19 protein-coding genes (2 of these 19 cut by a window edge) are annotated in these 57,671 nt (G+C 46.6%); 6 read left to right on the top strand and 13 right to left on the bottom strand.

What is annotated here, in order from left to right:
* Window positions 1–2,634: the 3' portion of a sensor histidine kinase gene (locus AC1DP6_RS16025; protein ID WP_477055729.1), read on the top strand. 354 nt of this gene lie to the left of the window's left edge; only the last 2,634 of its 2,988 coding nucleotides appear in the window; its start codon lies off the left edge, out of view; the stop codon is at window positions 2,632–2,634.
* Here AC1DP6_RS16025 and AC1DP6_RS16020 read toward each other — a convergent pair.
* The gene (locus AC1DP6_RS16020) at window positions 2,621–3,265 is read right to left on the bottom strand and encodes a response regulator (protein WP_477055728.1); all 645 of its coding nucleotides are present in this window, start codon (window positions 3,263–3,265) and stop codon (window positions 2,621–2,623) included. The genes AC1DP6_RS16025 and AC1DP6_RS16020 overlap by 14 nt on opposite strands.
* A 610-nt stretch (window positions 3,266–3,875) precedes the next feature.
* Here AC1DP6_RS16020 and AC1DP6_RS16015 point away from each other — a divergent pair.
* Genes AC1DP6_RS16015 through AC1DP6_RS16005 form a run of 3 tightly spaced genes read left to right on the top strand, consistent with a single transcriptional unit; the run spans window position 3,876 to window position 32,839 of the window.
* A complete protein-coding gene (locus tag AC1DP6_RS16015) occupies window positions 3,876–29,972 on the top strand; it encodes a DUF8202 domain-containing protein (RefSeq protein ID WP_477055727.1) in 26,097 nt (8,698 codons plus the stop codon).
* Window positions 29,973–30,010: 38 nt separating this feature from the next.
* Entirely contained in the window at window positions 30,011–31,012 is a 1,002-nt protein-coding gene (locus AC1DP6_RS16010; protein WP_477055726.1) for a PorP/SprF family type IX secretion system membrane protein, read from the top strand.
* Window positions 31,013–31,063: 51 nt separating this feature from the next.
* Window positions 31,064–32,839, top strand: coding sequence for an OmpA family protein (locus AC1DP6_RS16005; protein WP_477055725.1), 1,776 nt, complete (start codon window positions 31,064–31,066; stop codon window positions 32,837–32,839).
* 119 nt (window positions 32,840–32,958) lie between these two features.
* Here AC1DP6_RS16005 and AC1DP6_RS16000 read toward each other — a convergent pair whose 3' ends face one another.
* From AC1DP6_RS16000 to AC1DP6_RS15955, 10 genes are all read right to left on the bottom strand, one after another.
* Entirely contained in the window at window positions 32,959–33,888 is a 930-nt protein-coding gene (locus AC1DP6_RS16000; RefSeq protein ID WP_477055724.1) for a DUF5007 domain-containing protein, read from the bottom strand.
* A gap of 16 nt (window positions 33,889–33,904) precedes the next feature.
* On the bottom strand, window positions 33,905–34,576 hold the full coding sequence (locus AC1DP6_RS15995; RefSeq protein ID WP_477055723.1) for a hypothetical protein: 672 nt from the start codon (window positions 34,574–34,576) through the stop codon (window positions 33,905–33,907).
* Between the two features lie 8 nt (window positions 34,577–34,584).
* Window positions 34,585–36,048, bottom strand: coding sequence for a RagB/SusD family nutrient uptake outer membrane protein (locus tag AC1DP6_RS15990; RefSeq protein WP_477055722.1), 1,464 nt, complete (start codon window positions 36,046–36,048; stop codon window positions 34,585–34,587).
* A 4-nt stretch (window positions 36,049–36,052) separates the two neighbouring features.
* On the bottom strand, window positions 36,053–39,589 hold the full coding sequence (locus AC1DP6_RS15985) for a SusC/RagA family TonB-linked outer membrane protein (RefSeq protein ID WP_477055721.1): 3,537 nt from the start codon (window positions 39,587–39,589) through the stop codon (window positions 36,053–36,055).
* Window positions 39,590–39,643: 54 nt separating this feature from the next.
* Window positions 39,644–40,840, bottom strand: coding sequence for a FecR family protein (locus AC1DP6_RS15980; protein WP_477055720.1), 1,197 nt, complete (start codon window positions 40,838–40,840; stop codon window positions 39,644–39,646).
* An 80-nt stretch (window positions 40,841–40,920) separates the two neighbouring features.
* Window positions 40,921–41,505, bottom strand: coding sequence for a sigma-70 family RNA polymerase sigma factor (locus AC1DP6_RS15975; RefSeq protein WP_477055719.1), 585 nt, complete (start codon window positions 41,503–41,505; stop codon window positions 40,921–40,923).
* Window positions 41,506–41,707: 202 nt separating this feature from the next.
* Entirely contained in the window at window positions 41,708–42,766 is a 1,059-nt protein-coding gene (locus AC1DP6_RS15970; protein WP_477055718.1) for a hypothetical protein, read from the bottom strand.
* 145 nt (window positions 42,767–42,911) lie between these two features.
* The gene (locus tag AC1DP6_RS15965) at window positions 42,912–44,927 is read right to left on the bottom strand and encodes a serine hydrolase (protein WP_477055717.1); all 2,016 of its coding nucleotides are present in this window, start codon (window positions 44,925–44,927) and stop codon (window positions 42,912–42,914) included.
* Window positions 44,928–45,113: 186 nt separating this feature from the next.
* On the bottom strand, window positions 45,114–45,500 hold the full coding sequence (locus AC1DP6_RS15960) for a hypothetical protein (protein ID WP_477055716.1): 387 nt from the start codon (window positions 45,498–45,500) through the stop codon (window positions 45,114–45,116).
* Between the two features lie 6 nt (window positions 45,501–45,506).
* Entirely contained in the window at window positions 45,507–46,529 is a 1,023-nt protein-coding gene (locus AC1DP6_RS15955) for a lipase family alpha/beta hydrolase (protein ID WP_477055715.1), read from the bottom strand.
* 946 nt (window positions 46,530–47,475) lie between these two features.
* Here AC1DP6_RS15955 and AC1DP6_RS15950 point away from each other — a divergent pair.
* Complete coding sequence (locus tag AC1DP6_RS15950) at window positions 47,476–48,588, top strand: hypothetical protein (RefSeq protein WP_477055714.1); 1,113 nt, start codon at window positions 47,476–47,478, stop codon at window positions 48,586–48,588.
* A 355-nt stretch (window positions 48,589–48,943) separates the two neighbouring features.
* Window positions 48,944–50,872 (top strand): heparinase II/III domain-containing protein, encoded by a 1,929-nt coding sequence (locus AC1DP6_RS15945; RefSeq protein ID WP_477055713.1) that lies wholly within the window; start codon window positions 48,944–48,946, stop codon window positions 50,870–50,872.
* A 188-nt stretch (window positions 50,873–51,060) separates the two neighbouring features.
* Here the strand turns inward: AC1DP6_RS15945 and AC1DP6_RS15940 are convergent, their stop codons facing one another.
* A complete protein-coding gene (locus AC1DP6_RS15940; RefSeq protein WP_477055712.1) occupies window positions 51,061–55,476 on the bottom strand; it encodes a PKD domain-containing protein in 4,416 nt (1,471 codons plus the stop codon).
* A 645-nt stretch (window positions 55,477–56,121) separates the two neighbouring features.
* On the bottom strand, window positions 56,122–57,671 hold the end of the coding sequence (locus tag AC1DP6_RS15935) for a hybrid sensor histidine kinase/response regulator transcription factor (protein WP_477055711.1). 2,515 nt of this gene lie beyond the right edge of the window; 1,550 of the gene's 4,065 nt are visible here — the last part of the coding sequence; its start codon lies off the right edge, out of view; it ends in the stop codon at window positions 56,122–56,124.

Genomic DNA, 57,671 nt, shown 5'->3' with positions numbered 1-57,671 from the left:
AGGGGATGGCCCGATGATTATGCCGCACATTTTGCAAAGGAACGACCTGTTGTAATACCGGGGGAGACGGACAGTTATTTTGCGGTAGCGCATGATACCATCTCTTTTGTAAAGCAGGAAAAGGTAGCCTACCACATCATACAGCCTCGGCTCGACCTGTTGCATTTATTTGTTTTCGGTAAACAACTTTTTTATTTAAAAAAAGATGGGAGCATAATAGGGTGGGAAAAAGACCGGCTGGTAAAAGTATCGCTTACAGGGGATCTGTTATCTGATCCCTCTTTTGGTAAATGTGAGATGGAATTGTTCTGGAACCTGGCAGCGCACCAGGTTTTTGTTTATACAGATAACAACTGTTATCAATTACAGCCGGAGCCGGGGGGAGGTATGCACAGTTCGATAGTGCTGAGGGATTTTGATTTTCACCAAAACTATATTACTTCGATCTATTATAATCAGCTTAACAGTAAGGTTTTCCTGGGAAGTTCCACGAAGGGGCTCTATATCTGTACCCGGCAACAATTCACGGTGCGCAAAACAAATACTTCAGGAGCTGAAGTATTTTACGCACAGGCTCCTTTTCCGGGAAATGCGGTGGTAACAACTTCCGGGCTCGTCTTTAACCAGAACGGAAAATACAGTTGGCTGCCATTGTCATTCAATAAGGAAGGTGTGCTGGAGAAATATGCCCTTACCCGGGATAAACAAGGAAAGTACTGGGGGAGATTTGGACTGACGCTGGTTTGTGTATCACCGGACTTTAGCCAGGTATTACGCAAAATTGAATTACCATTCCTTATCGGGCAGGTATATACCGACCGGGATGGAATTTTATGGGTAGGTGGAAAATGGCCCGGACTATACTATATGAAAACAGGTGAGCCGGAACAGGGGTTAGAGTTTCTCCCGGCCACTGTTGAAGATGTTACCTTCATAAAAGAAGGGAAACCAGGGGTTTTATGGATAGGTACTGGTAATGGACTATACCGGGTACATTTGCCGTCAGGACGTACGGATACCATCAAAGGCCTGGAGCTGGGGGCTATAAGAAGTATTTATATCCCCAAAGAAGGTGAAGTCTGGATCACTACTTATAACATGGGCGTTTTTCTTTACCGGAATGAAAAACTGGTCGCCCTGCCGCAGGACCGGCAGCGGTATATGTCTACCACCCATTGTATCACGGAAGATGATGATGGTTATTTCTGGCTAACTACCAACAAAGGATTATTCAGGATCCGGCGGCAGGATGCCCTCGATTTTGCGGAAGGAAAGCAGCGCGACTTATTTTATTATTATTTCGGGAAGGACCAGGGTTTTAATACGAACGAGTTTAATGGAGGCTGTGAGCCCTGTGCTTTTCAATTTGATAATGGGGATGTTTCGTTACCGTCGATCGATGGTTTGGTGCAGTTTGCCCCGTCTTCCATCCGCATGGAGATACCGGATAAAGGAATTTATTTAGACTGGGCGGAACACAATCTGAAATTGATGGCGCCGGGAGAGCGCTTCGATCTGCCTAATAATTTTCAAACCTTCCGGGTACATGTCAGTTCGCCATATTTCGGTGATTCCCGGAACCTGCAGTTTTATTATTCCCTGGAGAAAGAAGACCAGGAGGAAGAACAACTGATATGGCTGCCGGTGAGCAGTGATAGAACAATTACTTTTACTTCGTTACCATCAGGGGAATATCGCATCCATATCCGGAAGCTGAAAGGATTTGGGAGAGATCAATATATTGAAAAGGTAATCGCCATTCATATACAGCAGGCTTTTTATGAAAGAGGGTGGTTCAGGCTGGCGATATTCATCCTGTTAATCTGCCTGGTAGTGTTATTCTACAAAATACGCATCAGGCATATCCGGGAAAAGAACAGGCAATTAGAATTAAAGGTAATGAGCCGTACCCGGGAGCTGGAAGAAACAATGACCATACTCAGTGAGTCAGACAAACAATTGCGTAAACAAAGTTTTATGCACGAACGTTTGCTGGCAGCCATCACCCATGATATTAAAACGCCGCTGAGGTTTTTGCTCAGGGTTAATAAAGATGAACCATTGTCTGGTGTGCTACAGGAGAAGGAAATAAAAACAGTGACGTATGATAGTCTTTACCGCATGCATCACCTGGTAGATAACCTGATACATTACATGCGGACCTCTTTCCTGATGGGTGAATTTTCGGAAGAAGCCGTGGACATTTACCAGCTAATGGAAGAGAAAATGGAAATTTTCAGGCCGGTATCCACGTCAAAGAACATACAGATCATCAATAACATTTCGCCAGGAATGGTGGTGACGGTAAACAAGCTGTTACTGGCGGTTGTGTTGCATAACCTGTTAGACAATGCCGTAAAATATACCGCCAGGGGATATGTGAAATTAACTGCTGAAAGAGATGACCGCGTATTGACCGTACATTTGCTGGATACCGGTACCGGCATGCCACCGGCAGTAAGAGACTGGATCAATCACATGAGAAATGAAGATGCCGGGCATTCCGGCAGTGGCGGGATTGGGCTGATCCTTGTAATGGAATTGCTGACCGTGATAAACGGTAAGTTGTTAGCTTATCCGGGCGTTGATGGAGGCACCAGCGTATCTTTGCAGCTTCACCTTAATGGTGGCTAGTTACCTGGTACATCTGCGCTTTTTCCATTAAGGCGATCATATTTTTTACGCCTACTTTTTCAAAGATCCGCGTTTTATAAGTGCTGACGGTTGTTAGCTGCAAATGAAGTATTTCCGCAATTTTTATCAGGGAGTGCCCTTTTGTAAGCAGGTTCATTACTTCAATTTCCCGGGGAGAAAGGACCGCAAAAGGGTTGCTGTGCTGCTCCCGTTGCCCGGTAAATTTACCTATCAACTGGTCCCGGACAGCCTTACTGATATACTTTTCACCCATCAATACGGCATTAATCGCCGTTCTGAATTCCTCATCCGGGGAATTTTTTTCGATATAACCATCTGCACCTGCCTTGAGGTAGTTAAGGGCATATAGTATTTCATCGTACGCAGAAAAAACCAGGATCCTGATATCGGGTTGCCGTAGTTTTACCGCATAAATCATTTGCAGGTTGTTCCCGCCAGGCATATTAATGTCCAATATCAACAGGTCGAAGGTGTTGGCTTCAACAAGGGAAATGGCATCATCAAAGGTTTTAGCTTCGGCAACAGACATGGCTCCGGGCAGCGAGCAGATAATTTGTTTCATACCAAGTCTTACAATGGCGTGATCATCTGCTATCAGTACATTCTTCATTTCTATTCCAAGTTAGGGATCGGGCTAGCATAGTTGTTTGTCGACGCTAAATTAACATTTTTTTCTTCGTATATATATGACAGTGGGTGTAGTTTTTTTTACCAGACCATCCTGCCTCATCGTTCCCTCAGATAAGTATATGAGTAAAAGGAATAGCCAACTTTCAGTATGGGATGCTCTGCAAGACTTTTTGTGTAGTGTAAATACTACATGAATATTGAATAAACAGTGACAACGATGCAAGATCAGTTTATCTACTTTCGCTAAGTAGATTTGTTCCATTGAGTCATGTGAACATTTTGAGGTTTTTTAGGATCAACTGATGATGCCCGTATCCTTTTTTGTAATCTTAACATTTTCCTATGGAAAACTTTACCCAATCACCGCAGCACGCGGACTTTACAAATTTATGCCGGTACCAATTCTATCAACGATGAAACCTGTGATGTTGCCTGTGCCTGACCGATACCGGCTGAAAGGAGTTGTCTATAGATTTTAACAAACAACCATATCCTGTATACGAGCACGCAAAGGTTCCTTAAAGAATCTTCCCGATCCGTTATGTGCAACGAAGCGGACCGGCCCCTCATTACCCAAAGTTTATTGCATTATGTCCCTCTTTAATGTTACGAATCGCGATTCGAGATTTTTCAACAAAGGCTGTAAACGTCTTTTGCTGGCACTGTTTGGCATGATGGTGACTGTTGCCGCAACGGCAAACAGTTTCCCCGTCACTAATACCAATGATGCGGGGCCTGGTTCATTCAGACAGGCAATCCTGGATGCAAACGCAGCGGGAGCGGGGCCGCACCAGATCATGTTCAATGTGCACGGACAGATTACACTGGCCGCTTCCATGCCCACCATTACGGCAAAGAGGCTGACCATCGACGGACAGAACAAGATCACGCTATATTCCACCGGTACCAATTCCATTATCAATCCGTTTGTCATCAATGCGGATAGTGTAACCATCCGGAATTTTACGGTGCAGAATAACGGGGACATAGATGTGGACATTTTTCCGAACAGGACAGGTATCACGATTGAGAATATACGGTCTTTCAGTACGGTAGGGAACTACCTTAATGCATTTATGAGGGTACAGGGGGCATCCACTGATCTGACCGTAAGAAATATTTATTCTACGGACGTGGAGACTGCCAGTAACATTTATTACGGGCGCGCTTTTTATTTTACAGGTGGTATGCAGACCAACCTGGTGATGGATAATATCCAGCTCAGCACAGCGGGTAATGTGCGTGGCGGTGAAGGTATCGTATTCAGGGATGCAGCAGTGAACGGGTTTACGCTGACCAATAGTAATATCAGCGGTTTCCAGAATGGTATTATGTTCGATAACACCGCCGGCGCCGTGGAAACAGCCAATAATGTGCTGTTCAGGAATGTGGGCATAGATAGTTTGTGGAGCGGGGTGGCACTGGGTATCTATTGCGATTACGTAGCTACCAACTTTGATATTAACAGGACCACGGTAGATATGAATGTGATAGGTACAGATGATGACGGCGACTATGCTATCCGTTTCGACAATACTGCAAACGGTATCACCCTGGACTCTATCAATATAAATGAAAATGATATCTATGATGTATGGTTCAATGGGGCTGCCAGCAATATAACGATCAGTAATGCCCTGATGGAGACTCGTGTGCCCGGACTTTACCCTACCAGTTCTTTTATAAGATTTGAAAATACGGTAAATGGTCTTACTGTCAGTAATTCAGTACTGAATGGCGACAAGCCTGGTAATACGGATGATTCGGACTATGGGATTTATTTCCTGAGTACGGCAACAGGTGTGACCATCAACAATGTGACTTTTGACGAATTTGACATTGGAGGTGTGGTCGCAAGCGGAGCGGCGACTAATTTCCAGGTAACCAATTCTACATTTACCAAAAATAATGACGGTATTGGATTCGGCGGGAACTTTGCGCGCAGTAATGTAGATATTGTCAACTCTTCTTTCCGCAATAGTGTACGGTCAGGTATTGTGCTCAACGGCGCCAATGCCGTTTCTGATTATGACCTGACAGGCGATACGGTAGTTAATAGCGCCAGTCACGGTATTTGGTTTTATGGAGGCGCAGGCGTAACGGATGCAGCAATAACGGGTTGCGTTGTACATGATAACGTTGGGGCGGGGGTTTATAATGAGTCGCCCAACAAGGTTGTCATCACTAACAACTCCATTTATAATAATACCGGTTTTGGCATTGCGTTGCCAGCCGGTAATTGTACTTATACAGCGGCTGCCGGCCGCACACCGGTATTGGTTTCATCTACCGCGCTGGGAGGGGGGCAGTACCAGTTACAGCTCACGATACCAAACATAACAGCCGGTGCACAATACACGGTAGATATTTATGCTAATGATCCCGCTACGAACAAAACGAGCGGGCAATATTATGTTACGACCTTAACAGGCGTAGCCGCAGGTACTTCTACACAAACGATCACTTATAATGCCGGACCGGGGGCCACCGGCCTCGGTTTCTGGACAGCCACACTTCGCATACCCGCCAACAATTGTGGTACCTCGGAGTTTGGTAACAGCATACCTATGACCTTCCAGGGGCCCGCCTGTGTGAATAGCGGTGTTGTGGCATGGTATCGGGCAGATCAGGCAGTGAACGGCGTGAACTGGGGAGATATTTCCGGGAATGCCAACCACATGACAGTGATAGGAGATCCCGATAATACTACGGGTATGGTGAACTTTAATCCCGCTATTTATTATGACGGAAACGATGCGCACATTGTGCCTGCCTCAGCAGGGGTAACCGGCGCCTATTCCATCATGGGTATGGGCCAGTTGGAAGGCTCACAAACCGGTCGTGTATTCACCAGCTCCACCGGCAATAAATTATTAGGCTGGCACGCCGGGGTGGAAAACCGGTTGTATGTAGAAGGCTGGCTAAATACCGGAAATGCGGTGACTGCCAAAGGCAAACTCTATTCCTTTGAAAGAGGGGCAACCGGTGCGTATGAATTTAAAAGTAATGGCGCCCTGGTGAAAAACGGCGCTGCTTCTGATGCCAGCGTATGGACGCTGGATGTGGGCGGAGCCACATTCGGAGAGTATTCAAAAGTATTCATCCCTGAGGTGTTCATCTACAACCGCGATCTTACTCCTACAGAAATTCAGCGCATTGAATCATACATGGCGTTAAAATACGGTATTACACTCAATGCCGGTACAACAGATTATGTTACCAGCGACGGCGCTATACAAATATGGACCGCGGCTTCCAATACTGGCTATGGCACACGCATCACGGGCATTGGTCGCGACGATTGCAGCATGTTGAACCAGAAGCAATCAATGAGTCAGGATACCGGTATCGTAACCATTGCATTAGGAAATGCAATAGCTGTGTCCAATGCTGCCAATACAAACACTTTTACGCAGGACAAATCATTCCTGGTGTTCAGCGACAATAATGGCAACACCAGTTACTTCACAGCCGTAACTGGCACTAACGCCACACAGCGCATGGGCCGGGTTTGGCGGGTGCAGAAAACTGCCTCGTGGAATAATGGCCAGCAAGTAACACTGAAACTGGAGGGCGGCACCGAAAATAATTATTTGCTCATCAGTACGGATGCCGCTTTCGGCACTATTACCCGTGAACTGAAACTGAGTAGCACAGGAACGGTTACCGTTTCCAGTACAGATCTGGGCAATGGCGCTTTCTTTACTTTTGGTCAGCAACAGCGATTCCCCGGTGGAGTGGCTACTAATTTGCAGACATGGGTGAAAGCAGATGCAGGTGCAAGGGTTGTTGATGGAAGTATCATCAGTTGGGAAGACCAGACCGGGCAGAGAGAATGGCCATTAGCCATTGCCAATGCACCGCTTAGCTGGCAGAAGAACAGTATTAACTATAACCCTGCTATCAATTTCCAGGGAAATAATTATTTCAGCGTACCCAAGTTTACCGATAGTTATACAGCGGGAGAAATATTCTCTGTGCAGCTTTCTAATCTTGCGTCTACTTCTACCACACTGAGCTTCCCGTTTGAGTTTGGCGGTGACCCCACAGCGGCAGGCGGCCAGCCGGTTTATGTGTATAGTGGTTCCCACTATACGCATTTCGGTACTACCACAAGGCCGGGTTACGCTTTGACAGGTATTAATATACAACAGGCGCATATCCTGAATAACTGGAGTGCTCCAGGCAATTGGGCCTTGAACTTCGATGGCAAAACAATCGGCAGCAGCACTACCTTCCCGGTTAGCTTTTCCAGGGGAACTGCGGTGAATGTTGCTATCGGTGCAGGGCATTTCGCCAGTTTCAATGGGCGTATGTCAGAGTTGATCTTCTACAATCGGCAGTTAAACGCTACCGAGCGCGCGCAGGTGAACAGCTACCTGGCCCTGAAATACGGACTCACCTTAAAAACCGCGGCCGGCGCCCTGACCGATTACTTCGCCAGCAATGGTACCACCCGTATGTGGACCGCCTCTAAAAATACCGGTTATGGTGAACGTATCACCGGCTTAGGCAGAGATGATAACGGTACCCTGCTTCAGAAGCAAAGTCGCTCACAACTTGACGGTGCTAATTTAACTATTGGCGCAGGCAGCAACCTGGCGGCATCTAATGTGGACAATACCAGTAATATCGCTAACGACCTTTCCTTCTTTACCTTCAGTGATAATGGTCAGGCTGCTACGTATAGCCAGGCCGTTACAGGACTGGGCAATATTACGCTGCGCATGGCGCGGATCTATAAAACAGATCGTACCAACTGGGCGAAGAGCCCCATCAGTTTATCGCTGACGAACGGTAACAACAGTAACTACCTGCTGGTAAGTAACGATGAAACTTTCGGAGCAGGAGATAAAGTATATGTGCTGGATGCCAATGGAAATATAACGCTCGATAGTGATCAACTGCTGGATGGCACTTATTTCACTTTCGGTAATACACAGGCTGCGCCAGCAGGTGTGGCCGCTGGCCTGGAAGTATGGGCAAGAGCAGACAGTGGGGTAGCGGGTGGTAGCAATGCTACACAATGGACAGAGTTGAGTACATCCCGTCGTGTATGGAGTCCATCAAATGGAACCGTGATGCCCTGGAAGGAAGGATCTTTCAACTTTAACCCGGGGATCGGTTTCGGAGCCGCCAATTATTTCGTGACGACTGAGTTTGCGAACGCATTTACCGCAGGTGAAGTATTTTCTGTACAAACGTCAAATGTTGATAACACTGCTTCGGTGATGAGCTATCCGTTTGAATTTGGCGGTACTTATGCCAGCAATCAATCTTTATATACCTGGAGTAATAATAGTCACAATACTTATTTTGGTTCTGCCACTGCACGCAGGGGCTTTTTTTACCCGGCATCTATAAATGTGCGTAATGCGCATATGGTGAATCTCTGGAGCGCCACCAACGATTGGGCGGGCGGTATTGACGGCAAGGTCTTGCTAACCGCCAATGTGAATGCAGTAAGCTTTCTTTCACCCGCGGGTGGCAAGGATTATATAGGAGCCGGGCATAACGCGGTGTTCAATGGCGACATCTCCGAAGTGATCTTATATTCCCGTAAGCTGAGCGCTGTGGAACGTCAGCAGGTACAATCTTATATGGCGCTGCGCTACGGTCTTACGTTGGGAATAGACGCGCCGGTGGATTACCTCGCCAGCGACGGCAGCACCACGATGTGGAAAGCAGCTGTTGGCGGTAGTTACGCCAAACATATCACCGGTATAGGTCGTGACGACAGAGGCATGCTGTATCAGAAACAGTCTGTCAGCGCAGACACTGGCATGGTTACTATTGCTGCCGGTGCGGCCGTTACAGCTTCCAACAAAGCCAATACAACTGTTATTACCAACGACCTGTCTTTCTTCACCTTCGGTGATGATGGCGGTGCTACCTCTTTCCTGACACCGGTTACCGGCGTAACGAATGTGAATACCCGCATGGCCCGCATTTTCAAAGCACAGAAGAATAACTGGGCCGATCAGCAAATTACGTTCAGATTATCTGGCGGTAATGCGCGCACTTATTTGCTTGTAAGCACCGACAATACTTTTGGCGCAGGTGATGCAGTCTATGCATTGAATGCCGACAGCAGCGTTACCATTAATAGTAACCTGCTGCCTGATGGCGCCTACTTTACTTTCGCCAGGATGATCACCGGGCCGAATGGTGTAAATAATGGTATCAGTTTCTGGCTGCGTGCAGATGATGGTATGTCTGGTGGCAGTCAATGGAACGATTATACTAACTATGGCAATAACGCCTTGCAGGGTGTGGTAGGCAGTCAGCCTATCACGGATGCGAAGGCGCTCAACTTCAACTATGGCCTTGTGTTTGACGGTACGGACGACTTTTTGGATATGACCACTACACGTATAGATCCGGCTACGTCTACCGTTTTTGCAGTGGGAAGTGGTACTTCGGGGGATATTTTTAGCAGTGGAGCAGTAGGCTCATCTCATGGAATGGAATTCCGGATGGTGACCGGAAATAAACTACAGTACCTGGAGAATGCCACAGCAGTTGTAGCGGTAACTGGTGTTAACACGATCCAGCTTGGTAAGCCTTATATTTTCAGTGCCACTCAGATAAACAATACTGCCAACGGTGTACGTGTGTTTGAAAATTATACGCTGGATAACCAGGGGACCATCAATTTAACGCCACTCACCGCCAATTTTATTTCAATAGGCTCCCGTACTATGGCCAGCAGAGCGCTTTACTGGACGGGTAATATAGGTGAGGTGATCGCTTACAACCGTGTATTATCCAATGCGGAGCGCCAGTCAGTAGAATCTTATCTCGGTCTTAAATATGGTATTACAATAGGCAACGGCGCCACTGATTACCTGGCCACCGATGGCTCGAAATACTGGACAGCTGATCCTGTTTATAAGGCACGCATCACGGGGATAGGTAGAGATAACGGTACCGCACTGAATACCAAACAATCGCTCAGCGTAGACACAGGTTTTGTAACCATCTCCCTGGGTAACAGTATTGCTATTACCAACGAACAGAATTCCAACACCATTACCAACGATAAATCTTTCTTTGTTTTTGGAGACAACGGGCAGTCCGCTGCTTCTTATGCAAATATCATAAGCGGTACAAACGCTACCCGCCGCCTGCCACGCATCTGGAAAGTAGATAAAACCAACTGGGCAGATCAGCCGGTCACGCTGAAAGCAGATGCACCAGGCACGAAAGTATACCTGCTGATCAGCACTGATCCTACTTTTGCGACGATCAACCAGGAACTGCCGCTGAATGCAGATAAAACAATTACACTTAACTCCGGCCTGATGCCTGATGGTGTGTATTTCACCTTCGGCGCAGCGGTAAAATATCCTGGTGGTGTAAACAGTGGTAAGCTGGTGTGGTTGCGCGCAGATCAAGGCACTTCTACTAACGCAGATAGTACGGGGATCAGCAGCTGGAATGACTATAGCCCTAACGGGAATAATATGTCACAGGTTACGCCGGCCAGTCAGCCATTGTATTTCAATAACGCCACCAACAACATGAACTTTAACCCGGTGGTGAGGTTTAATGGTGCGCCTCATTCAATGACAGGTAACTCGTTCCTGAAGACAGGCAGCTATACCGCTGCCAACGCCTTCTTTGCAGCCAGTCAAACGACTCCTGTTAACACCGTTATTTTTACGGAACAAGCTGGCACAGGTACCCAATTTACGCTGCATGCCACCTGGGGCGATAATATTGTTTACTGGGATGCTCCTTATATCAGTAACCGTCTTACCTACAACGCAGGAGATGTCAGCAACCAGGTTATTCTCTGGACTGCAACTGATGATATTAGTCTTGCTGCCAACAAGCAGGCCATTTATAAAAATGGCTTAAGTGTGGCCACCGGTAATAATACCAGTGTATTTACCGGTAACAACAGCATTTTCCAGTTGGGCGCTAACACCAGTTCCTACAATGGCCGCATGGGAGACCTGATCGTTTATGCTAATGCACTCACACCAAATGAGCAGCAACGTGTGAATACCTACATGGGTATCAAATACGGTATTTCGTTGAATAATGGCGCCAGCAATTATCTCGCTACCGATGGCAGCACGATATGGGATGCCACAACAAACAATGCTTATAAAAACTATATCACCGGTATTGGTCGCGATGATGCGGAAGATCTTAACCAGAAACAATCCCGCAATACAGCAGATGGTATACAGCTGGCTATCGGTCTTAACAGCCTGGCTGAAACAAATACAGGAAATGCCAATGCATTTGCAGTGGACAAATCCTATATGGTATGGGGCGACAATGCAGGCAGCAGCCTCTTTAAAACTCCGCTCACAGGTCATCCTGTAGCGAACTATCGCATGGCAAGGGTGTGGAGAGTACAGGAAACCGGTACCATCGGCAGCATACAGGTGGCTGTGCCATACAATGCACTGCCCAATGCTGCGCAGACTTACCTCATCATCAGTAACGATGCCACCTTCGATGGAACGGACCAGTTTATCCCTGTAGCAGCAACGATGCTGAACGGTGTGAAACAGTATGCAGCCAACGTGGATTTAACCAACGGTCAATACTTCACCTACGGTGCGTCTATCAAAACACCTGGTGGTGTAGTAGGCACCAGCTTGTGGCTGCGCGCGGATGCAGGCACTTCCAGCAATACCGATAACACGGCTATCAACGGTTGGACGGATTACGCTTCYGAACTGAACAACGCCACACAAACTACAGTGCCTGCCAGTCAGCCCCTGTACCTGAACAATACAATAAGCAATGGAAACTTTAATCCGGTAGTCAAATTTGATGGTGCAGATTTTCTGAACCTGGATATCACCAAACTGCCTTTAGGTACCAGTGCAAGAACATTCTTCGGTACTGGTAGCTTATCTTCCATCGCTGGTAACGGATATATACTTGGATACGGCGCCGCAGGTACCAGCACGGCGGTCGGTATTGCAACGATAGGCGGAAACGGTACAGCTGATTTTGTGGGATATGCCAATGACGTGACAAGTGCTGCCGGTAATTGGCAAGCAGGCGTATTCAATGAAATGGTGGGTGTATGGGCCGGCAATGGCGGTAATGCCACCTTGTACAGTAAGATGAAGGTGATAGGCGGACCACTGGCAAAGGCATGGAATACCGGTACCGGCGGCGCCCAGATAGGTAGCGCTCCGTGGGATATTGCTCAGTCGTGGAAAGGTACATTGGGAGATATTATCGTATATCCCACTGCGTTATCTCCCACTGAACAGCAACGGGTATCCACTTACCTGGCTATCAAGTACGGCTATACGATAGAACAGACCACTGCTACCGATTACCTGGCTACCGATGGCACCACCAAAGTATGGGATGCCGCCGCTAACGCCACTTATAAAAATAACATTACCGGTATAGGCCGTGATGATGTGGAAGGGCTTACGCAGAAGCAGAGCCGCAACATCAACACAGGCTTCCAGCCCATAGTGGGCCTGGGTGGTATTGCAGCAAGCAATCTTGCGAATACCAATACATTCACGGCAGATAAATCATACCTGGTTTGGGGCGATGATGGCGCTGGCACTTTAYTCACCACTGCTGTTGCCGGCAACCCCGCTGTAACCACCCGTATGGCGAGAGTGTGGAAAGTGCAGGAAACAGGTGCTGTTGGTACGGTGGCAATTTCCATCCCGAAAGATCAGCTACCATTAAGCGCTACCGCGCCTTACCTGGTTATCAGCAGCGATGCCACTTTTGACGGTGGTGATCAGTTTATTCAGCTGTCGCAGGCTGATGTGAACGGTGTGCCCAGTTATTCAACCAATATTGATCTCACTAACAACCAATACTTCACTTTCGCCAGCTTCGTCACTTCACCGGGCGGCGTGCAGGGTGAAAAACTGTGGGTAAAAGCAGATGCAGATGTACAGGTGAACGGCAGCAATCAGGTAGAGCAATGGCTGAACCAAAGCAGTTCCATGGTAACTGAATTACGTGCTGCACAGCCTTCCCATACAGATGCCATCACTGCCTCGGCAGACATTATTCGCGTTCCTAACGGTATTAACTTCAATCCGGCAGTTGATTTCAGCGGCGCATTGGGTAAATCCCTGAAAGGTAATGATGCCACAAACTGGAATTCAACAGCTGACCTGTCTATCTTCTCTGTAAATGCGCCTGAGGGACCTGTAGTAAACGGCATGAATGGCATTTTCGCTACCAACGGCAGTTGGGTAGCAACAGGTTTTACAGGCCGGGGACTTATTATACCCAGTGCGGGTAGCTATGCACTCGATGGTGCAGGATGCCTTGTAGGGCTGTCCACCGCTCCTTATGCCGGACCAATCATCGCGAGAGGTGTTTATGTAAATGCCGCAAATTCGCTGAACGGAAGCACCTGGCTGAACGGCAAACAAGGCGCCCCCGGCACCAACTGCGCGCCGCAGGCAGACGGCTCCTTCTTTGAAGTGGGCGGCCGTACCGGTGATGCCAGTGGATTTGACAACCGCATCTTCAACGGTAAGATTCCAGAAGTGATTGTATATAAATCTGCGCTTACGCCTACGCAGTCGCGGCAGGTAGAATCATACCTCGGTATTAAATACGGTATTACGCTCGACCAGACTACCGCACAGAATTACCTGGCTACCAATGGTTCGGTGATCTGGAATGCTACTGCCAACAACATCTATAAAAACAACATTTTTGGTATTGGTCGTGATGACGCAGAAGGACTTGTACAAAAACAATCCCGCAGCGTGCATACAGGATCCATCCTCACAGCCGGCCTTCGTTCCATTGCTGCCACCAATGCAGATAACACCAATACTTTTGGTGCGGATAAAAGTTACCTCCTACTCGGCAGCAACAGCGCGGCACTCACTGTAACCGGTACAGATCTGCCAGTGGGCAGCTGTATCCCGGAACGTCTCACCCAGGAGTGGAAAACGCAGTTCAGTAACTACGATATCAGTACGCAGCCCCTCAGCCTGCAGTTTGATCTGAACGGTATTACTGTAAAAGGTACAGCAGCCAAGGATTTCACCATGATGATCGATGAAGATGGTGATGGTGACTTCGCCACCGGTGCGGTTACCGAAATACCTGCCACCGGTTTTAACGGCGGTATTGTAAGCTTTGAAAACCTGGGTGCACTGAAAGACGGTGTTGTGTTTACACTCGTTACCAGTCATCTTCAGCGTACAGCTAACCTGGTACCTGATGCTACCGTGAGAACAGTAGCATCTACCTGTATCGATAACGGTACACTATATTTCATTGATCCTTCTGATCCAAACAAATTCATCGCCTCCATTGCCCTGAACGGCAACACCATGGATGTAACCAAGCTGTCTGCTGTGGTGGACGTGAACAGGGATATGAATACTGCTTTGGGTAAAAACAGTGGCACTGATTATGGTACGCAATTAATGCGTAGACTGGTACATATCGCCTACACAGGTGCTAACCTGACTCAGAATGGTGGCATTACACTTCGTCTCTTCTGGAACCCTGCAGAAAGAGCGAATGCAGAGAATATGCTCTCCGGTACCCGCGGCGTAACCGGCGCACAAAGGTGGGCATGGTTCAAACATACAGGTGATATTACCGCCACCCTCGCCGACCTGGCTCCTGTAGGACTGGCTAATATTACGGAGATTTCTCCGTCGGCTACCGGTCAGCAAGATGGCGTAGAATACGTTGAATTCAGCGGTATTCAGAACTTCTCCACTTTTGGTGGAGTGACAACCGCCAACCAGGTACTGGCTATCACCAAAGTACAGGATGGCACAGAAGGTACACAGGACGGCGCCTTTAGTATCAGTTTGCCTGTCGGTGTAATGGCCACGGAAGACATCACCGTGAACTATACCGTAACAGGTACGGCTGCTAACGGTACCGACTATACGGCACTGAATGGCACGGTTACTTTCCCTGCAGGTAGCAACAGTGTAGCCCTCCCCGTAGTAGTTACAGATGATAATGTGCTGGAAACAACAGAGGGTGTAACCGTTACCCTGAACACCGCCACCGGCGCTACCAGCGGCAATGTTTATAATATCAACAGCACACAGGCAGCAGCCTCTTTGAATATTATTGATAACGACAGCAATAATCCTGTTAAAACCACAGTAGGCGTCACCAAAGGCAATGATGCGAGAGAACCAGCTACCAACGGAGCCTTTAACGTCAGCCTGCCAGCAGGTGTTACTGCATCGGAAGACATTACCGTAAACTATACCATTGCAGGCACCGCTACACCAGGCGTGGATTATGGCGTGTTGAGCGGATCAGTAGTGATCCCTGCAGGCCAGAACGGAGTGGTGTTGCCAGTCACAGTAATCGATGACCAGTTATTGGAAAGCCCTGAAACAGTATTATTAACAGTAACAGGTGGCAGCTCTACCAGCTTCACACTTACCCCGAGCACTACGGCCGGTAATGCCACTGTAAATGTAATTGATGATGAAGATACACCGGCCAACCGGGTACTGAGTGTGGCTAAAGTGACCGATGCTTCAGAACCGGCAGCTAATGGCGGCTTTACTATCAGTTTGCCAACAGGTATCAGACCTTCTGAAGACATTACCGTCAGCTATACCATTGGAGGTACAGCCACAGGTGGGTCCGATTATACCGCGCTTACAGGTACTATAACTATACCAGCTGGTCAAAATAGTGTACCCCTTCCCGTTAGTGTGAAAGACGACCAGGTAATTGAAAATACGGAAACCGTGCTGGTAACGCTTACCGGCGGCACCAGTGCCAGCTTTACCTATACTGCCAGTACTACCAACGGCAGTACTTCTATTGATATAACTGATAATGATAACATCGCCGCCAACCGCGTACTGAGCATCGTTAAAAAGACGGATGCCGCAGAACCGGCTACCAACGGGGAGTTCACAATCAGTCTGCCTGCTAATATCACTGCATCGGAGGACATAACCATCACCTATACACCGACAGGTACTGCCAGCAGTGGCACAGATTACACTGCCCTGGGAACATCTGTGCTGCTGGCTGCAGGACAGAATAGTGTGTCCTTACCGATCACCGTTGCCGATGACAAGATCATAGAGAACACAGAAACTGTGATAGCAACGGTGACCGGAGGTACCAGTACCAGCTTTAGTTTCACTATCAGCAGTACTGATGGCAGCGCTACGGCCAGCATCACCGATGATGACAATACCGCTGCTAACCGCGTTTTAGGTGTCATTAATGCCGGCGATGCTTCCGAGCCGGCCACCAACGGAGCGTTTAAGATCGGACTGCCTACAGGTATCACTTCTTCAGAACCTGTTACCGTCACTTATACCATCAATGGAACCGCTACTAACGGTACCGACTATACTACGCTTACAGGTACAGTGGTAATACCCGTCGGCCAGGACAGCGTAACGGTACCTGTAACTGTTATTGATGATCAGTTGATGGAAAATACCGAAACGGTAACAATGACGCTCAGCGGTGGTACCAGCACCAGTTTTGCCTTCACCACCAGCACTACCAATGGTAATGCTACCGTGAATATTAAGGATGATGATAACACCGCCGCTAACCGTGTACTGAGTATCATCAAAATGATTGATGGGTCAGAACCGGCTACCAATGGTGGATTTAAGATCAGTTTGCCTTCGGGTGTTTTACCTTCAGAAGATATTACGGTTAATTACAGCATAGCTGGTACTGCTACCAACGGTACCGACTATACGTTATTAAGCGGCACCGCCATCATCCCGGCGGGCCAGAACAGCATAGCATTGCCCGTAAATGTGACGAACGACCAGGTGATCGAAAACACCGAGACCGTGGTGCTGACGCTTACCGGTGGTACCTCAGTTAATTTCAGTTACACTGTTAGCGCTACAAACGGTACCGCTTCTGCAGATATAACAGATGATGATAACACCGCCGCCAACCGCGTGCTGAGCATCAGCAATAGCGGCAACGCCGCAGAACCGGGTACACCTGGCAACTTTACGGTAAGTCTTCCAACAGGAATAACTTCTTCTCAACCTATCACGGTGAATTATACCGTAGCAGGAACAGCTGCAGCAGGCGTAGATTATAATACCCTTGCCGCTGTAACAATACCGGCTGGCCAGAACAGTGTAACCGTCCCCGTTACTGTGATCGATGACAAGATCATTGAGCTGACAGAAACGGTGATAATGACTATCACCGGTGGAACCGGTGGTAGCTTCAGCTTTACGGCGTCTGCAACAAGTAAAACTGCTACTGTAGATATTGCCGATGACGATAACACACCGGCCAATCGGATGGTGAGGGTACAGGTAGCCCGCGATGGGGCAGAAGGAGGCAACTCTGTCAGGTTCAATTTCCTCCTTGCTCCGGGTATTACCAGCTCTCAGGCTATCACAATAAATTATACAGTAGGTGGTACCGCTATACTCGGTACAGATTATAACGGCTTAACTCCAACGCATTTCAGCGGAACAGTCACCATTTCAGCCGGAAGTACCAACGTAGCCACGGCTGGGAATGTAGTGGATGATCAGATTATAGAGGGCACAGAAACTGTGGTGGTTACTATTAACAGCGCATCTTCCGGTAGCTTTACGTTTACTCCAGATCCCGCTGAAGGCAGTGCTACGGCAAACATTTTTGATAACGATGATAACACCGCCAATCGTGTACTCAGCATCACCAAAGCCGGCGATGCAGCCGAACCGGCGACAAACAATGTGTTCAATATTAACCTGCCTGCAGGCGTAACGATCGCCGGACCTGTAACCGTGAATTATACTGTGAGTGGCACCGCCACTGCCGGTACGGATTACGCTAACCTCAGCGGCACCGTTACCATTCCTGCCGGTGCAAACGGTACTACACTGCCTGTAAATGTGATCGATGATAAATTCATTGAGAACCTAGAAACAGTAGTAGTCACTATTACCGGCGGTAGTTCCGGCAGTCTCACTTTCACTGCCAGTCCAACCAATAGCCAGGAAACGATGAATATTGCAGATGATGACAACACCGCAGCCAATCGTGTACTGAGCATTCAGAAAATAGCAGACCTGGAAGAACCATCCGTCAACGGCAGCTTCCGTATCAGTTTGCCTTCGCAAATAATGTCATCAGAACCGGTAACGGTCAACTATACCGTAACGGGTACCGGTACTAACGGTGCCGACTATACTACATTGAGTGGTAGCGTCATCCTGCCGGCGGGCCAGAACAGCGTGCTGGTTGCTGCCGATATCTCAGATGACAAGATTATTGAAGGCACAGAAACCCTGATTGCTACTATTACAGGTGGAGCCAGTACCAGCTTCAACTTCACTGCCAGCACTACCAATGGCAGTGCTACAGCTGATATCCTGGACGACGATAATATCGCCGCCAACCAGGTATTGAGTGTGGTGAACGGCGGCGATGCAGCAGAACCAGGCACCAATGGCGCCTTTACTATCAGTCTGCCTGCGGGTTACACCTCAGCAGCACCGATTACCGTAAACTATACCGTAGCAGGTACCGCTACAAGTGGTACCGACTACACTGCGTTAACAGGTACGGTAACCCTGCCTGCAGGACAAAACAGTGTATCTGTTCCGGTGAATGTGATCAACGACCAGGTGGTAGAGAACACCGAAACTGTGATACTCACGCTTACAGGTGGTACCAGCACTGGCTTCAGCTACACCGTCAGTACTACCAATGGTAATGCCACTGTAAATATTACCGATGATGAAAACTCATCAGCTAATCGTGTACTGAGTGTTATCAACAATGGCAACGCCGCAGAACCAGGTACCAATGGCGGGTTTACTATCAGTCTGCCTGCCGGTATCCTGCCATCAGAAAATATCAATGTCACTTATACTATCAACGGTACAGCCACAGGTGGCAATGATTATACCGCGCTTACCGGCACTGTTACTATCCCTGCCGGCCAGAATAGTGTATCCGTTCCAGTTAATGTTATCAATGACCAGGTCATAGAAGGTACGGAAACAGTGAACCTTACGATCAGCGGTGGTGTCAGCAGCAGTTTTGCATATACCGCCAGCACTACCAATGGTAATGCAGCTGTGAATATAACAGACGATGATAATACGGCTGCCAACCAGGTACTCGCTGTTACCAAAACTGCTGATGCCGCAGAACCAGCTACCAATGGCAGCTTCAGTATAAGTCTCCCGGCAGGAATTACTGCTGCCAGGGATATACAGGTAGCTTATACCGTGGCCGGTGGCACTGCCACTCCTGGCACAGATTATCAGGCCATTACCGGTAGCATTACCATACCTGCTGGTCAAAATAGTGTATCCGTTCCCGTGAATGTGATAGACAATACAGTGATAGAGCCTGATGAAACTGTGATCCTGAATATTACCGGTGGTAACGATGCGCAGTTCACTTACACCGCTGCAGGTGGGGGAGGTACTGCTACCGTTACTATTACCGACAATGATCATGCAGGTAACAGCAATGTTGTACTGCTCACCAAAGTATCTGACGCCATAGAAGGCAGTACTAAAGGTCAGTACAGAATAGCCCTGGCGCCTGGTATTACCAGCTCTGAAGACGTAGTAATTAGCTTTACCCCTGGAGGAACAGCCACTAATATAACTGACTATAATTTGCTGGGACTGTCTGCTGGTAAGATCGTTATACCGGCGGGAGCCAATGAAGTATTCATTGATGTAGACGCCGGTAACGATGGCATCATCGAGGGGCCTGAAACGGTGGTACTGACCCTTACCAGCGCAGCCTCCAGCAGTTATCCGTTCACCATAGACCCTTCAGGTAATGGAGCGGTAGTGAATATCATAGACGCCAATGCTGCCAGCAGTACACCGTTGCAGGTAATTGTCGGCACCAATGCCGCAGAACCGGCTACCAAAGGCACCTTCACGGTGAAGCTCGCGGGTGTTGCCACCTCCGCATGGCCTGTTACGGTAGGGTATAAGATATCCGGTACCGCCGTATCCGGTGTGGACTACCAGGCCCTGGGCACCATTGTGATCCCGGCAAATACCAACAGTGTAACGGTAGATCTTAATGTATTGGACGACCAGATCATTGAGCCTACTGAAACAATGATATTTACGCTTTTGTCGGGCAGTGCTATAGATGGTGGAGGCAACGCCTTTATCTTCCCGCCGGATCCGGCTAGTGATGATGTGACGGTGAACATAGCAGATAATGACGCGATTGCTGCCAATCAGGTACTGAAAGTGGTGAAGACCACCGACGCCGCAGAGCCATCTACCGGTGGCGCCTATACGATAAGTCTGCCTGCCGGTTATACTTCCGCCGCCAATATCACGCTGAACTATAACATGAGTGGTACCGCTGTTCGTAATACCGACTACGCCATCAGCACTATCACGCTGCCTGCCAATACCAACAGCGTTACTATACCACTGTCTGTTATAGATGACAAGATCATTGAGAATACAGAAACAGCAATATTAACGCTCACCGGTGGCACAGACGGTAACTCATTTACCTATACTGCAGATGCAGCTGGCAATAACGCAACGGTGAATATCGCTGACGATGACAATAACAACACGAACAATGTATTGCGGGTAACCAATAGCGCTGATGGCGCAGAGCCGTCTACCGATGGCGAATTTACCATCAGTCTGCCTGCAGGTTATACTGCATCAGAAGACATTGCCGTGAATTATACCGTAGGCGGTACAGCTACTGCGGGTACCGACTACACCAGCCTGTCTGGCACAGTACAGATACCAGCAGGTCAGACCAGCGTTAAGGTCCCTGTAGATGTAACCGATGACCAGATAATAGAAGGTACAGAAACAGTAACGCTTACGCTTACCGGTGGTACCAGCACGAGCTTTAACTTTACGCCTGCAAGCGGTAACAACACTGCATCGGTGAACATCGCTGATAACGACAACACGGCGGCTAACCAGGTAATCAGCATCTCCAAAACAACGGATGCGGCTGAACCAGGTACTAATGGAGCATTCACCATCAGTCTGCCGGCAGGTGTTACCTCTGCCCAACCGGTGACTGTGAATTATACCATCACGGGTACCGCTGTTAACGGAACAGATTACACTACACTTTCCGGCTCCGTTGTATTACCTGCTGGTCAGAATAATGTGCCTGTACCGTTGATCGTTACAGATGATAAGATTATAGAAGGAACCGAAACAGTGACACTCACCGTTACCGGCGGAACTTCTCCATCCTTTGTGTTCACTGCCAGCACCACCAATGGTAATGCTACCGCAAATATTACAGATGATGACGGCATAGCTGCTAATCTTGTGCTTAGTGTGGTCAAAACAGCGGATGCAGCTGAACCGGGTACCAATGGCTCGTTCCGTATCAGTTTGCCTGCAGGTTATACAGCATCGGCACCTGTTACAGTGAACTATAACGTTACCGGTACCGCCACTGCCGGCGCAGACTATACTGTGCTCAGTGGTACGGTGATCATACCAACCGGACAAAATAGTATAGCCGTACCAGTGAATGTAGCAGATGATCAGGTTATTGAGAATACCGAAACGGTGATCATGAATATTACCGGCGGCAATTCCGGCAGCTTTACTTATACTGCCAGCACTACCAATGGTAATGCTACCCTGAATATTACCGATGACGATAACATACCGGGCAACCTGGTGTTAAGCGTGATCAGGACTGCTGATGCCGCAGAGCCATCTACTAATGGTGAATTCAGGATCAGTCTGCCCACAGGCATTACAGTGGCAGAAAATGTAACAGTAAACTATACTATCACAGGTACTGCCATCAACGGTACTGACTATACGAACCTCAACGGCACTTTAGTGATCCCTGCCAACCAGAACAGTGTGGTAGTGCCGGTAACTGTTACCAATGATCAGATCATTGAAGGCACAGAAACCGTGATCATGACGCTGAACAGTGGTACCAGTGCCAACTTTACCTTCACCGCCAGCGTTGCCAATGGTAATGCTTCCCTGGATATTGAAGACGATGACAATTCGCCTGCTGCGCTTGTGTTGAACATCACTAAAGCCACCGATGGTGCAGAACCATCTACTAATGCGGCATTCAGTATCAGTTTGCCTGCAGGATACACCGCATCTCAGGATATTACGGTGAACTATACCGTAGCCGGTACAGCCACCAGTGGCACTGATTACAGCGCTATCGGTAATTCCATTGTGCTGCCTGCTGGTCAGAACAGTGTAAGCTTGCCGGTAGTAGTAAAAGATGATAAGATCATTGAAAACACGGAAACGGTGATCGTGACATTGACAGGAGGAACCAGTACAAACTTCAACCTGGCCGCCAGTAGTACCAATGGCAGCGCAACAGCAGATATTACAGATGATGAGGCCAGCAATCCGGCTAACCTGGTGTTGAATATTGCCAAAACTGCAGATGGGGCAGAGCCTTCCACTGATGGTTCTTTCAGCGTAAGTCTGCCTGTAGGCATCACAGCAGCCGAAAACATTACAGTGAACTATACGGTAGCGGGTACAGCTACCAGTGGCACGGATTACGTTGCCTTAAGCGGTACGGTATTGATTCCGGCGGGTCAGAATAGTGTAGCCGTACCAGTTATAGTAACTGACGACCAGATTATAGAGAATACAGAAACCGTGATCGCCACGCTCGCAGGCGGATCGTCCGCCAGCTTTACCTTCACTGGTACCAGCAACGCGACCGTGAATATCACGGACAATGATAACGTGGCCGCTAACCGTGTGCTGAGTGTTGCCAAAACAGGAGACGCCGCAGAACCAGCCACCAACGGTTCCTTCTATATCAGTTTGCCGGCAGGATATACCGCGGCAGAAGATATCACCGTCACCTATACTACCACAGGTACCGCCACCAGCGGCACAGACTATACTGCTCTTGCCGGTACAGTAGTGATCCCAGCTGGTCAGAATAGTGTAGCCGTGTCCGTACCAGTGCTGGACGATCAGTTGATTGAAAGCACCGAAACCGTGATCATGACCCTTGCCGGCGGTAGCTCCACCAGCTTCACATTTACTGGTACCGGCAACGCTACTGTGAACATCACGGATAATGATGACGTGGCGGCTAACCGTGTGCTGAGTGTAGTGAAAACCACTGATGCCGCAGAACCAGGAACAAATGGTGTTTTCACTATCAGTTTACCTGCAGGTATCACGGCAACTGAAAACATCACCGTGAATTACACTACCAGCGGTACAGCTACCAGTGCAACAGATTATACCGCGCTGAGTGGTACAGTAGTGATTCCTGCCGGTCAGAATAGTGTAACCGTTACCGTGCCAGTGATCAATGATCAGGTAATTGAAACCACCGAAACGGTGATCCTCCAGCTCACAAGTGGCGCAAGTACCAGCTTCACCTTCACTGCCAGCACTACCAGTGGTAATGCTACCGTGAATATTACAGATGATGACAACATTCCGGCTAACCTTGTGATCAACGTCACCAATCCTGTAAACGGTGCAGAACCAGCCACCAACGGCAACTTTACGATTGGTTTGCCCGCCGGATACACCGCTGCGGAAGACCTCACCGTTCACTACACCTTAGGTGGTACTGCTACCGGTGGTATTGATTACACCGCCCTCAGCGGAACTGTGGTGATCCCTGCCGGTCAGAATAATGTGCCGGTAACCGTAAACGTGATCAACGATCAGATTATAGAAAATACAGAAACAGTAATATTAACGGCCACGGGGGCTACATCCACCAGCTTTACGCTCGTGGCAAGCAGTACCAGCGGAAATGCTACGGTGAATATCGCAGATGACGATAACACTCCGGCTAACCGGGTACTGAGTGTAAACAATGCAGGCGATGCGGCAGAACCATCTACCAACGGCAGCTTTACTATCAGCCTGCCTGGCGGAGTAACCTCGGCCGAAGATATTACCGTGAATTATACCGTAGCCGGTACTGCCACAAGTGGAACCGACTATAGTGCCCTCAGCGGCACCGTAGTGATCCCAGCCGGACAAAATAGTGTAGGCGTGCCAGTGGGTGTGATCAATGATCTGATCATTGAAAGCAAAGAGACCGTGATTCTGACACTTACCGGTGGTACTTCTACCAATTTCAACTTCACTGCCAGCACTACCAATGGTAATGCTACCGTGAATATTAATGATGACGATGATATCCCTGCAAACCGTGTGCTGCTGGTAAGCAGAACAGCAGATGGCGCAGAACCAGGTACCAACGGCAACTTCAATGTAAGTCTGCCTGCCGGTATAACCGCTGCAGAAAATATCACTGTGAATTATACCATTGCCGGCACCGCTGTGAATGGTACCGATTATGCCAACCTCTCTGGTTCCGTAGTAATACTTGCTGGTCAGAACAGCGTTGCTGTACCGGTAACGGTAACAGATGACCAGATCATCGAAGGCACGGAAACCGTGATCATGACGTTGACAGGCGGAACGTCTACCAGCTTTGTATTCGCTGCCAGCAATACCAGCGGTAATGCTACCGTAAATATTGCAGATAACGATAACACGGCTGCTAACCGCGTATTATCAGTAACCAACATCAGTGATGGCGCAGAACCAGCTACTAATGGCAGCTTTAATATTGGTTTGCCAGTAGGATTTACTGCTTCTGAAGATATTACTGTTAGCTACACCATCGCAGGTACGGCTACTGCCGGCACAGACTATACGGCCCTCACCGGGGTGATTACCATACCGGCTGGTCAGAATAGTGTAGCCGTTCCAGTTAACGTAACTGACGACAAGGTGATTGAGAATACAGAAACCGTGATCCTGACGCTGAACGGAGGTACCTCTACCAGCTTCACTTTCACCGGCACGGGTAATGCTACGGTGAATATTGTTGATAACGATAACGTAGCGGCTAACCGGATACTCAGCGTGGCAAAAACTGCCGATGCAGCAGAACCGTCTACCGCCGGTACATTTACGATTAGTTTACCTGCCGGTATTACCGCCGCTGAAAATGTGACCGTCAACTATACTATCGGCGGCACTGCCACCGCAGGTACTGATTACACCACGCTCAGCACGTCAGCAGTGATACCTGCCGGTCAGAACAGTGTTACTATCCAGGTACCAGTGATCGATGACAAGCTGATAGAAAATACAGAAACCGTGGTGATGACACTAAGCGGCGGATCTTCTGCCAGCTTTAGTTTCACTGGCAACGGCAGCACCATCGTCAACATACTGGATGACGACGACATTGCAGCTAACCGTATACTCGCTGTAACCGCCACAAAAAATGCCGCAGAACCAGGCACCAATGGTGAGTTTACCATCAGTCTGCCTGCAGGTATTGCTTCATCAGAAGCTATCACGGTGACCTATACCATTGGCGGTACTGCCACCAGCGGATCAGACTATACTGCCCTGAGCGGCACCGCAGTGATCCCTGCTGGTCAGCGTAGTGTTACTGTACCGGTGCCTGTGATCAATGACCAGATCCTGGAGAATACCGAAACAGTAGGAATGACCATTACAGGTGGTACATCGACCAGTTTCACTTTCACCGGCGGCGCCACCGCTACTGTGAACATTGTGGATGATGAAAATACCGCGGCTAACAGAAGACTCAGCATTGTGAAAACAACAGATGCTTCGGAACCAGCTACTAATGGAAGCTTCACTATCAGTCTCCCGGCTGGTATTGTTTCATCAGAAAATATTACCGTCAACTATACCATAGGTGGCACCGCTATCAGTGGTACAGACTATGCTGCCATTACAGCAACGATCACCATCCCCGCTGGTCAGAATAGCGTGAGCGTACCGGTAACCGTAAAAGACGATCAACTGATAGAGAACACGGAAACGGTTATCATGACGCTGAACGGCGGAACATCTACCAGCTTTACTTTCATCGGTACTGGTAATGCCACTGTGAATATTACAGATGATGAGAATACAGCGACTAACCGCGTACTTACGGTGAGCAAAGTAACAGATGCATCAGAACCTGCTACCAATGGCAGCTTTAAGATTAGTCTGCCGGCAGGTATTGCTTCTTCTGAAGCTATCACCGTAAACTATACTATCGCGGGTACGGCCACCAGTGGCACAGACTATGCCGCCATCACAGGTGCCATCACTATCCCTGCCGGTCTGAATAGTGTGAACATACCGGTAACCGTAATCGATGACCAGTTGATTGAAAATACAGAAACGGTGATCATGACACTGAATGGTGGTAACTCCACCAGCTTTGCCTTCACCGGCAGCGGCAATGCTACGGTGAATATTACGGATGATGAGAACACAGCAGTTAATCGTGTGCTGACAGCCACTAAGGTAACAGACGGAGCAGAACCTGCTACAAACGGTGGATTTAAGATAAGTCTGCCAACGGGTATCGCTTCATCTGAAGATGTCACGGTTAACTATACGATCAGTGGTACTGCTACCAGTGGTACAGACTATACCGCAATTACCGGAACGATTACTATCCCTGCTGGTCAGAATAGTGTGAGTGTACCGGTAACCGTAATAGATGATCAGTTAATTGAGAACACAGAAACGGTGATCATGACACTGAACGGGGGAACGTCTACCAGCTTCACTTTCACCGGTACTGGCAGTGCTACCGTGAACATCACCGACAATGACGGCGATCCCGCCAACAGGGTGTTGACGGTGACTAAAATTACAGATGCCGCAGAGCCAGGCATCAATGGTGAATTTAAAGTTAGTCTGCCTGCTGGTATTGTTTCTTCTGAAGACATCACTGTTTATTATACGATTGGAGGTACCGCCACCGCTGGTACAGACTATACCGCCATCACCGGATCGATTACTATCCCGGCAGGTCAGAACAGTGTGAATGTACCGGTAACCGTAATGGACGATCAGCTGATTGAGCATACAGAAACCGTGATCCTGACACTGAACGGCGGAACTTCCACCAGCTTCACCTTTACCGGTACAGGCAATGCTACCGTGAATATTACGGACGATGAGGATACACCTGTAAACCGGGTGCTGACTGTGGTGAAAACAACAGATGCCGCAGAGCCAGGCACTAACGGTGCGTTCAAAATCAGCCTGCCTTCAGGTATAGCTTCTTCCGAAGACATCACCGTAAACTATACTATAGCAGGTACTGCTACCAGTGGTACTGATTATACTGCCATTACAGGAACGATCACCATCCCGGCAGGACAAAATAGTGTAGCCGTTCCCGTGACCGTGAAAGATGACCAGGTAATTGAAGTCACAGAAACCGTGATTATGACGCTTAATGGTGGTACTTCCACGGGCTTCACTTTCACCGGCAACGGTAATGCTACGGTAAATATCACCGATGATGAAAGTATCACACCGGCGAGCATGGCACTGACCATCGCTAAAGATACAGACGGCGCAGAACCTGCTACCAACGGTCACTTTAAGGTAAGCCTGCCCGCGGGCATTACTTCATCTGAAGCTATCACGGTGAACTATACTGTAACGGGCACCGCCACCGCTGGTACAGATTATACTACCCTCACAGGTACCGTAGTAATACCTGCCGGACAAAACAGTGTATCCGTTCCCGTAGTAGTAACAGATGACCAGATTATAGAAGTAACAGAGACCGTAATAGCTACCCTTAACGGCGGTACTTCTGCCAACTTCACCTTCACCGGCAATGGTAATGCTACCGTAAATATTACGGATGATGAAAGCATTACACCGGCTAAACTGGTGCTGACTGCCACCAAAGATGTTGATGGCGCAGAACCGGCTACTAATGGCGGATTTAAAATAAGTCTCCCTGCCGGTATCACTTCCTCTGAAGCTATCACGGTGAACTACACCATAGCAGGTACTGCTACCGCGAATGCAGATTACACTGCCCTCACCGGTACCGTTACTATCCCGGCGGGACAGAACAGCGTCACTATACCGGTAACCGTAATGGACGACAAGGTGATAGAAGGTACGGAAACGGTGATCCTGACACTGACCAGCGCCAGCTCCACCAGCTTCACGTTCACCGCCAGCAATACAGCTACAGTGAACATCACTGATGATGAAAGCAACCTGGTACTGAACGTTACCAAAAATGCCGACGGTGCAGAACCTGCTACCAATGGCAGTTTCACTATCAGTTTGCCAACCGGTGTTACCGCGGCAGTGGACATCACCGCTAAATATACCGTAGCAGGTACGGCGATCGCCGGTACTGACTATACTGCCCTCACCGGCACAGTAGTGATTCCTGCGGGTCAGAATAGTATAACCGTTCCCGTAGTCGTAACCGATGATCAGCTGATCGAAGGAAACGAAACTGTGATCATCACAGGAACTGGTGGTACGGCAACGGGCCTTGTGTTCACACCGGGTACCAGCAATACTGCTACTGTGACCATAGCAGATGATGACGACAAAGACCTGGATCTGATGGTCAGCGCTACAAAACCAAATGCGGCAGAACCATCCACTCCAGGGGAATTCACTATTAGTCTTGCCAGCGGCAAAATACCTGCTGCAGACATCACGGTTACTTATACAGTAGCAGGCACGGCTACTGCGGGCACCGACTATGCAACCCTCACCGGCACTGCGGTGATCCCTGCAGGCCAGCGTAGCATAACGATACCAGTAAACGTAACAGACGATGATCTGATAGAACCGGCAGAAACAGTGGTGCTCACGGTGACAGGAGGCAAGTCTGCCGCCATGAATTACACAGTAGGTACTAACAACACCGCTACTGTAAACATTGCAGATGACGATCATACTAACCTGAACCTGCTCGTTACCGCCAGCAAACCGGATGCTACTGAACCGGGTATCAATGGTGCGTTCACGATCAGTCTGGCCGGCGGCAACCGTACTGCAGAGCCGATCACCATACAATACATGATAGGTGGCACGGCCACACCGGATGCGGATTACAGGGCCATTACCGGCACTATCACCATCCCGGCAGGCGCCAGCAGTGTAACCGTTCCCGTGAGTGTGCTGGACGACAACGAAGTAGAATCTCCGGAAACAGTGGTGTTCCTGCTTACCGGTGGAAAATCTGCCAGCTACACCTTTACAACAGGCGCTGTCAGCGATGCCACGGTAACTATAACGGATACGGATAAACTGGCCGGTGACCTGGTCGTTACCAAAGAGATCGTTGCACCGGTAACAGGTCCTTACCGCATGGGTCAGAGCCTTACGTACCGCATCACTGTAAAGAATGCGGGTAACATACCAGTGACCAATGTAAAAGCAGAAGACCGTCTGCCGGTACAACTGGATGTGCCTACCCATACGTCCGCAGAAAAAGGAGAAGTAGTGGTAACGGCAGCTACCAAACTGGTAGAATGGAACATCGGTGACCTGGCAGTTGGCGCTACGGTACAAATGACGCTGACAGCCCGTGTGATAGAAGGCGGACAACTGATTAACGAAGCGAGTGCTTACAGCACAAACATGCCGGACGCGGACAGTACCAATAACGTAGGGGTTTCCACGGTAGGAATTGAAGGATCAGATTTGTCTTTCCCGAATGTGATTACACCGAATGGTGATGGTAAGAACGAAAGGTTCATCATCGGCGGACTGGAAAAATATCCAGGTTCAGCGATATACATCTTCAATCGTTGGGGCGGACAGGTGTACCAGTCTAAGGATTATCGCAACAATTGGGACGGTTCTAACCTGAATGAAAGCACCTACTACTATATACTGGAAGTGAAGAAGCCGGATGGTATCAGGAAGTATAAAGGTTGGGTAACAATAATACGGTAAAAGACAACAATATTATCTGCTACAAAAAACGTGTAAAGATGCAAACAGTACTCAGAGCAGGAATAATGGTCTTGCTGCTGGCAACAGGTATGCGCGGAATGGCGCAACAGAACATACAGTTCAGCCAATACGTGTTCAACGGGTTAAGTATTAACCCAGCCTATGCAGGCTATAAGGAAGACTTGTACGTGAATACCGTTTACCGCCATCAGTGGGCTGGATTTCCCGGCGCACCCCGCACAGGGGGAGTGTCGATAGATGGCGTAACTCCTGCCAGTGAAAACAAGGTGGGATTGGGGCTGCAAATGTTGTTTGATAAACTGGGTCCGCAGGATGCTTTGTCACTCTATGGTTCTTATTCGTACCGGATCCCGCTGGATGATGAAGGCACGCGCCGGCTATGCTTCGGCATAGGAGGAGGGGTTACCCAGTACTCCATTGATGGCTCGGCACTGCAATACACGGATAATGACGATTCCGCGATACCTCTGGGTAAAAAGAGTGTGTGGGTGCCGGATGCCCGCTTCGGGATTTACTACTACACTTCCCGCTTTTACGCAGGCGCTTCTGTTATGGACCTCTTTTCTCTTTATACAGATGCTTCGCGTTACAGCTGGAAAGGGAATAACTATTCTACCATTTGCAAAACACAGCACCTGTATATTACTGCGGGTGCTATGTTTCCGCTGGGAGAGAAGTTGCAACTGAAGCCTTCTATCCTTATCAAGGAAGATTTTAAGGGACCCACTAACGTAGACATTAATGCCTTTCTGCTGATCGGTGAAAAGCTGTGGGCGGGCGCTTCCTATCGTACAGGTGTGGGGGTATGGAACAAAACCAACCTGCAGAAGGATCTGAGTGAACTGGATGCAGCCAGTGTGATGGTGGAATTTTACGCGACAGAAAAGTTGCGTATCGGGTATTCCTATGACCTGAGCATTAATAAAATGGCGGGTTATCAGGGAGGATCACATGAAATATCACTAGGCTTTTTAATTCCTTCGAAAAATTTCGCAGTAAAGAACCCCAGGTATTTTTAACCCTTAGTTACTACCCGTATGATACGTTGCACTTTAATTATTATTCCGCTGATGTTTTTGAGGGCCTTCAGCCTGTTCAGCCAGGAGCAGAAAAGCCTGTCGCAATTAGCTAACGCAGCTTATGCAAGGCAGCAGTATGCAGCCGCAGGAGCGCTCTATAACAGGATTGCCCGCAATAAGGGGGATAAGATGCCCGTGGATCAGCTGATGAAAATGGCCCATAGCTACCACGAGATCGGTTACTATAAGGAAGCCTCGGATATATACCAGGAGATCACCAGCCGTACTGACTGTCCGGCGTCCGCTTATTTTGCTTATGGAGAAGTGCTTCGGCAGCTGGAACAGTATGATGCGGCAAAGCAGCAATATATGTTGTTTGCGACGTCTGATGCAGACAGTCTTAAATTAAAAGAGATCGCCCTGCAAAGTTGCGACAGTGCCGTTGTATGGGGTAAACAGGTGCCCCCTGTACAATTAAAACCCGTTAAAGAGCTGAATACACCTAACTCGGACCTGGTAAGTGGAGTAGTAAAGAAAGGTTTGCTGCTGATGTCAAACGGATACCGCTCGATGGCGCTTAATGGTGGCTCACAGTCAAAGCCACCTATCGACAAACGCACTGAACTACCTTATTATAAAGCATATGTTTATCAGCAATACTCAGGCGACAATTCCAACACCTACCTGGAAGAACTGGCGCCGGCATTGCTGGGCAAATATGATTATCATATCGGCCCGGTATGTCTCAGCAGCGCAGAAGATACCCTCTATGCCACTATCAACATACAGGGCAGGGATGTACCTGTCACAGGCAAAGGTATCGTGAATGGTGTCCGCCAGCTGCAGATCTACCAGTCTATAAAAAAGAATGGCAAATGGGAGCCCCCCGTATTAATGACTGGCATTAATGTACCAGGATACTCGTCCAGTCATGCAGTGCTCAGTTTCGGCGGCGACGTACTGTATTTTGTATCTGACCGCCCGGGTGGGTTAGGTCAGACAGATCTCTGGTATTCAGAAAAACAGGCAGATGGTACCTGGGGAACGCCGATCAACTGTGGTAATCAGGTAAACACGGTGGCTTCAGAAACCTTCCCCACTGTTAATGAAGAAGGCATTCTTTACTTCTCCAGCAGAGGTTATGCAGGGATGGGTGGTTATGACATCTACCGTGTAAAAGGGGCGAAGTCCAGCTGGGAAATACCGCAGAATATGAAAGTGCCGTTTAACTCCGCCGCCGATGATTTAGGGCTGATACTGAAACGTAATGGCTATGAAGGTTATGTAGCATCCAACAGGCAGGGCGGCATGGGCAAAGATGATATCTATTATTTCTCTGATCCCGATTACTTTAACAGGGTTGACCGCAATAGGAATCCGGCGCTGGAAACAGACCATACCATACCAGCTGTAGCAGGCGGACAACCAGGTTTGGTGGAGAAAAAACATACTGCAGAAGAAGAAACAGATAAACAACAACTGGAAGAACTTAAGTTCTTATATGATTATAACAGCGCATCACTGCTTACCGCATCCCGCAGGATACTGGACCAGGTGGCAGCGGTGCTGAAACGTCACCCCAACTGGAAGATCGTGATTGCTTCCTTTGCAGATAACCGCGGTTCTGATCAATATAATACTGATTTGTCAGCATTACGTTGTTATGCAGTAATAGATTACCTCGTTAATAAAGGCATCGATCCGAAACGTCTCTATTATAGCAATAAAGGGGAGGAGAGTCCTGTGAACGGCTGCAAGGACGGTGTGCCGTGCAAGGAAGACGAATATAAGCAGAACAGGCGTTCCGAACTGAAAGTAAAATGGTAAGCGCCGACGCGATGACGGTGCACGATTAATGCTGGATGGGGATTCAGTTATAAAACAAGAGGCTGACCAAAGTAAAATCTGGTCAGCCTCTTAACAATTATGAAAGTAACAGCAGATCGTTAATTATACTTCAACTGAATCGTCACTTTCCAGATACCTTCTTTAAGAATAGACATGTCAAACCAGTAGTTGAAATAGCCACCGTTGATGTCTCCGTTATTATACATATCGATCCTCAGCACCTGTCCGGAAACGAAGGGTAGTGGGAAACCGGCTATTTCCAGCTCCAGGTGATCGGGGAATTCAGTGTACTTGGTAGGATTATTCAAACCGAGGTTATGCCAATCCTTTAAGTCCGGTACGTCCGGGTTACTTGAATAATCATATCCGAGTAACGTTTTCGGATCAACGGCAGTGCCGTCTTTTTTCAGTACGTATACCAGTATTTTATTGCCGGTGTTGGTCTGTCTGTCAAAGGTTACATCAAGACCTGTTATTTTGCCGTCCAGACCAGAGAGCCGGTAAGTATAAGGCAATGCGTAGCTAACGTCTATGGTCAGTGCCGATTTAATAAGACGTTCTCCGCCACTGTTTTTCACTCTTACGTCAATGATATACTTGCCTTTGGTAAATATGGTGGTATCAGTAGCCTCCGGGTAGATGACAATATTTCCATTCGCAGGGTTGATATCAACGGCGGGGCGATTCACCTTAGTGCGCTTCTTGTCTAACTCCTGTACGGTTTTCTCTTTTCCTGTATACTCTGCTTGCCAGAAGTAGGTATCTACCTTATAGGCCATTAACTTATCAGCAATTTTTCCATCTTCATAGTGAATGGCATCAATGGTGAACTCCAGCGGTTTGGTAGATTCATCTGCCACCATAGCACCGGATTGGATAAGGGAGGCACCTACTGCTATCTTAATGGAAGGATTGGTATACTTGAGTGCCGGGCTTAGAAAGCCGTCGCTATTGTCCTTCTTACAGGAGATCGTTAGTAACGTGATAGCCAGCCACAACAGGCATTGTATGTTTAATGATTTTTTCATGATAAAATGATTAAGACTATCTGAAATATTTTTGTTTCAGCCCTGCTGCGAAACTGGAGCCATTGCTTAATACATGTACAATAGCGTTGGCAGTGATCAGGTTATGCGTCTGTATACTGGCGTTATACCTTACAGTATCTACTCCTGGTATTTTTAAATGCTCAAACATTATTCTGTACGCTGATGTTTGCAGTGAGCTGGTGGCACTTGTTCCACCGTCTACACCGCTAATAATCAGGGAGTCGCCATTAAGGGCCTTGTAATATTTTGTCCGGTCTTTTACGGCTTGCTCCAGGCTCACTTTAGCATTGGGTATGATAAACCTGCCAAGTAAGGCGAGCAATGTATCCTTTCCTATGTTGGCGAGGGCTTGTGGAGTCTGCCGGTCATCCGGTGTATAGTTCATCTGTAACCGTAATACCGACTTATTGGGTGCCGCAAAAAAAGTAATGTTAGCCTGATTCACGAGGGCCTTGCTATTGGTGAGATCAATGATCTTCACCAGCGAATCAAATATATGATTAGGTCTGCTGGCCAGGAATTCATATACCGTCATCCTTTTTTCTTCCTCGGATTGCTTAGACAGGCCTCCATCGACATAATAGTTATCTTTCCTGCATGCTGAAAACATCAGCATAGTAAGCGTTGCCAGGAGTGCTGCTTTTTTTAGTGAAATATTTTTCTTCATATAAAAAGTTATTTCCAGTATTCGTTCTGAGTGATCATAAAATTGCTTTTCGCGATAATGCTCTGATCTATCGGGAGTAGCCATGCACCTTTCTGATACCAATCGGCTGCCGTAATTTTAGAGTCTTTATCCAGCTTTCTTGTTCTCACCAGGTCAAAGAAATATTGTCCTTCCCCGATCAGTTCCTTTCTGCGTTCGAGGAGGATAGTGTCCTGGATACTGCCACCACCTGTATAGAGGGTGGTAAATGCACGTTGTCTTACTTTATTCAGCAGCACTGCAGCTTCTCCGGCTCTGCCTACGGACGGACTGGCCAGCGCTTCTGCTCTCAGCAACATGATATCTGCCAAACGGGTAATGATAATGTTTGATTCATTGATATTCTGTGAGGAGGTGTCGCCTTTCAGTTGCAGCGTTTTGTATTTGCCCAGGAAGATACGGTCATCATAAACGCCCTGCAGGTAGGTGGCACGGTCAAACCAGGTAAACAACCGGGCATCGCGTGCACTTGGTGGAAACATGTTATTCAGTTGTTGCCTGGTGGGAGAGAGTATAAACTTTTCGGTACCGCCTCCTCCATCTGATTGGTCTTTATACCAGGGCCTGCCCAATGTTCTGTTATAAACACGGTTTCTCTGTACCTCTCTTGCATTGGCATCAAAATTAAGCTCAAAGATGCCCTCATTGGATTTTCCTACAAAGATGCTGATGAGGTTCAGTGTATCCGTAACAAGACTGTACGGACCTTTTGTAATCACGCTGTCGCATAGCTTTTCGCAACCGGCGTAATCCTGTAACCATCCCAGTACATGTGCTTTGATAGCCCATGCTGCTCCTTTGGTGGCTCTTACGGCTTTGTCGCCACCACCGTAATCCAATGCCAGGTCAGCAATGGCGATGTCCAGATCACTTGTGATCTGCTTGAATACATCTGCCTGTGGCGCCCTTGACAGGTTATCTATGTTCACGCTCTTTAAGTTGATGGGTACATCTCCCCAGAAACGAACCAGGTAAAAGTAGGTGAGTGCCCGGATAAAGCTGGCTTCACCGATATGTCTGTTTCTGAGTGACTCATCGTAATTGGCAATCGTAGGGATTTTTTCAAGGAGTAGGTTGCATTGCGCAATGACGGTATAAAATTGGTTCCAGTTACCACCTCCGTTATTCAGTAAAGCGCTGGCGGTATTGGTCGCAATAGGCGTCTCCGCCCGAACGTTGGAACTCTGGGAATAGCTGGAGAACACATCTGCACGCACATCTCCCATGAGAAATACTTTATCCGGTACCACCGCCCGCAGGTAGGAGTAAGCAGCGGCTACTCCTTTTTCCACATCTGCCGAGGTCATAATAGCGTTAGCAGCAGTAGGCAGTTCAATAATTTCAGGATCCAGTATTTTTTTGCAGGAAAATAATAAGGCGCAACCTGCGAGGAGGAAGCACATTTTGTTTTTCCATGTTATTTTTATCTTCATAATCTTAGAATTCAAAGTTAAAGCCACAGTTAAATTTGTAAGGGATGGGATATCCATTACCCAGATCGTAACCATAAGAATCCACGTTTTCAGGATCCACGCCGGAATACTTTGTAAGGATAAATACGTTACTCATCCCGCCGTAAACTCTCAGTCTCCGGATGTTAAAACGGTTCAGCGCCGCCGGTGCAAAATCATAGCTCAGGTTGATATTATTTAACCGAATAAAGCTTCCGCTTTCCAGGAAAAGATCGGTGTTGGTTTCGTAGTTGCCGATAAAATCATAACTGGATGTACCGTAGTATCTCCACGGATTCAGCACTGGATATTTTGCATTGGTGTGGGTAGGCGTCCAGAAATCCAGGTCAGATACATCCAGCAGGTTTCTTTGTCCGCCCGGATAGTTCACATTTTCACTGGCGGTCCAGCTCACCCCCTTGATACGATCTGCCTTTACTTTGTTATATACTTTGTTGCCAACAGAGTAGTTGAAAAACATGTCCAGCTGGAGTGTGGCATTGCTTTTAAACTTATAGCTGAAAGAGTGAGAAACACTTCCGGTAAATTTAGGATTAGGATCGCCGGAGTAAACGCGGTCGGAATTATCAATTACACCAATTCTGCCATCTCCGTTTACATCCAGTATCATGATATCCCCGGCTTTATACGGATCCTGTGAGGAAAATCCGCTGGTATTAGGGTACAGTCGTTTACCTGTATACTTATTTACCGGAACGGATTCGTCTGTTGGATATACACCCAGGTACTTCATCAGGTAAAAGCCATTCAGCGGGCGGCCAATCTCCAGATAAGGTTGTCCTACCGCATAATCGCTTCTGGAAACACTTCTGCCGAAATCAGGCAGTTTGGTCAGTTCATTATGGTTAATGGCGCCAATAAAGGTGACGGAATACTGAAAGTTCTTTCCTGGCCTTGTAAGATAGGCTGTAATGGCAGCTTCATATCCGGTATTGCGAACAGCTCCGCTGTTGATATAACGGGAAGTGTATCCGCTGGTACCATTTAAAGCATCCGGAAACAGGAATCCGTCTGTGTTTTTATTATAGTAGTCGAGTGTCATGGTCAGACGGCTGTTGAAAAACTCAAGATCCAATCCTACGCCCTTGTCTTTAGTAGTTTGCCAGGTAAGGTTTGGTAAGGCGGTACCGTTACCTGCACCGTAACTGGGAGCCAGTAATGGGATGCCATTATACGTAGCATTGTCTCCACTCTTGGTTTGATAGGCGCCTACAGCCAGGTAGTTATCCTCATACTGGGTACCGGATTTACCTGTACTGGCCCTGATCTTTCCGAAATTCAGCCAGCGGCCAATGTGCTTACGAATAAATTTTTCTTCTGTAAATACCCATCCTGCAGACAGCGAAGGGAAATATCCCCACTGGTTATCTTTACCAAATTTGGAAGAACCATCGGCGCGCACAACACCCTGGAACAGGTATTTTTTGTCGTAGTTGTAAGAAAGCCTGGAATAGTAAGACAACAAGCCATACCTGATATTATGCGTTTCCAGTTTGAGATTGGCTTGCGGATATCCCTGTATCACCTGCTGTGCATCACTGGGGCCGCCATATGCAGAGCCGAATATGTTGTTGTTTTCGCTGGTGTTGATGGTATTACCCAACACGAGGTCGAACGAGTGTTTTGAAGGGAATGTGTGATATAAACGAAGAAATGTTTCGCTCAGCAGATTTACTTTTTCCTGTGAATAATAAGAAGATGCTGCTTTCTGATCATTTCTTGTTGCAGATGGTTCAAATGAGCGGGTGCGATAAAATTCATAGTTACCAGATGCCCTGGAGGTGAGGTTCAGGTAGTTGGTAAGATCATAACTGACTTCCAGCTGTGCCAGTACTCTCCTGGTCAGGTCAATGCTAACGCCTTTCTTGTAAGACTCCAGGAAGGAATCAAAAAAGCCGCTGTTGGGGCCTGGACGGAAAGAAGAAGAGAAGTTATTTCCTACTACTGCTGCGCTGTACGTGTCGCCTCTTTTCTGGCTGGCATCGGTCTGGCTCAAATTAGCCCGGCCGGTAATCGTTAACTTCGAAGTAGGTTTGAAAACACCGTTATAGGTCAGTGAAAACCTGGTAAATCCTGAACCCAGGACAATACCTTTTTCGTTATAATAATCTACTCCTAAGCGGTAGCTGGCATTCTCCGTAGCGCCGCTGATACCCAGGTTTATATTCTTCAGATCAGCATCCCGGAAGTACAGTTTTTGCCAGTCGGTAGAATTGTTATAAAAGCTATTCAGACTATCACTCAGTTCAATGGGCATATCTGAATCTCCTCCGCCTACTTTGGAAGATTTATACTGGTTAAAGAGATCAATTTTAAAATCGCGTTCCGCTTTACCACCAAGCGTTTTACGTAGTGATGGGTAATAACTCAATCCATATTGTGTATTTAAGGTGACAATTGGTTTCCCGATTTTGCCACGTTTGGTGTTAATAATGATAACGCCGTTGGCGCCTCTTGAACCATAGATAGCAGTAGCGGAAGCATCTTTCAGTACATCCACGGATTCCAGGTCAAAGGGACTGAAACCAGCCAGCACACTTGTGATGGCYTGGCGTGGATCTGAAGGGTTGAATACATCCTGTTCCAGTGGCACACCATCAATAATAAACAAAGGTGTGCTTACTACGTTGGAGTTGGCGGAATTGGAGAACGAAGCAAGACCTCTGATTTGAATCATGCTTCTTCCACCCGGCATACCAGTATTGTTTTGCACCACTAACCCGGGAGCAAGTCCCTGCAGCAATCCCTCTATAGAACCGCTTGGCTTATTTTGCAGTTGGGAGCCTTTAATGCTGGAGATGGCGGCCGTGGTTTCTCTTCTTTTCTGCGTACCATATCCTACTGTTACGTTTACTTCCTGCAATTGCGATGCAGAAGGCTGGAGCATGATCAGGAGATTCTGTGGCGTATTTCTGACCAACTGATGATTAAACTGCTTGCTGGCAGCCGTTAATACGCCATTGTTCAAGTGAAGTGTTAACGAGTTAAAGCCGATAGAAGTGATGACGATGGTGGCATCATCTGCAGCAACTGAAAGGGAGAACTTTCCGTTTTCATCTGCCGTTGCTCCCTGTCTGGAACCCTGAACGATGACCGTGGCGCCAATAATAGGTTGGTTATCCGGACTAACAATCCTGCCGGACAACGTCGTTACTGCCGCCGCCTTACGCGATGCGAGTACGGTTACGATTCTATCATTTACTTCATAGGTGAATGGCTGCCCCTTAAATACCTGGGCAAGGGCGGTTTCCAGCGACTCCTCTTTAAGGTTTACCGTGACAGGCAGCGCATTTTTTGCATACCGCGCATCAAAAATAAAGGAGTAACCTGTTTGTGTTCTGATCGACTCGAGTACCTGCTCCAGTCTTGCTCCGCTTACACTTAATGTTACCTGCTGGGAGAAGCCAATTGCAGATGTTGCCAGATAATGGAAGACAGTAAACATTATGCACCAGGCATAGCGCTTCCAATGGCCCATACGATGGCCACGTTGAATTCTCATAAATGTAATTTTACTGGTGTGAAATGATGATGGTTGATAAATAAAATCCGGATACTATTTCTCTACAAACAGCCGGCCATTGCTTAATTTAAATTTTATGTTACTTGTTTTCTCAATTGCGCTTAACAGTTCTGGTAGTGGTGTGCTACGGGGTAGTTGTCCATATAGTCTTTTTGCCGGAAGGGATGAAAAATCCACTTCAATATCATACCAGCGTTGCAGCTGATACGCCATATCCCGCAGATCGGTATCAGAAAAATAAAAGAGATCGGACCGCCAGGAAATATCTTCTTTGGTGTCTATTGTTTTTATCAGCAAATCGTTATTTGCCAGTATAGCCTGCTCTCCTGGTTTTAATACGCTTGACTTGTTTTCATTTGGCAGATTAATTTTTACACTGCCTGTTATGAGTGTAGTTTTAATATACGGTTCATCTGTATAGGCTTTAACGTTAAAAGAAGTACCCAGTACGGAAATAGTTTGTTGTGCAGTTACTACTAAAAATGGTTTGCGGTCATCCTTAACGATATCAAAATAGGCTTCGCCTGATAATTCGACTTTTCGTTCCTGACCAGGAAACTGTGTCGGGTAATGCAGGGAGGAGGCAGCATTTAACCAAACCTGGCTGCCATCCGGTAGTACTACTTTATATTGTTTTCCCCTCGGTATAGTGAGGGTGTTATACACGATTTCGGGCTTTTCTGCTGCTTTGACATTCCCTGCATAGGTAAGGGTTCCGTTATCATTATTAACGGCGCGGGCTCCTTTTTGCTCAAATACCCTTCCGGTTACGGTACTATCCAGGGAAACCTGTGTGCCATCGGAGAGTGTCAGCATTACATCAGATTTGGGCCTGGGAGCAGGCGTTAGCTGCGCTATTTTTTTCTGATCAGCTACCCGGTGCGTATTTACAAAAAAGCGGTAGGAGAGCAACGAGAATAACATCGTTGTGCAGGCAGCAGCCCAGAAGAGTACCGGCTTTAAGCTATATATCCGGGTACTGACATCCGGGCCTGAGCCCAACTCACTGTTTTTTTCATTGATTTGTTCTAATAAATGAGTGGCCTCTTCAGCAGAGAAAAAATCTTCTTCTTCAGTGTATTGTGTTGACAGTTGTTCAAATAAATCATTATATAATTGCCTTGCATCCGGATCAGTCAATAATGCAAACAGCTCCTGTCGCTCTTCTTCAGCGATAGTGCCGGTAGTGGCCTTTTCCAACAAAAAGTGTAAACGGTCTTGCTGCTGCATAGTGTGACTGTTTGAACATTGTTCCTATATCATAAGACAGTGGAGGGGGTATAAAAGGAGATATGGGGAGGAAAAATATTTTATTTTAAATACCGGACAGCTACCAATGTGAACAAAACCGTTACCCTCAGCTTAATAAACTGGTGAATAAACTTAAGGGCCAGCTGGTTGTACTTTTTTACAGAGTCGGTAGATAAATTCATGCGGGACGCAATTTCAGGGTTTCTATAACCCTGCGCCCGCAGGAGGAATACGGTTTTTTGCTGCATAGGCAGCGCTTCAATAGCTTTGTCAACTATTTCGAGACGAACATCATCATGGTCTTCTTTTTTGTCCTGTTGCTGTATTACAAACCTGGCATACTCCTGTTGTCCTTTTCTTTCCGCCGCTAACCGCGTCAGGTAATTAAGGGTATGGTTGCGCAGCAGAATAAAAAAATAGGCATTGAATTCTTTGATACTGGTCAGTTTTTCCCTGTTTTTCCAAAGTTTTACAAACAGGTCCTGCAGTATCTCTTCTGTTTGCTCGCGGGAGCCGATGATTGTATAAACAATACGGCCTGCCTGATGTACATAGCCATGAAAAAGTTTTGAGAATGCATGTTGGCAGCCGCTGGCCACTTGCTCCAGTATTTCACGTTCATTGTCAATACACTTTAATCCCATAATGCATTGGAAATTTGGTTGACAGTTTGCTCAGTTGGTTGACACTACAGTGGAATCATGACAATATTAGCGATAGTTAATAATATTTCCGCATGGAATTTTAACTAAAGTATATAGTAAATTATCTAAAAAATGGTTATTGTAATATGTTTATGGGTTTTTAAAGTGTCTCCTGAACCAGGAGACACCCTTTCTATTTTTATTACAGCGGCAGGTCATAACTGCGCAACTGGCCATCACCGGTTGTCAGCAACAGCTTGTCATGCACAATCATTACATTGATAATATTACTGCTGTAATCAAAGATATAATCCGGGTTGGTGGTAGGGTTACCATCCAGGTTATATGCCGTAAATTCAATCCCCTCCGGCATAACTTCTGCCTTACAACGTAAATCTTTTCTGTCCAGCAATAACAATCTTCCAAACTGGGAAACTACCAGGATATTATTGTCATCTACAAAAAATACATTGTAGTTGATATTATCTGGTTCAGCGGCAGGAAAATCTTTACTGCCCTCGAAAATGGCTTCCTGATCCTGCTGCACTATCCTGGTAATTACAGGGAAGGAATAGATTTCTAACGGTCCATCATAATGGGGCGCCATAACAAACTCTTTCCCTGATGGTGCAAAGTTGCCCATGATCACATCATCACATTGGGTAAGTTCAGTAAGGGAGATGACACCATCGTTCATCTGTAACTGCATCAGGATGGTTTTCTCCTGGCCAGCCGCCGCTTCCAGCAGGATAATGTCATTGTCTGGCGTGGCATGAAATGCATAGGTGTATTGTTGGCTTTCCAGCAGGGGGGAGGAAGCAATTACTTCAAAAGTAGCGGCATCCATCACCTGCAGTTGGTCTGTTTCATTTTTATCACCTGGCAATACATACCAGATCGTTTTATTATCCAGAGCGAAATAACAGGCAGCGCCCAGGAACCAGCCCCAGGAGTCATGTTCCACCGTATGTAATACCATGGTCCCTTCTGCATCGAGAATGCGCATATCGGTCATACCGGCAATAGCAATCAGGCGGCCGTCAGAAGAGGCAGACAGCTTGCTGCTTACATAATTCGCATGCTGGCCCTGGATGATTTTTTCCCAAACAATTTCAAGGTTGGCATTGAGCTTTGTAATCAACGGTTGACTCGCAAAGTTCATCAGGATCTCTCCATTGGGCAATGGCACTACGTTTACCGGGTTAGCAGTGAATGTCAGTTTGTTTTTTAGCGGCAGGTTTATATGCGGAAATTGACTCATGTCTTTTGTTTATAAAGATGCAAAGGTAATACACAAACTACTTTTCTGGCAACCTCTGCCACATTTACTACCAGTGTCTCCAACGGGAAAAGGCTTCAAAATTAATATTTTGAAGCCTTTTCCCGTTGGAGACAAACTTAACACGTCATGGCGTAGCATCTTTCCCCTCCACCAAAAACTTGCGGAGGTTGTCCAGCAATACATCAGACGTATTGGAATTAGTGAAAATGACATATCCCATTTTCAGGTCTTTATACACTTCAAACCTGCATTTGAAATCGCCGTTATTGCCACCATGGCCAAATGTTTTGCCAAAAGGGGTTTCTCTGATCTCAAGACTCATCCCCATATAGGTAGGAACTTTCGGCTTATGCGCCTCGTCATCAAAAGTGTATGCTGAATGCCTGGATAGTATGGTGTCGTAAGTTGCTGATTTCAGGCCTTTCTGCTCTAACAAATACAGCATAAACTTTGTGAAAATTTTTGCTTCGGTATACATAGAATAGGCCATGCCGGGGCTTTCCGGCAGATCATTTTTAGTTGGCAGTTTATCATAATGGCCATATGCCGCCATCCGCTGTAAAGAATCATTTTTTGAAAAGAAAGTATGGTATAGTCCAACGGGCTCAATTACTTCCTCCTGCAATACTTGCTCTACCTTCTTACCAGTAATTTTTTCTATCACCAGCTTCAGGTATTCGAAGCCCTCACCTGAATAGCTATATGCTGTGCCGGGTGTAAATTTCAGATCCAGTTTTCCGTCTTTATTCATCCATCGCCAATTGGGGAAACCCGTCCGGTGCGTTAATACATGCCTTGCGGTCATCAACTTATATCGCTCGTCATATTCGATATCCTTATAAGGAAGATATTCATATAACGGTCTGTCGAGGTTAATCACCCCACGTTCTGCCAGTCGTTCAACAGCAAAAGCAAAAACAGGCTTGGTAACGGAAGCTGCTTCAAACAATGTATTGTCAGTTACTTTTTCCCCGGTCATGGTGTTGCTGACACCATATGTTTTATGATAAAGCAATTTCCCGTCTTTAATTACAGCAAGTGAAATACCAGGTATTCCATAATAACCGCGATAGGTTTCGATAAAATGATCTATCTGACTGGCGCCGGATGCGGTAAAATTTAACAGTACGCCTTTATCAGGAATCAAGTCGGGTAGAGGGGTAGATGATATACGAAACGCAGATGCAACTATTTTTTGTCCGGATTTTACTACAACGGTGGCAGGTGCTTTTTGATCGGCGGCATAAACTTTACCGTCAGATTGAAAGTAAGGATCAGGGAGTGTGAGCTTATATTTTCCACGAGGTACCATTACCCCATAGTTCCCCAGGCTATCTACTTCAGCGGTAATCCAAAGTTTTGGGTTGTCCGAAGTGATGAGCCGCAACAGACCTGGTAGCTTTGCCACCTGTTGTTTACTCCAGCTTAATTTTCCTGAAACAGTGGACAGTTCTTTGCCGGCAGGCAAAAAGACGATATCGCCAAGGCTGTTTGGGTTCATAAATTTAGATTCTCCCTTCCCCCAGGCAGACCAGGAGAAGCTTCCATCCTGATCTTTGTCAAATACATGAAAATCGAAACCGACTGATTTTCCAACAGCCAACTCGTTCCCTAACTGTATACGCCATTCGTAAATGCGGGTGTTACCATGATGTGTAACAGCAACTTCCATCATATCCCAAGTGGCTTTACTGGCAAAAGGATCATAAAAGGCATTATTAACGGTATGAAGGTGCTTACTGTACATAAATGACGCCACCCCCGAACCGGAAAGCAGATGACGTGCATCAATGCTTACTTCCAACCCATCCTGGGTGTTCCAGCTTACATTTTTAGAAGTATCTTCAACGAAATCATCATCTGTAATCGTAAATGCCACATATAATGATTGATTGCTGAGGTTATAGCCAAGCTGGAAATAGCCGGAAAAATCAGATTCATTCTGCGGTTTGGTGTCCGATGGATTTATTCCGATCTTATACCTGACGGCATCTTTTGGCCAGTCGGAAAGATCGCCATCTACCTTGATCCTGTCAAGTGGATATGCATAGGCAACACTCCCATTATGGGCAAACAGATACCCACTAAAAAGAAGGCATAATACAAATATGCAAATTGATTTAACAGGCGATACTGACATGTTTAATAGATTCTTCAGGTGGGTTAATGAATAATATTCTTATATAAGACGCTTCTGTTATAAAAAGGTTGCATTAATAATAAGCTTTTGATGGAGCAACTTATCAACTCCATTCGTATAACGATTGAAATCAATTAGCTCATCATCCGAGAACTGAAATTTTAACTTCTTCCATTTTAAAACCTGTCAGCTAACATATGCCTCCTCCTGCAAGCCACCTAAAGACTCTGTATTATCTCTGAACTCATAGGAAAGCCTGATATGAATTTCTATGGTGTCAAGTTGAAATGTAATTCTTCCGTCTTGTAGCGCACTGGAGTCCGATAACCTCGTTACACCAAATTGTGAGGCTTTTTCTCCATAGTTGGCGCGGGCGTAGTCGTTAACTGATTGGTCAATTATATTATCCAACCAGTTGCCGAAGCCTGAGGTTGGAAAACTATAGCTGCCGGGTATAGGTATACACGTTCCATAACATTCCCTGTCCTTTCCGCGGATGCATAGGGCGACATGCTGAAGGGGGCATTCAGTGCCGCCTCCATCGGGGTGTGTACATTTGCATTCGTTGCTCATAGCATTTTATTTTTTGAAGGTGTAGTTTGTTGTTCCCCGTTCTCTCTCAACTGTATATTTAGGGAATGTATGGATGGATAAATTTCCGGTTTGCAAAAAGAAATCTTCAACGGATGAACTATTAATCTTGCCGGCCCTGAGTTTTGCGCTTAGTTCTGTTGGAGAGAAGCAACTGATGTTGATCTGAACCCCGAACCTTGAAGCCATTGCTTCCACAAAAAATTGGAAGGGAGTGTCCTGAGGGACATCCGCTTCAACAGATTTAAAGGGCTGTAGCACACCATTTAATTCCTTGATTACTGTCCTGAAAACAGCGTTGTTTTTACTGTTTTTGATAAGTAGGATTGAAAAATGATCATCCGATGTACTTTCGACATAATCACTATGGACATTTGGTGGTACAGCCGATGGTCTGGGTACGATAGTGTCCTGGTTGCCGGTTTGATAGATGACCTTAGGCAGGTATTTTAAACTGGCATACCTTTCGTTCAGCGCAGTTGTAAAGTTTCCCATTGCTTTGAGGTCCCGTAATTGCGGGTTATTGCCAATAAGATCAGATCCGATATTTGCAAGTCTGGCGCCAATATGCGGCACTGACAACGAGATAAACAACTCGACTTTCTTAAGAACATCATTATTCAACCAGTTCAAGGCGCTCTTTGTAACCAGGCCTCCCATACTATGAGCAATAAACGTGATGGTCTTATATTTTTCGTGAATCCCTTTCAATTCAGCTTCTAGAACACGGGAAACGGATTCAATCCCTACATTGAAGCCGTTAATATCTTCTTTTGGACGATTGCTGGTAAAGCCTTTAATGGTATTTTTCAGCTTAGTAAGCCAGCCAACACTAAATATCTTCGTACCGTAGGTAAATGAAGCGAGATCAAAATATTCTTTGACAAGTTGTTCCTCCGATAACCTTTCAGCAAACCTTTTTTCGTTTCCCTGCCAGCTAGTGGCTCCGCCATTCAGTCCATGAACTAAAACGATCAAATGTTTATTGTCATTTTCTATGATGTAGTCCATTGCGGAAGGGGTTTAATGGTGCATTTGGGGAGTTGATTTGTAAATTTACCTGAATATACGATTTATTGAAAAAAGGCAGAACAGAAACAAATCAGTATTTAGGTTTTGCCTGTATCGCTAAAATCCTTCTGCAATCACCCCGTTATCCTGACGTTTGGGGAGTATGCTGCATAACAACAGCACTCACAAGGTAACCAAAAGCATTTAGCATGATGCTTGTTAAAAAATGTACTCATTGTTCATCGCAAAATGAGAGGAGTTGTAATAGTCTGACCAGAAGTTAGGGAATTCTATTACATCAGGAGAATTTTTCTTATTGATAAATAATGAGTTATGGCATCGTTTATAAAATTCTCCCTAATCTTTTATGATTTTCCACCCGGTTGTCTGATCCGTTAGCTAATCTTTGCAGGAAAGTAATTTACCTGGAGGTCATGACCGGGGTAGTGCCCTTGCTGGCATTGTCCGAAGACAATACCCTGGAATGAAAACAGCGACAGGAATTGTAATATCGATGTTTGTTAAATCAGAATTCTCCATGTACCCGCTGGTTAGATTAAAGTAGAATGGGCCAATGAAAAATAGCCTGTATGTTTCCCACGAATCCAATATGTTACATAGGTGATCTGCCAGTTCCGATTATTTAATACCGATTCCGTAGCGAGCATTGAATGCTGCATCGGTAGCCTCTCGTTATCAATGTTATGTATGCTGTGATACGTCCGCCTGCTTCGTTTGCAATGCAGGCAGTGTTGTTGCCCAATCATGAGCGGATTTGCTGATTAAGCATGATGACTTACGCCGGAGGAAGTCAAAAGAAACTAACCTTCAACTAAAATTTATAACCATGAAAAGAAAATCACTATTTAGAAATGTTATTATCAGTGCAGCGACACTGATATTAATCTCAGCAATCATTTATTCCTGTAAGAAAAGCACGCGGATCATGAATCCCGATTCTGACAGGAACGCTTTTTTTACGGAGATTAAAGCAACAACACCTTTAGCATTTGAAGCAGACGCTTACCAGGTGCGGCTGGCATTTAAAGATGAAAATGGCAAGGGGGCTATACCATCTGTATTTGAGCTGAACCTGCCTGGCGGGAAAAAATTTGGAGTAACAATCACCTCTAAAACCAAAGGATTCGGGGATGTGGATATTTATTCCGGAACAGTGAGTGATAATCTGGCAAAAGGTGCTGCATCGAAGATGCTGAACTTTACGCTGATTGATGATCAACAGCATGAATCCATATTTGCCGATTTCGGAGTTGACAATGTAAATTACATTTTGTCCACGAAGGAAGGCAATATCTTCAGGCTTTCCGCTTTAAAGCCAATTAAGATGGACGAAAATGACGACATGCCTATGCTCCGAAATGGGAAGATGGCTGCCCCGGAATTAGCTGTGGCCGCAGGAGAGCAATGTAACGGCGTTTATATTATTGATCTGTTTGTTGGCTACTCTACTGCTGCTGTTAGTAGCATCGGGTCAGCGAATTTAACTGCATACGCCAATGACATGGTGGCTTCTGTGAATAATGGTCTCACCAACTCGGAGGTCGACAATGTAAGACTGCGTTTAGTTGGCACAGGGATTACGTCCAATAATCCCGGAGTGGTTACCAGTGTTCTTAGAGATGGGCCAAACTGGTTTGCAAGCGGGCTTTCCAGCTCGGGCGCTGATTTATTATGCGTGGTACAGGAACCAACAAATGCGCCCGGGTCAGCCTTAGGCTGGGGAAATAAGCCAGGCTGGGTAGCAGTAGCTGCCGTAAACAGGACTACTGTTTACCGGCATGAAGTAGGGCACAATGCAGGTAGCGGTCATTGTGATAACGGGATCACTCCTTATGCTGCCGGATACGATAATGGGCACTGGAAAACACACATGTGTGGTAATAAAGTTAACTATTACTCTAATCCTGACGTACTGGATGATCAGGGAACCCCAATAGGAAATCCCAATACTGCGAATAATGCGAGATTGTGGAGAGAGCGGGCAGCGGCAATGTCCGGAAGAGTTGTGCACGTTAAACCTTTTACCAATTGCAGGTAACATGGAATGAAATTCTCCTGATGATAGTTCTGCAAATGGAATGCAGGTCCCGATGTGGGCTGATAACAATTTCAATGCGCAGAAGTTCAGATTTGTAAAGCAATAATGACATAACTTAAAATAAGGTTAGTTAAAATGAGGATACCTTATGGTATCTTCATTTTTTGTATATAGTAGGAATATAACCGGACGAACTTCAGGACTGATAGGGATGTTAGAAAGTGTAGCTTTGCTATCCGTTTGTGAAAATTGAACTGGCGGCTTCGCCATCTGGTTGAAGAGGTTAAACCGGGAGAGGCCAGATTAATGAATGAGAACCTGAGATAGTTTATAAATGATAATATAGAGAATTTATATGAAGAAGATATTAAAAACGTTGATTTTATTGGTACTGATATGCAGTTCAAATTATGGGCAGGCGCAGTTGGCACAGCGGAATTTATTTAAGCTTTTTACAGAGGAGCAGATTAAACAGGTTTTGATTTCACCCKGTAAGTGGCAACCATTTCCTGTTACTGCTGAGGAATGGCATAAGATCTTGCCCGAAAGCGTTATCAGGCAGTACATAGTCAATGGCGACAGCAGTTTGCATCAGGACTTTCCCGCTATATCTGCTACTGGTTTTCTGCAGTTCACCCGTTCAAAAAACAGCCCCCAATCTGATAAAATGTATATCGCCAGACGTTTTCAGTTGTTCAACCTGATAATGGCGGAATCGATGGAAGGGAAAGGGCGTTTTAACGATAAGATTGCGGATGCGGTATGGGCCATTTGTGAAGAAAGCTTTTGGGGTATTCCGGCACACATTGCAGGCTTGCCCAATGTTGATCAACCTTATGTAGATCTATTCGCTGCCGAAACAGCCTCCTTGCTGGCGTGGACCTATTATTTTGCTGGGGGTAGTTTAGACCAGGTTTCCAGACAGCTGAAACCAAGAATTGTAAGCGAAATTAACCGCCGTATGCTCACTCCTATGCTTACAGCCAACTGGGGATGGATAGGAAACGATAATCCGAACAGGGTGCTCAATAACTGGTCCCCATGGATCATGTCGAATTATATAACAGTAAATCTTATCCTGGAAACCAACGAAGCAAAACGAGCTGCTGCTATTAAACAGGGTATGAACACCATTGATCATTATTTGAACGGATTGGGTAATGATGGTGCGATTAATGAGGGGCCAGTCTATTGGTTCCCATCTGTAGGATGTGTATTCGATGCTTTAAGTGTTTTATATAGTGCTTCTTCCGGGAAAATTGATCTTTACAATGAACCCTTCCTGAAAAGATCGGCCAGCTACATTTATCATATGCATATTGCCGATAAATATTTTGTGAACATGGGAGATGCTTCCGCAAAAATGGATATAGATGGTGTTGCACTTTATGGTATTGGTAAGGCCATCGGCGATTCAACATTGATGGCCCTGGGTAGCACTATGGCCAGGGAACTCACTTCTATCTCCAACAAACCAATTGACCGCATGTTCACAAGACGCTTTTTCGCGTTGACGGAAAGGAACAACTGCGTGCAGTATCAAGGAAAATACATGATACCAAAAGATGCCTGGATGGCTGATATTCAAATGATGTGTTCACATGCAGATAATGGTTTCTTTGTATCAGCGCATGGTGGGCATAATGCCGAAAGCCATAATCACAATGATGTAGGCGATTGTACTGTGTACTTCAATGGTAAGCCACTTCTTATAGATGTAGGCAGGGGAACCTATACAGGACGCACATTTTCGAATGAACGATATACGCTTTGGTTTAATACCTCCGGCTATCACAACTTGCCCGAAATTAACGGTATGCAACAAAAGGACGGGAAGCAGTATGCTGCCCGGAATGTTAACTATAGCAGCGATCAAAAACGTTCATCGCTTTCCATGGATATTGCAGGGGCTTATCCATTACAGGCCGGAATCAAAACCTGGGAACGCACTGTGACCCTGGATAAACAACAAGGGGTGGAAATACGTGATCGTTATTCCTTGAAAACAGCAGCACCTGTAATCCAGCACTTCATAACGGTGTGCAATGCGGATATCAGCCGCAAAGGGGTAATTGTGTTTACGATGCCCGATCAAACGAAAGTGAAATTGCTATACGACGCAACCACCTGGGATATTGAAAACAAGCCGGTTGAATTAAATCAGCCGGAAGATGACGAGATCAGAACAATGTGGGAGGGACAAATCATTGAACGCATATCGCTGAAGAGTAAAAAGAAGCTAAAAGAAGGAGTAGCGACCTATGACATTCAGAAAACAAATTGAATCTGAGAAGTAAATCCCGAAAATCGAACGTCAGCAATAACGAAAGGCATTTAGCAAGATCAGTGGCAACGTGACCCTGACAGATTGTTGTTCCTGAAAATAGAAGAGGGTTGTTTCAAAAGTAATTTTGAAACAACCCTCTTCTATTTTATTCTTTTAAATTTTTCCGGACGATTACTTGCCGGCTACTAGTCTTTAATTATTTTAAAAATTTGAGTATTGCCATCGGTTCCTGTAATTTTCAGGATGTATGCCCCATTTGGCCACTTGTCAGTGTCAACGGCTTTTGTTGATCCCGTATTTGTTTCCCGATAAATAGGCACACCTGCGCTGTTGTAAATGATAATTGTTTTTTCCTTTGTCAATCCTGCAATAGTCAACACATTATGCACAGGGTTAGGATAAACTGATATCTTTTCCCTTGTATTGGAGACAGGAATATTCCGGCCAGCTTCCTGCGTTCCTTGTGTAACTGTCAGCGTGACACTGTTGGAGACGATTTTGGGGCAGGTGCCGCTGATAACATCCAGGCGCCACTGTTGGCCATTTTGGGTGGAGGCATTCACCGTTTTGATCAGGTTTGCTGTTGCTGAACCTGTAACAGCGCCGTCCGACCAGGCACCATCCGCTTCATTGTACCAACCGGTCCCCTTATTGGTTTCCCATTGATAGGTATTGCCTGTACCGGCAACTGTTGCGCTGAAAGTGACAGTACTGCCTATGCTGTCTGTTGTTGAAACAGGTTGTGTGGTGATAGTTGCCCCCGCAACGGTCAGTGTTACGGTGTCGGAAATAACGGCACTACAGAAGCCATTATTAACCAGCATGCGCCATTGGCGGCCATTTTGAGTAGCGCTATTCACTGATTTCACCAGCGTTGGTGTTGTAGAACCTGAAACGTCTCCATCGGGTTTAGCACCGTCGCTTTCATTGACCCAGATGCCGCCCTGGTAGGTTTGCCATTGATAAGTAGCATTTGCGCCTGCTACATTTGCATTGAAGGTAGCGTTGTTACCTATACATACTGTTGCCGACACTGGCTGTGAGGTAATAGCAACGCCGGATACAGTAAGCGTTACAGGATTGGAGAGGATGGAGCCACAAGTAGTATTGGTAACCTGGAGCTGCCATTGCCGGCCATTTTGGGTGGAGCCGTTCACTCCTTTTACCAGGGTGGGTGTTGAAGATCCGGAAACCGTTCCATCGCCCCAGGCACCATCGCCTTCATTGAACCACCCACTGCCATTATTACTCAGCCATTGGTAGGTATTACCTGTTCCCGCCACTGTTGTACTAAACGTGGCATTACTGCCCATACAGGTTTTTGCTGATACGGGTTGTTGGGTGATGGCTATACAGGAAGACGAGATGCTGACGCTGTCGAAAACAGCGGTTGCGAGCGCGGTATTATCGTGATTGGTAAGGGCAAGACCAATCCTTGCGTTTGTGTTCATGACGATGGTGGGAGTATCGACCAGGGTCCAGTTAATTCCGTCTGGGGAAGCGTAAGCAGAGAAGAGGTTACCTGTCCGTATGAGCTTTACCCAATAGGGTGCGGTTACGCCTGATGCCCCTCGTGTGCTGGCCGAGGAGCCATTGGTAGCAGTTCTGCGTTGCACGGTAACTCCGTTACCTGGTGTTACTGCGATGAATGCATTTTTACTGCCGGCTGCTGTGGTTTCCCGGATCATCACACCAGCTTTCGTCCATGCGCTGGAACCCTGAAGGCTTGCGACTTTTGCTGTGATTTGCCCGTTGCCGTTCAGTGTGGTGTCATTGAACCTGAACTGGTCTGAAGCATTCCAGATGTCGCTGCCGGAAGCCTTGACGGTAAAACGATTCATGTTTAACTGGTAGCATGTTGTACCGGCTATTGAGGGGGCCCCGATATCTTCTGATGACCAGCCCGGTGCATTGCTTTCACAGCAACCGGTTGAATCATAGGTGATAAACCCGGAAAGTTTTTGTGTGTCGGTGCCATATTGATCTGTAACGGTTAAGGTGACATCATAATTACCTGACGGCGCACCAAAGTAGTTGACCAGCGGTGTTTCTGAAGTGGAGGTAGATGGAGTACCGCCGGGGAATTGCCAGGAATAGGTGGCCCCGCTGCCTCCGCTGCTCACTACACTGTAATCCCGGAACTGTACCGTCGGATACTGGCAATTCGGCGTTTTTGTACTGGCCGATATTTGAGCCACGGTTGCTGAATGTTCGTACAAATCATGGTCCCAGGCCCCCCGGCTGGTACCGATCAATAATTTACCCTTGTAATAATTGATAAACATATTGCGCACCGAAAGCATCGGTAACCCGGTGCCTAACAGTTGCCAGTCGCTCATACTATTGTTTCTATAGAAAACGCCTGACTTGTTACCCACATAAACGCCACCATTGGTACCACGCTGAAAAACTATTTTTGCAATGGGATATGAACCAAGCGTGGCGGTGGTGAGATTGGTGTAAGTAGCTCCTCCGTCAATCGAATGCAATACCTTGCAGGTGTTTTGTACGCCGGAATAAGTTACCCATATTTCGTTGGCATTCAGATCGCTTACTGCTACATCGCTGATGTTTCTGACGCTGGCGCCAGTCACTGCTGTACCAGGTGTGATCTCCGTCCAGGTAGTACCGCCGTCTGCAGTTTTCCATAAATGATTATTGGAAGGAGAAACAATACAATAAATGCGGTTGGTATCCCTCATACAGATTTTTTCGCTCATCAGCCTGTCGTTGAAAGTATGTACGAGATAGTTGACGGTAAGACCATTGTCGTTACTTCTGAGCAGGGAATTCCGCCAGGTCAGTCTTTCGCCGGTAGGCGTTGACTGATAAGGCTGGGGAAAGTTGCCCGCGGTATGGCTTTCGATTGTATTGAACAGGTTAGGATGATAAGACAGATTATTAAACCAGTCTTCCCTGCCCGGATCCACCTGGCCGGAAACAGAGGTATAGGTACCGATCCCCGTCCTGGTTACATAATAGGCATCATATCCTCTGGAGATCACATGAACGCTGTCGAGCGGGTTGATATCGGTATTCTGTTGATCGGCTCCCAGGAGATGATACCAGCCCCCGTTCGCGGCATAATCACGAACCGTCAGCGGGCCATGATTACAGCCTGCGGCCAGAATATCGGACTTGAAAGAAGCGCCAAAACCCCAGAGCTCAATATTAGATATGCCGGAAGAAACATTAAAAAATGTGGCGCCTTTGTCGGATGACACCACCGTTTCGCCATCGTTTCCTACCATCACATTGCCACTGACAATATGTATCGATCTGATGTCGTAATGCATCTGGTTGGACGCGGTGAAATTTTGCCCGTTGTCCGTTGAATAATGAACATTTTGTTCCCCATATGTGCCATAAACGATATTATTGGAATTATTGATATCCATGGCGATAGCATCGCATCCCTGGTTATTGATCATATTTTTCCGAACAAGTGTAGTCGTTCCCGTGCTTACGTTAGTTTTATATAACTGCATATAAGAATAACCACAGTTTAAAAGGGCAAAAACATCAGACGGCTGATCTGTTGTTGTCGCAATTTTAATGAAGCGCAGGTCCTGCTTTGGAATGTCGGTAGGTATGGTGATACTTGCCAGTGAAGAGAAGCTTCCACCCTGGTTTGTAGATGCGTAGATGGTGGCAGTCTGACTACCTATTGCAGCATCTATACAAAAGACCCGGCTGGTGTCGTTGTTGCTCCATTCCAGGATCCCCCCGGTATTATTGACATAACCATCCACGCTGATGTTATTCGACAAAGATAGAACCGAAGTCCATGTTGTGCCACCATCCGTTGTCCGATACAATGAATTTCCCCAACGCGCAACAACCGCATTGGGATTGGCAGGAGATACCGCGATATCATATCCCTGTGTTGACGAGTAAGCAGATACGGAATTATTAAGCCCGGTTGCTGCCCAGGTATAGCCTCCATCGGTAGACTTGATGACTGCAGACTTTGAAATCGCATAAACAATATTTGTGTTGGCAGCGCAGGGGATAATATCAAAGTAGGGATTGTCTGGCATGTTACCATCTGCCAGGTGCCATGCAACTCCTCCGTTGGATGAAACCCAAAGGCCACCCGTCTGAAAACTGATAAACATTTTTTGTGTATTGGTCGGATCCATCCGAACGCAATAGGAGAAGCCGCCCCTGGTAAAACCATCTTTCAGCGTCTGGTTGCGCGGTCCCGTTATATGCCAGTCTCCGGCTGTAGTGTCTGTAACAGTTGACGTCGGAGGAAGGCCGGGGCGCAGGCTTTGGTAGTTAAAAGCAGGAGGAGCCTGAACTCTTCCTTTGCGATCCAGGTAGTAAATATTGTTCCTGAACCATTCTTCCCCTGTTTCTTTGGGGCCATCTACCAGCGGATGCTGTTCAATGTAACGGTCGAATTTCTTTTTAATGCTGAAATAGTCAGCATTAGGTTTTTGCATTAACTTATACCATTTGGTATTTTTGAATTCCTGGTCATGTTGTTCATTTTCTTCATTTTCTTCGGCTTCCCGACTTGCCTTAACCGTACGTTGTGAATAGGCAAATTGAAATATCCCCAGGCATAGTACTGCAAGAATAAAATTTTTGCTCATAAGATTACAATTCTAATGATTAGGATAACAGATTGAAAGTGATGCTCATGTAATGCGATTCGATATGCTTTCACGCATTGTTAATTGTGCTTCTTTGGGTGTGATTAAATTGTCATAGTAGCAGCTGTGTTAAGTAAGAGATTGTTCACCATTTTAAGTAAGCGATTGTTCACCATTTTTGGCTTTCGTACAAATATTAATCATGAATATGGATACGGTCTATGTTGTGTCTTGGTTGGGAAATCAAGCCTGATAGGCTTTGTCATAGATATCACTGGGTCACCTGGTAATGCATGCAAACGTATTGGATTTCCATTTTGAAAATACTATTTTTTTCTATTATTTTATTTTTTCTATTTTTTTTGATCAGAAGGCTGCGATTATCGGGTTATAAACTATCTACTGCAGGTGGATCGCGTAGATGCAAATAAAACATCAGTATTAGTCAAAATAAAGTTCTTTAACGCACAGTGAATGACATTTCTAAGAAATGTATCCTGTATTTTATCATCGTTCAAAATATTTTTTCCGGATTTGATATTTTCATATGGTACAATTGCAGGTTGGAGGTGTTATATAAAAAATAGCCTGCACAGATATCCATAGCAACGGAGGTTAACAAGAAAACAAAATTGAGGAATCGGTTTAAGAAACATCTTCTTCCCTTTCTTTCATGTCGTTATACCTGCTGGGCGTTTCACCAAATTGTTTTTTGAACTCACGGCTGAAGTATTTGGGGTCGTTGAAACCAACGGTGTAAGCTATTTCGGCTACTGTTAGTTCTCCCTGCAGCAGCAGGCAGGCCGCTTTCTTCAGGCGTAAGGACTTGATAAAGTCATTTACTGACATGCCGGTTACTGCATACATTTTTTTATACAGGATAGGAGGGCTCATTGTTACTTTTTTCGAGAGCATAGTCACGCCAAAATCGGGATGGTCCATATAGGTTTCTACCAATTGCATCACTTTCCCGAGAAATTCTTTGTCTACTGTATTAACACCACTCTCCGCGGCCAATGCGTGGTTATCTATGTTCGTTGGAGGAGAAGAAATGCGGGTGCTGAATTTCTCCCGCATTTTTTCCCTGGATAAAAGCAGATTACGGACATGTAAGGCAAGTATTTTGGTGTCGAATGATTTGGTCAGATATATGTCGGCGCCTGTTTCCAATCCTTTGATATGATCCTGTTGCTCACTTCTGGCTGTTAGTAATATAACCGGAATATGAGATGTCCGTTCATCTGATTTCAACGCGTGGCATAGGGTATACCCGTCCATGCCAGGCATCATAATATCACTGATGATAAGGTCGGGAATATTTGTGGTAGCAGTTTCCCATCCATCGTTCCCGTTGTCACATTCCAGGATATTGTAATGAAAATGCAAGGCTTCACGAACCATCGCCCTGATGCCGGCATTATCTTCTACCAGCAAAATAGTGAAAGACTTATTGTCGGTTTCCTGGTTGTTGGAGACTTCCGGTGATGGGATGTCTGTCAGGAGCGTATCTGGTAATGGGGCCGATGCCGGTAAACCCTCCTGTAATAATGTGTCTGCAGGAAAATGATCTTTTCCCTGCAGCAGTTCCACGGTGAAACAGGTATGACCTTCTCTGTCGCTTTCTGCAGGCTGACTGGTGACTGTGAGTTTTCCTTTGTGCAGGGCTACAATATCTTTGGATAATGCAAGGCCAATACCGTATCCTGTTTGTTGAATACCATGGTCGGCCACCTGGAAGAAATTATCAAAAAGTTTGTCGATGTATTCCGGGGATATTCCACGACCGTTGTCGGTTACACTGATATAGATACGGGTAGATGAAGCAGCGACTTTCAGGATAATCCTCCCTCCCGGAGCCGTAAATTTAAAGGCGTTGGTGAGCAGATTGAAGAGCACTTTCGTCAACTGCTCTTTGTCAAAATAAGCGGGTATGTTATCCGCTGTATGCTCAAACGAGAGGTTGATTTGCCTGAGTACAGACAGCTCCCGGAATGCCAGGTAAATATCCTGCAAAAATGGGATAAGGTCATATGAGGCTACCTGCAAGGACAGATGACCAGTTTCCGCTTTCCTGAAGTCCATTAACTCGTTCACCAGCCTCAATAAACGGTCAGCATTGTTTTTTACATTGCCCAGTTGTTGCCGGCTGAAATCATTTTGCGGGTAGCCAAGCATCGTCTCTACCGGCGCCATGA

The sequence above is a fragment of the Chitinophaga sp. 01L420 genome (assembly GCF_056399985.1).
Note: the sequence above shows the minus strand (reverse complement) of the source record. Positions and strands in the feature narration are given on the sequence as shown.

Coding starts and splice junctions, on each gene's coding strand:
- AC1DP6_RS16020 (WP_477055728.1), bottom strand. CDS start 3,265: ATGAAGAATGTACTGATAGCAGATGATCACGCCATTGTAAGACTTGGT.
- AC1DP6_RS16010 (WP_477055726.1), top strand. CDS start 30,011: ATGCAAACAGTACTCAGAGCAGGAATAATGGTCTTGCTGCTGGCAACA.
- AC1DP6_RS16005 (WP_477055725.1), top strand. CDS start 31,064: ATGTTTTTGAGGGCCTTCAGCCTGTTCAGCCAGGAGCAGAAAAGCCTG.
- AC1DP6_RS16000 (WP_477055724.1), bottom strand. CDS start 33,888: ATGAAAAAATCATTAAACATACAATGCCTGTTGTGGCTGGCTATCACG.
- AC1DP6_RS15995 (WP_477055723.1), bottom strand. CDS start 34,576: ATGAAGAAAAATATTTCACTAAAAAAAGCAGCACTCCTGGCAACGCTT.
- AC1DP6_RS15990 (WP_477055722.1), bottom strand. CDS start 36,048: ATGAAGATAAAAATAACATGGAAAAACAAAATGTGCTTCCTCCTCGCA.
- AC1DP6_RS15980 (WP_477055720.1), bottom strand. CDS start 40,840: ATGCAGCAGCAAGACCGTTTACACTTTTTGTTGGAAAAGGCCACTACC.
- AC1DP6_RS15975 (WP_477055719.1), bottom strand. CDS start 41,505: ATGGGATTAAAGTGTATTGACAATGAACGTGAAATACTGGAGCAAGTG.
- AC1DP6_RS15970 (WP_477055718.1), bottom strand. CDS start 42,766: ATGAGTCAATTTCCGCATATAAACCTGCCGCTAAAAAACAAACTGACA.
- AC1DP6_RS15965 (WP_477055717.1), bottom strand. CDS start 44,927: ATGTCAGTATCGCCTGTTAAATCAATTTGCATATTTGTATTATGCCTT.
- AC1DP6_RS15960 (WP_477055716.1), bottom strand. CDS start 45,500: ATGAGCAACGAATGCAAATGTACACACCCCGATGGAGGCGGCACTGAA.
- AC1DP6_RS15955 (WP_477055715.1), bottom strand. CDS start 46,529: ATGGACTACATCATAGAAAATGACAATAAACATTTGATCGTTTTAGTT.
- AC1DP6_RS15950 (WP_477055714.1), top strand. CDS start 47,476: ATGAATCCCGATTCTGACAGGAACGCTTTTTTTACGGAGATTAAAGCA.
- AC1DP6_RS15940 (WP_477055712.1), bottom strand. CDS start 55,476: ATGAGCAAAAATTTTATTCTTGCAGTACTATGCCTGGGGATATTTCAA.